Annotated in this window: 51 protein-coding genes, 2 tRNA genes, 1 rRNA gene and 1 pseudogene (1 of these 55 only partly in view); 32 read left to right on the top strand and 23 right to left on the bottom strand. The window is 55.4% G+C overall.

All coding sequences use genetic code 11. From position 1 onward, the window contains the following. Both ACMV5I_RS19055 and ACMV5I_RS19050 read right to left on the bottom strand, forming a co-directional pair. Positions 1 to 704 carry the 5' portion of an NADH:ubiquinone reductase (Na(+)-transporting) subunit B gene (locus tag ACMV5I_RS19055; protein WP_141131268.1) on the bottom strand. 538 nt of this gene lie to the left of the window's left edge, so the window shows 704 of its 1242 coding nt (coding positions 1-704); the start codon lies at positions 702 to 704; its stop codon lies beyond the left edge, outside the window. Between the two features lie 3 nt (positions 705 to 707). Continuing rightward, positions 708 to 2057 (bottom strand): Na(+)-translocating NADH-quinone reductase subunit A, encoded by a 1350-nt coding sequence (locus tag ACMV5I_RS19050; protein ID WP_202810275.1) that lies wholly within the window; start codon positions 2055 to 2057, stop codon positions 708 to 710. 536 nt (positions 2058 to 2593) lie between these two features. On the opposite strand from ACMV5I_RS19050, the gene dpaA reads away from it, so the two are divergent. Next, entirely contained in the window at positions 2594 to 3364 is a 771-nt protein-coding gene (gene dpaA / locus ACMV5I_RS19045; protein WP_414825058.1) for a peptidoglycan meso-diaminopimelic acid protein amidase, read from the top strand. On the opposite strand, the gene ACMV5I_RS19040 is transcribed toward dpaA, so the two are convergent. After that, positions 3302 to 4102, bottom strand: coding sequence for a class II glutamine amidotransferase (locus tag ACMV5I_RS19040; protein ID WP_414825057.1), 801 nt, complete (start codon positions 4100 to 4102; stop codon positions 3302 to 3304). The genes dpaA and ACMV5I_RS19040 overlap by 63 nt on opposite strands. Before the next feature lie 84 nt (positions 4103 to 4186). Continuing rightward, positions 4187 to 4768 carry a D-sedoheptulose 7-phosphate isomerase gene (lpcA, locus tag ACMV5I_RS19035; protein WP_024483641.1) on the bottom strand — a complete coding sequence of 194 codons (582 nt, stop codon included), beginning with the start codon at positions 4766 to 4768 and terminating at the stop codon, positions 4187 to 4189. Between the two features lie 256 nt (positions 4769 to 5024). Between lpcA and fadE the strand changes: the two genes are divergently transcribed. Continuing rightward, positions 5025 to 7481: an acyl-CoA dehydrogenase FadE gene (fadE, locus tag ACMV5I_RS19030; protein WP_261155888.1), complete on the top strand. Its 2457-nt coding sequence runs from the start codon at positions 5025 to 5027 to the stop codon at positions 7479 to 7481. A gap of 75 nt (positions 7482 to 7556) precedes the next feature. Here the strand turns inward: fadE and mtnK are convergent, their stop codons facing one another. Continuing rightward, complete coding sequence (mtnK, locus tag ACMV5I_RS19025) at positions 7557 to 8756, bottom strand: S-methyl-5-thioribose kinase (protein ID WP_202727766.1); 1200 nt, start codon at positions 8754 to 8756, stop codon at positions 7557 to 7559. A 143-nt stretch (positions 8757 to 8899) separates the two neighbouring features. On the opposite strand from mtnK, the gene mtnA reads away from it, so the two are divergent. Further along, positions 8900 to 9928 carry an S-methyl-5-thioribose-1-phosphate isomerase gene (gene mtnA / locus ACMV5I_RS19020; protein ID WP_174334237.1) on the top strand — a complete coding sequence of 343 codons (1029 nt, stop codon included), beginning with the start codon at positions 8900 to 8902 and terminating at the stop codon, positions 9926 to 9928. 11 nt (positions 9929 to 9939) lie between these two features. Here mtnA and ACMV5I_RS19015 read toward each other — a convergent pair whose 3' ends face one another. The 3 genes from ACMV5I_RS19015 to ACMV5I_RS19005 are packed head-to-tail and all read right to left on the bottom strand — an operon-like array spanning position 9940 to position 11779. Continuing rightward, complete coding sequence (locus ACMV5I_RS19015; protein WP_414825056.1) at positions 9940 to 10482, bottom strand: 1,2-dihydroxy-3-keto-5-methylthiopentene dioxygenase; 543 nt, start codon at positions 10480 to 10482, stop codon at positions 9940 to 9942. After that, on the bottom strand, positions 10482 to 11168 hold the full coding sequence (gene mtnC, locus ACMV5I_RS19010) for an acireductone synthase (RefSeq protein ID WP_414825055.1): 687 nt from the start codon (positions 11166 to 11168) through the stop codon (positions 10482 to 10484). The genes ACMV5I_RS19015 and mtnC overlap by 1 nt, the downstream gene beginning before the upstream one ends. Next, complete coding sequence (locus ACMV5I_RS19005; protein ID WP_414825054.1) at positions 11165 to 11779, bottom strand: methylthioribulose 1-phosphate dehydratase; 615 nt, start codon at positions 11777 to 11779, stop codon at positions 11165 to 11167. The genes mtnC and ACMV5I_RS19005 overlap by 4 nt, the downstream gene beginning before the upstream one ends. A 106-nt stretch (positions 11780 to 11885) precedes the next feature. Here ACMV5I_RS19005 and ACMV5I_RS19000 point away from each other — a divergent pair, with 106 nt between their 5' ends. After that, the gene (locus tag ACMV5I_RS19000; protein WP_414825053.1) at positions 11886 to 13043 is read left to right on the top strand and encodes a pyridoxal phosphate-dependent aminotransferase; all 1158 of its coding nucleotides are present in this window, start codon (positions 11886 to 11888) and stop codon (positions 13041 to 13043) included. Continuing rightward, positions 13031 to 13804, top strand: a complete 774-nt coding sequence (locus tag ACMV5I_RS18995) for an amidohydrolase (protein ID WP_121608846.1) — start codon at positions 13031 to 13033, stop codon at positions 13802 to 13804. The genes ACMV5I_RS19000 and ACMV5I_RS18995 overlap by 13 nt, the downstream gene beginning before the upstream one ends. 29 nt (positions 13805 to 13833) lie before the next feature. On the opposite strand, the gene hpxK is transcribed toward ACMV5I_RS18995, so the two are convergent. From hpxK to ACMV5I_RS18980, 3 genes are all read right to left on the bottom strand, one after another. Beyond that, the gene (gene hpxK / locus ACMV5I_RS18990; RefSeq protein ID WP_414825072.1) at positions 13834 to 15096 is read right to left on the bottom strand and encodes an allantoate amidohydrolase; all 1263 of its coding nucleotides are present in this window, start codon (positions 15094 to 15096) and stop codon (positions 13834 to 13836) included. After that, positions 15096 to 16337: a pyridoxal-phosphate-dependent aminotransferase family protein gene (locus tag ACMV5I_RS18985; protein WP_414825052.1), complete on the bottom strand. Its 1242-nt coding sequence runs from the start codon at positions 16335 to 16337 to the stop codon at positions 15096 to 15098. The genes hpxK and ACMV5I_RS18985 overlap by 1 nt, the downstream gene beginning before the upstream one ends. Positions 16338 to 16557: 220 nt before the next feature. Beyond that, positions 16558 to 17397: a MurR/RpiR family transcriptional regulator gene (locus ACMV5I_RS18980; RefSeq protein WP_414825051.1), complete on the bottom strand. Its 840-nt coding sequence runs from the start codon at positions 17395 to 17397 to the stop codon at positions 16558 to 16560. Positions 17398 to 17562: 165 nt separating this feature from the next. Here ACMV5I_RS18980 and ACMV5I_RS18975 point away from each other — a divergent pair, with 165 nt between their 5' ends. Together ACMV5I_RS18975 and ACMV5I_RS18970 are read left to right on the top strand one after the other, a co-directional pair. Continuing rightward, entirely contained in the window at positions 17563 to 17841 is a 279-nt protein-coding gene (locus tag ACMV5I_RS18975; protein WP_414825050.1) for a CopG family ribbon-helix-helix protein, read from the top strand. Next, on the top strand, positions 17829 to 18119 hold the full coding sequence (locus tag ACMV5I_RS18970) for a type II toxin-antitoxin system RelE/ParE family toxin (RefSeq protein WP_414825049.1): 291 nt from the start codon (positions 17829 to 17831) through the stop codon (positions 18117 to 18119). The genes ACMV5I_RS18975 and ACMV5I_RS18970 overlap by 13 nt, the downstream gene beginning before the upstream one ends. Here the strand turns inward: ACMV5I_RS18970 and ACMV5I_RS18965 are convergent. Both ACMV5I_RS18965 and ACMV5I_RS18960 read right to left on the bottom strand, forming a co-directional pair. Further along, a complete protein-coding gene (locus ACMV5I_RS18965; RefSeq protein WP_414825048.1) occupies positions 18116 to 18994 on the bottom strand; it encodes a siderophore-interacting protein in 879 nt (292 codons plus the stop codon). The two genes, ACMV5I_RS18970 and ACMV5I_RS18965, sit on opposite strands and share 4 nt — an antisense overlap. 1 nt (position 18995) lies before the next feature. Next, entirely contained in the window at positions 18996 to 20222 is a 1227-nt protein-coding gene (locus ACMV5I_RS18960) for an MFS transporter (protein WP_414825047.1), read from the bottom strand. A 133-nt stretch (positions 20223 to 20355) separates the two neighbouring features. On the opposite strand from ACMV5I_RS18960, the gene ACMV5I_RS18955 reads away from it, so the two are divergent. The 11 genes from ACMV5I_RS18955 to ACMV5I_RS18905 all read left to right on the top strand — a co-directional run bounded on the left by ACMV5I_RS18955 (position 20356) and on the right by ACMV5I_RS18905 (position 35170). Further along, entirely contained in the window at positions 20356 to 22086 is a 1731-nt protein-coding gene (locus ACMV5I_RS18955) for an IucA/IucC family protein (RefSeq protein WP_414825046.1), read from the top strand. Further along, positions 22083 to 23033 carry a GNAT family N-acetyltransferase gene (locus ACMV5I_RS18950; protein WP_414825045.1) on the top strand — a complete coding sequence of 317 codons (951 nt, stop codon included), beginning with the start codon at positions 22083 to 22085 and terminating at the stop codon, positions 23031 to 23033. Before ACMV5I_RS18955 ends, ACMV5I_RS18950 begins: the two co-directional genes overlap by 4 nt. Next, on the top strand, positions 23030 to 24778 hold the full coding sequence (gene iucC / locus ACMV5I_RS18945) for an aerobactin synthase IucC (RefSeq protein WP_414825044.1): 1749 nt from the start codon (positions 23030 to 23032) through the stop codon (positions 24776 to 24778). Before ACMV5I_RS18950 ends, iucC begins: the two co-directional genes overlap by 4 nt. Then, entirely contained in the window at positions 24775 to 26100 is a 1326-nt protein-coding gene (locus ACMV5I_RS18940) for a lysine N(6)-hydroxylase/L-ornithine N(5)-oxygenase family protein (RefSeq protein ID WP_024483625.1), read from the top strand. The genes iucC and ACMV5I_RS18940 overlap by 4 nt, the downstream gene beginning before the upstream one ends. A gap of 22 nt (positions 26101 to 26122) precedes the next feature. Then, positions 26123 to 28318: a TonB-dependent siderophore receptor gene (locus ACMV5I_RS18935; RefSeq protein WP_024483624.1), complete on the top strand. Its 2196-nt coding sequence runs from the start codon at positions 26123 to 26125 to the stop codon at positions 28316 to 28318. A 574-nt stretch (positions 28319 to 28892) separates the two neighbouring features. Continuing rightward, positions 28893 to 29348 carry a winged helix-turn-helix domain-containing protein gene (locus tag ACMV5I_RS18930; RefSeq protein ID WP_121608835.1) on the top strand — a complete coding sequence of 152 codons (456 nt, stop codon included), beginning with the start codon at positions 28893 to 28895 and terminating at the stop codon, positions 29346 to 29348. Between the two features lie 125 nt (positions 29349 to 29473). After that, entirely contained in the window at positions 29474 to 30052 is a 579-nt protein-coding gene (locus tag ACMV5I_RS18925) for a fimbrial protein (protein ID WP_121608834.1), read from the top strand. Positions 30053 to 30124: 72 nt separating this feature from the next. Further along, a complete protein-coding gene (locus tag ACMV5I_RS18920; protein ID WP_196062481.1) occupies positions 30125 to 30859 on the top strand; it encodes a molecular chaperone in 735 nt (244 codons plus the stop codon). Positions 30860 to 30907: 48 nt separating this feature from the next. Next, positions 30908 to 33466 (top strand): fimbria/pilus outer membrane usher protein, encoded by a 2559-nt coding sequence (locus ACMV5I_RS18915; RefSeq protein ID WP_414825043.1) that lies wholly within the window; start codon positions 30908 to 30910, stop codon positions 33464 to 33466. A 29-nt stretch (positions 33467 to 33495) separates the two neighbouring features. After that, positions 33496 to 34614, top strand: coding sequence for a fimbrial protein (locus ACMV5I_RS18910; protein ID WP_162304334.1), 1119 nt, complete (start codon positions 33496 to 33498; stop codon positions 34612 to 34614). Positions 34615 to 34627: 13 nt separating this feature from the next. Next, positions 34628 to 35170: a fimbrial protein gene (locus ACMV5I_RS18905; protein ID WP_414825042.1), complete on the top strand. Its 543-nt coding sequence runs from the start codon at positions 34628 to 34630 to the stop codon at positions 35168 to 35170. Between the two features lie 61 nt (positions 35171 to 35231). Here the strand turns inward: ACMV5I_RS18905 and ACMV5I_RS18900 are convergent, their stop codons facing one another. Then, positions 35232 to 35486: a hypothetical protein gene (locus ACMV5I_RS18900; RefSeq protein WP_414825041.1), complete on the bottom strand. Its 255-nt coding sequence runs from the start codon at positions 35484 to 35486 to the stop codon at positions 35232 to 35234. Positions 35487 to 35683: 197 nt separating this feature from the next. On the opposite strand from ACMV5I_RS18900, the gene ACMV5I_RS18895 reads away from it, so the two are divergent. From ACMV5I_RS18895 to ACMV5I_RS18875, 5 genes are all read left to right on the top strand, one after another. Next, positions 35684 to 36607, top strand: a complete 924-nt coding sequence (locus ACMV5I_RS18895; RefSeq protein WP_202727737.1) for an aminoimidazole riboside kinase — start codon at positions 35684 to 35686, stop codon at positions 36605 to 36607. 166 nt (positions 36608 to 36773) lie between these two features. Beyond that, positions 36774 to 38291 carry a carbohydrate porin gene (locus ACMV5I_RS18890; protein WP_414825040.1) on the top strand — a complete coding sequence of 506 codons (1518 nt, stop codon included), beginning with the start codon at positions 36774 to 36776 and terminating at the stop codon, positions 38289 to 38291. A gap of 137 nt (positions 38292 to 38428) precedes the next feature. Beyond that, a complete protein-coding gene (locus ACMV5I_RS18885) occupies positions 38429 to 39799 on the top strand; it encodes a sucrose-specific PTS transporter subunit IIBC (RefSeq protein ID WP_202727735.1) in 1371 nt (456 codons plus the stop codon). Continuing rightward, complete coding sequence (locus tag ACMV5I_RS18880) at positions 39799 to 41199, top strand: sucrose-6-phosphate hydrolase (protein WP_414825039.1); 1401 nt, start codon at positions 39799 to 39801, stop codon at positions 41197 to 41199. Before ACMV5I_RS18885 ends, ACMV5I_RS18880 begins: the two co-directional genes overlap by 1 nt. Positions 41200 to 41229: 30 nt before the next feature. Beyond that, positions 41230 to 42234 (top strand): LacI family DNA-binding transcriptional regulator, encoded by a 1005-nt coding sequence (locus ACMV5I_RS18875; RefSeq protein ID WP_202727733.1) that lies wholly within the window; start codon positions 41230 to 41232, stop codon positions 42232 to 42234. 278 nt (positions 42235 to 42512) lie between these two features. On the opposite strand, the gene ACMV5I_RS18870 is transcribed toward ACMV5I_RS18875, so the two are convergent. After that, positions 42513 to 42589 (bottom strand) — tRNA-Asp (locus ACMV5I_RS18870). Between the two features lie 154 nt (positions 42590 to 42743). Further along, positions 42744 to 43490 (bottom strand): DNA polymerase III subunit epsilon, encoded by a 747-nt coding sequence (dnaQ, locus tag ACMV5I_RS18865; protein ID WP_121608820.1) that lies wholly within the window; start codon positions 43488 to 43490, stop codon positions 42744 to 42746. Here dnaQ and rnhA point away from each other — a divergent pair. Continuing rightward, a pseudogene (gene rnhA, locus ACMV5I_RS18860) lies at positions 43444 to 44030 on the top strand (ribonuclease HI). The gene dnaQ and the pseudogene rnhA overlap by 47 nt on opposite strands. Here the strand turns inward: rnhA and ACMV5I_RS18855 are convergent. Further along, positions 44027 to 44746, bottom strand: a complete 720-nt coding sequence (locus ACMV5I_RS18855) for a class I SAM-dependent methyltransferase (RefSeq protein WP_414825038.1) — start codon at positions 44744 to 44746, stop codon at positions 44027 to 44029. The pseudogene rnhA and the gene ACMV5I_RS18855 sit on opposite strands and share 4 nt — an antisense overlap. Before the next feature lie 44 nt (positions 44747 to 44790). Here ACMV5I_RS18855 and gloB point away from each other — a divergent pair, with 44 nt between their 5' ends. Together gloB and mltD are read left to right on the top strand one after the other, a co-directional pair. Then, entirely contained in the window at positions 44791 to 45546 is a 756-nt protein-coding gene (gloB, locus tag ACMV5I_RS18850; protein ID WP_414825037.1) for a hydroxyacylglutathione hydrolase, read from the top strand. Positions 45547 to 45617: 71 nt separating this feature from the next. Continuing rightward, complete coding sequence (mltD, locus tag ACMV5I_RS18845) at positions 45618 to 46991, top strand: murein transglycosylase D (protein WP_414825036.1); 1374 nt, start codon at positions 45618 to 45620, stop codon at positions 46989 to 46991. A gap of 55 nt (positions 46992 to 47046) precedes the next feature. Here mltD and ACMV5I_RS18840 read toward each other — a convergent pair whose 3' ends face one another. Beyond that, positions 47047 to 47841 carry an endonuclease/exonuclease/phosphatase family protein gene (locus tag ACMV5I_RS18840; RefSeq protein WP_121608816.1) on the bottom strand — a complete coding sequence of 265 codons (795 nt, stop codon included), beginning with the start codon at positions 47839 to 47841 and terminating at the stop codon, positions 47047 to 47049. 226 nt (positions 47842 to 48067) lie between these two features. After that, on the bottom strand, positions 48068 to 49243 hold the full coding sequence (locus tag ACMV5I_RS18835) for an MFS transporter (protein ID WP_414825035.1): 1176 nt from the start codon (positions 49241 to 49243) through the stop codon (positions 48068 to 48070). Positions 49244 to 49348: 105 nt separating this feature from the next. Here ACMV5I_RS18835 and yafC point away from each other — a divergent pair, with 105 nt between their 5' ends. Then, positions 49349 to 50239, top strand: coding sequence for a DNA-binding transcriptional regulator YafC (gene yafC, locus ACMV5I_RS18830; RefSeq protein ID WP_121608814.1), 891 nt, complete (start codon positions 49349 to 49351; stop codon positions 50237 to 50239). Here yafC and ACMV5I_RS18825 read toward each other — a convergent pair. Continuing rightward, positions 50236 to 51108, bottom strand: a complete 873-nt coding sequence (locus ACMV5I_RS18825; protein WP_202727728.1) for a hypothetical protein — start codon at positions 51106 to 51108, stop codon at positions 50236 to 50238. The two genes, yafC and ACMV5I_RS18825, sit on opposite strands and share 4 nt — an antisense overlap. 179 nt (positions 51109 to 51287) lie before the next feature. Between ACMV5I_RS18825 and ACMV5I_RS18820 the strand changes: the two genes are divergently transcribed. From ACMV5I_RS18820 to ACMV5I_RS18800, 5 genes are read left to right on the top strand one after another with little or no spacing between them, the layout of a single operon-like run. Continuing rightward, a complete protein-coding gene (locus tag ACMV5I_RS18820) occupies positions 51288 to 52574 on the top strand; it encodes a PTS sugar transporter subunit IIC (RefSeq protein ID WP_024483602.1) in 1287 nt (428 codons plus the stop codon). A 1-nt stretch (position 52575) separates the two neighbouring features. Beyond that, positions 52576 to 53541 (top strand): N(4)-(beta-N-acetylglucosaminyl)-L-asparaginase, encoded by a 966-nt coding sequence (locus tag ACMV5I_RS18815; RefSeq protein ID WP_024483601.1) that lies wholly within the window; start codon positions 52576 to 52578, stop codon positions 53539 to 53541. Continuing rightward, positions 53534 to 54994, top strand: a complete 1461-nt coding sequence (locus ACMV5I_RS18810; protein ID WP_414825034.1) for a M17 family metallopeptidase — start codon at positions 53534 to 53536, stop codon at positions 54992 to 54994. Before ACMV5I_RS18815 ends, ACMV5I_RS18810 begins: the two co-directional genes overlap by 8 nt. A 1-nt stretch (position 54995) precedes the next feature. After that, positions 54996 to 55307: a PTS sugar transporter subunit IIB gene (locus ACMV5I_RS18805; RefSeq protein WP_024483599.1), complete on the top strand. Its 312-nt coding sequence runs from the start codon at positions 54996 to 54998 to the stop codon at positions 55305 to 55307. A 1-nt stretch (position 55308) separates the two neighbouring features. Next, positions 55309 to 55620: a PTS lactose/cellobiose transporter subunit IIA gene (locus ACMV5I_RS18800; RefSeq protein ID WP_024483598.1), complete on the top strand. Its 312-nt coding sequence runs from the start codon at positions 55309 to 55311 to the stop codon at positions 55618 to 55620. Between the two features lie 47 nt (positions 55621 to 55667). Here ACMV5I_RS18800 and dkgB read toward each other — a convergent pair whose 3' ends face one another. The 3 genes from dkgB to rrf all read right to left on the bottom strand — a co-directional run bounded on the left by dkgB (position 55668) and on the right by rrf (position 56973). Further along, a complete protein-coding gene (gene dkgB / locus ACMV5I_RS18795; protein WP_174334211.1) occupies positions 55668 to 56471 on the bottom strand; it encodes a 2,5-didehydrogluconate reductase DkgB in 804 nt (267 codons plus the stop codon). Positions 56472 to 56686: 215 nt separating this feature from the next. Further along, a tRNA-Asp gene (locus tag ACMV5I_RS18790) sits at positions 56687 to 56763 on the bottom strand. Between the two features lie 94 nt (positions 56764 to 56857). Beyond that, positions 56858 to 56973, bottom strand: a 5S ribosomal RNA gene (gene rrf / locus ACMV5I_RS18785). Positions 56974 to 56979: the final 6 nt, after the last annotated feature.

Here is a 56979-nt window from a genome sequence, read left to right as displayed (position 1 = left end):
GCACCGGAGAAGCCGTCTGCCGCGGTCCACACCAGATCGCCAGAAATCTGCGCCGGATAGGCAAAGAACAGGAAGGCACGCCCCGCCAACGCCGGGTTGAGGAAGTTACGCCCAGTACCGCCGAAGATCTCCTTGGCGACCACCACACCAAAGCTGATGCCCAGCGCGGCCTGCCATAACGGCAGGGTCGGCGGCACAATCAGGGCGAACAGAATGGAGGTGACGAAGAAACCTTCATTGATCTCATGTTTGCGTACCATCGCAAACACCACTTCCCAGAAGCCCCCCACCAGGAATACCACGGCGTATATCGGCACGAAGTAGGTCGCACCGAGCACCATCTTGCTGATCCAGCCAGCATCGGCGCCGAGCGTTGCCCCCAGCATTTGTGCCAGCCAGTAATGCCAGTCCCCCGCCAGCACCTGTTGCAGCTGCTCGCCGCTGTACAGATGGTGCAGTGCAGGAATGGTCTGCTGGCCCACGTTATACATGCCCCAGAACATGGCCGGGAATACTGCCAGCCACACCAGGATCATCATGCGCTTCAGATCGATGGCATCACGTACGTGCGAAGCCCCGCGCGTTACCGTGCCGGGGGTGTAGAACACCGTCGCCGTCGCTTCAAACAGCGGGTACCACTTTTCCAGCTTGCCGCCCGGCGTGAAGTGATGCTCAATCTTGTCAAAAAAATTCTTCAGGCCCATCGGTTATCCTTCCTGCTCAATCTTGGTCAGCACTTCGCGCAGCACCGGGCCATATTCATACTTGCCGGGGCAAACGAAGGTACACAACGCCAGATCTTCTTCATCCAGCTCCAGACAGCCCAGCGCCTGGGCACTGTCCGTATCGCCCGCCAGCAGATCGCGCAGCAGATGGGTCGGCAGAATATCCAGCGGCATCACCCGCTCGTAATTGCCGATCGGCACCATCGAACGCTCACCGCCGTTGGTGGTGGTGGAGAAAGCGAACAGCTTGTGCTTGAGGAAATGGCCCAGCGTGGTGCGGGTGATGGAGAACTTGTCCGATGCCGGAGCAATCCAGCCGAACAGCTCTTTCTCCCGGCCTTCCAGCAACACCGAAACCTGGTTGTGGAAACGGCCAAGCCAGGCACTCGGGCCGCTGGCATGGAAGCCACTCAGCACCGAGCCGGAAATCACCCGGTTTTCACCGGCCTTCAGACGGCCCGCAGTCAGTTGATCCAGGCTGGCCCCCAAACGAGTGCGCAGCAGCACAGGCTGTTCCACCTGTGGCCCCGCCAGGGCGACCACGCGTTGGGTATCCAGCTTGCCAGTGGTAAACAGGGTGCCGATGGCGATCACATCCTGATAACCGATATGCCAAACGGTTTTCTTCAGGCTGACCGGCTCCAGGAAGTGAATATGCGTGCCCACCAGCCCCGCAGGGTGCGGGCCAGCAAACTCGCTGTAATCAATCTGCGCCCCAGCAGCCGTATCCAACCGCGTACCCGCTGCATGGCAGACGTGTACTTTGCCGTCTGTCAGGCGTGCCAATACCGTCAGCCCGGCATTAAATGCCGCCAATTGCTCGTTGATAATCACCAACGGATCCGCTGCCAGCGGCTGGGTATCGATAGCGCTGACGAAAATAGCGCGCGGTGAGGTACCTGGAAGGGGAGTTTTGCTAAATGGGCGAGTACGCAGTGCGGTCCACAGGCCGCTGGCGATCAGATCGCTTTCAACCTGTTGGCGCTCCAGCATCGGCAAATCGGCCTGCTGATAATAGGCCAGTTCCACCTGCTCTTCGCCGTCGTTTTCGATGTCAATCACCACCGATTGCAGCATGCGGCGTTCGCCGCGATTGATAGCGGCGATCTGCCCGCTGGCCGGAGCCGTGAAGAAAACCCCAGGGATCTTCTTATCTTCAAACAGCGCCTGGCCTTTCTTAACACGATCGCCAACCTGTACCAACATGGAGGGACGCATACCAACATATTCCTGGCCGAGCAGCGCCACTTGTGTGACCGCTGGGCCATCCTGGATCACCTGAGAAGGCGCCCCAGCGATTGGCAGATCTAACCCTTTTTTTATTTTGATCATAGGATTTATACGATGTTTTGAATTTTCACACGCCTAACCAACCCAGAGGTAGGCACAAAGCATGCAGGATGATGAGGTGGCCCTAGCCCCCTCCGGATGAACACGATGACCTCATGCACAACTTGAATATTCACACTGACCGCCGACACCCAGGCCAATGATTAAACCAATACTGCAGAATGTTAAAACATTGCTATCAACGATGGCGGAATTGTTGCTATTTCACACAATATCCCTGTACTGATTACCGATTAATAACGATGCAGCATGGGCAAGATATTAACATTTTCGACAGAATTTTTCCGTGCTATCTAGTGACCTGAGTCGAGGAAATGCAATTAAACACCTGTTATCTCTTGACACTACTCGTTAAAAACGTGGGTTCATTTCACTTTTACCGAGGATTGTAGTTTTTTTATACACTTCGCATATTGCTAAAAAACAACACGCTGGTAATCTGACGGGGTTAAATACACAAACTCCGTCAGTGGCACGCTGGCTGCGTTCTAAAAATAAATAAGCAGGAATAATTAAGAATGAGCAAAATCGCGCTGTTGTTTGCGATGCTATTTTGTACGCCGCTGATCACGGCGTGCAGCGCCAGTGAGCCAGCCCCGGCTCCCCAGGCCCCTTTGGTTGCACAGCAGTTATTAGGTTCACCGGTCTATATCCAGATATTCAAAGAAGAGCGCAAGCTGGAGTTGTACGCCAAGATGGGCAACGAATTCCGTCTGGTGAATAGCTTCTCTATCTGTAACTTCTCCGGAGGGCTTGGCCCGAAGCGCCGTGAAGGGGATTTTAAAAGCCCGGAAGGTTTTTATAGCGTCGATACCCGCCATCTGAAGCCAGACAGCAAATATTATCGTGCCATCAATATCGGTTTCCCTAATGATTACGATAAAGCGCAGGGATATTCCGGTGCCTATCTGATGATCCACGGGGAATGCAAATCGATTGGTTGCTACGCGATGACCAACGCTTATATGGACGATATCTATCGTTACGTTGAAGCGGCGTTTACCCATGGGCAAAGCCGGGTGGACATCAGCATTTATCCGTTCCGCATGACCGAACAGAACCTGCAACGCCACCGCTCATCAACCTACATCAGCTTTTGGCGTCAGTTAAAACCGGGTTATGACTACTTCGTCAAAAACCGTCAGCCACCGCTGGTTAGCGTGACCAACGGCCAATATGTGTTGGCACAGCCGGTGATTGGCAGCGGCCAGCCAACGCAATACGCCTCAACGATTGAGACCAGCAACAACCCGTTCGCCCGCAGCCAGCCGCTCACCGTAGTGAAATAACGCAAACTCGCCTGGTGCAATCTTGTGCCAGGTTTCGTTGCCCGTCAGCGGTTGGGTCGCAATGACCGTGACCACGTCATCCGGCGTGGTCTGCCGCTGAAAATCAATCTCTACATCCTGATCGAGCAAGGTGGCTTTGCCAAACGGTGCTCGCCGAGTGATCCAGTAAAGGTTGGTGGAGCAATAGGCCATTACAAAGCGCCCATCTGACAACAGCATGTTGAACACCCCTTTCTCTCTGAGCCGATCGGCCAATAACGCGATATAGCGAAACACGGCTGGCAAGTTGCTGGGAGTGCGCGGATATTTCAGCGCCAACTGGTGTAACAGCCAGCAGAAGGCATATTCACTGTCGGTCTGCCCTACCGGGCGGAAATTGCCGGTCGCCAGTTGGCGATAGCCTTTCAGTTGCCCATTGTGAGCGTAAGTCCAGTTGCGACCCCACAGCTCACGGGTAAAGGGATGGGTATTTTCCAGCGCCACCTCACCGCGATTAGCCTGGCGGATGTGGGAGACCACGGCACAGGACTTGATCGGGTATTCCTGCACCAGACGGGCAATAGGTGAATTAAAGCTGGGTTGGGGATCCTTGAATGTGCGACAACCGTTGCCTTCATAGAAGGTAATGCCCCAGCCATCTTTATGTGGCCCGGTTCGGCCACCGCGCTGTACCAGCCCGGTAAAGCTAAAGCAGATGTCGGTTGGTACGTTGGCGCTCATCCCGAGCAGTTCACACATCGATTGCCACCCCTTGAGGACTACTGACATTGGTATAAGGGCGCAGCTTGATGCCACGCCCTATATTGAATGCTGATCTCGCCGTTAAGCTTTAACCATCTCTTTTTCGATCAACATGATCAAGATGTGGATCGCTTTGATATGGATTTCCTGGATACGGTCGGCGTAGCCAAAGTGCGGCACACGGATTTCCACGTCGGCGCTACCGGCCATTTTGCCACCGTCTTTACCGGTCAGGGTGATCACTTTCATCCCCTTGGCGCGGGCGGCCTCAATCGCTTTGATGATGTTGCCAGAGTTGCCGGAGGTGGAGATCCCCAACAGCACGTCGCCTTCACGGCCTACGGATTCCACATAGCGGGAAAATACGTATTCATAGCCAAAATCGTTGCTGACGCAAGACAGGTGGCTAACGTCAGAAATCGCGATGGCCGGATAGCCTGGGCGATTCTCACGGTAGCGGCCAGTCAGCTCTTCTGCGAAGTGCATCGCATCACAATGCGAACCACCGTTACCGCAGGAAAGCACTTTCCCGCCGGCTTTAAAGGAATCCGCCAGCAGTACTGCCGCGCGTTGGATGGTGTCAATGTTGGCGTCATCGCTAAGGAATTTAGCCAGAGTATCAGCCGCTTCATTCAGTTCACTGCGAATTAAATCGTGGTACATGGAGATCGCCTCTTGTTGTGCGGTGGCATCGTCAATCTTTCGTCTCGCAGTGTAACGGATTGCAGAAAAACCTAGAAGCGTTGCGACGCAAACAGCGCTAGTGTGAAGCGACCCGGCGATTTTTTGACAATTGATGCTGTCAGTTTGTGACTTAAGTTGTAATTAAAGTGTAAATACATTGATAAAAAAATGGGTATGGACTAAAACCATTAGATATACACAACAGGTCAGACCTCTTACTACTTCGGAGCTTCTTATGATGGTTCTTAGTATCGTTGTTTTACTCGCACTTATTGGTGTGGTGTTTTATCACCGAGTGAACCTGGCTCTCAGCAGTCTGCTGCTGTTGGCCTTTACGGCGGCCATGGGCGCTATTGGCCTTTGGACCTACTGGATGCTGGTACCGCTGGCAATCGTGCTGCTGCCGCTGAACATCGTTTCGTTGCGCCGCTCGCTGCTTTCTGCCCCTGCACTGCGCGCCTTCCGCAAAGTGATGCCGCCAATGTCCACCACGGAAAAAGAAGCCATCGACGCCGGGACCACCTGGTGGGAAGGCGATCTGTTCCGCGGCCAACCGGATTGGAACAAGCTGCACAACTATCCGCAGCCTAAGCTGACAGAGGAAGAGCAAGCCTTTATCGACGGCCCGGTGGAAGAAGCCTGCCGCATGGCCAATGACTTCGAGATCACCCACGAACTGGCCGATCTGCCGCCAGAGCTGTGGGCCTATCTGAAAGAACACCGCTTCTTTGCGATGATCATCAAGAAAGAGTACGGCGGGCTGGAATTCTCCCCTTATGCTCAGGCCCGCGTCCTGCAAAAGCTGGCGGGTGTCTCAGGTATTCTGGCGATCACCGTCGGCGTGCCTAACTCCCTCGGCCCAGGCGAGCTGCTGCAACATTACGGCACTGAAGAACAGAAAGATCACTACCTGCCAGGCCTGGCGCGCGGTGATGAAATTCCATGCTTCGCACTGACCAGCCCAGAAGCGGGTTCCGACGCCGGGGCCATCCCGGACGTAGGCACCGTGTGCATGGGCGAATGGCAAGGTAAACAGGTGCTGGGTATGCGCCTGACCTGGAACAAGCGCTACATTACCCTGGCGCCGATTGCCACCGTACTGGGGCTAGCCTTCAAGCTGCATGACCCAAGCCGCCTGCTGAGCGATAACGAATCCCCCGGCATCACCTGTGCGTTGATCCCAACCAACACCCCAGGGGTAGAGATCGGCAACCGTCACTTCCCGCTCAACGTGCCGTTCCAGAATGGCCCAACCCGCGGCAACGACGTGTTCGTCCCGATCGATTACATCATTGGCGGGCCAAAAATGGCAGGTCAAGGTTGGCGGATGCTGGTTGAATGCCTGTCGGTTGGCCGTGGTATCACTCTGCCGTCCAACTCCACTGGCAGTCTGAAGTCGGTGGCTTTGGCGACCGGCGCTTACGCCCATATTCGCCGCCAGTTCAAAATCTCTATCGGTAAGATGGAAGGGATTGAAGAGCCGCTGGCACGTATTGCCGGTAACACCTATGTGATGGATGCCGCCGCCTCGCTGATCACCTATGCGTTGATGCAGGGCGAAAAACCTGCGGTACTGTCTGCCATCGTGAAATACCATTGTACCCACCGTGGCCAGCAGGCCATCATTGATGCGATGGATATCACCGGCGGTAAAGGCATCATGCTGGGTGAAGCCAACTTCCTGGCCCGTGCCTACCAGGGCGCGCCAATCGCCATCACGGTAGAAGGTGCCAATATCCTGACCCGTACCATGATGATCTTCGGCCAGGGGGCGATCCGCTGCCATCCTTATGTACTGACCGAAATGGCGGCTGCCCAGAGCAACGATCTGCACAGCTTCGACCAGGCGCTGTTTGGCCACCTCGGCCACGTTGGCAGCAGCAAAATGCGCAGCCTGTGGCTTGGCCTGACCAATGGCCGCACCAGCAGCACGCCAACCAAAGACGCTACTCGCCGCTACTATCAGCAGCTCAACCGTCTGAGCGCCAACCTGGCGTTGCTGTCTGACGTTTCCATGGGCGTGCTGGGCGGCAGCCTGAAGCGCCGCGAGCGTATCTCTGCCCGCTTGGGTGACGTGCTGAGCCAAATGTACCTGGCCTCGGCCACGCTAAAACGCTTTGAAGATGAAGGCCGTCAGAAAGAAGATCTGCCATTGGTTCACTGGGGCGTGCAAGACAGCCTGAACCAGGCGGAGCAAGCGCTGGACGACTTGCTGCGCAACTTCCCGAACCGCTTTATCGCCGGGGTGATGCGCCTGGTGGTGTTCCCATTCGGCCGTGTGCATACCGCACCTTCCGATAAACTGGACCATCAGTTGGCGAAGATTATCCAACAACCTTCAGCCACCCGTAGCCGCCTTGGCCGTGGCCAATACCTGACGCCAAGCGAGCACAACCCGGTTGGCCTGCTGGAAGCCGCGTTGCTGGACGTGATTGCCGCAGAACCTATCCACCAGCGCCTGTGCAAGCAAGCCGGTAAGAACCTGCCGTTCACCCGTCTTGATCGTCTGGCACAGCGTGCACTGGATGAAGGCAAAATCAGCGCCGACGAAGCCAAGATCCTGGTGAAAGCGGAAGAGAGCCGTCTGCGTTCAATCAACGTTGATGACTTTGCACCAGACGCGCTGGCGGCGCAGCAGCCGGTAAAGCCAGTAAAGCTGGAAAAACGCCAGCAGCAGACTGAAGCCGCATAACGGTTTCCGGCCATAAATGCCAAAGGGGCGATACCATAACGGATCGCCCCTTTTTCATTGCAGATTCAGATTGGCTCAGCCATGTTGGCGGATACGCGCCAGCAAGGCATCGATATGTTCTATGTGCGGCGCATTGACGATCAGCGCACGGCCCAGATTGAGGGCGTTACGTTGACATTCGGCACGCATTTCCGCATCAGTGATGCTGTCCAGATCGGCCACGTGCGCCAGCCCGATAGTGCGGCGTATCAGCTCCGTACCGCAGTAACCCACCGCATCTGTCCATACCTGTTGCAGGAACTGCTCGGCATAGCCCGGCAGCGCCAGCGTTGCGTCACGGCTATGTTGATGGCACAACGCCAGAAAGCGATCGGCAAAGATCAGCCACAGTTCACGCACATCCTGCAATCGCTGCTCACGCCCCGCCGCCGCATCACGCGGGCCGAACAAGCCAGGCAAACCGCAATAGTTCAGCAGCAGATTACCCAGCGCAGTGCCAATATCAAAGCCGATCGGCCCGTAGAAGCCAAACTCGGCGTCGATCGCCTTCAGCTTACCTTCCGCGACAAAGATCGAACCGCTATGAATATCACCGTGCAGCAGCGCTTCGGCCTTGCTCAGGAAGCGATGCTTCAGCCCGGCTACCGCCAACTTCAGCGCCGCGTCATCACGCAGTGCCAGCACTTGCGGCAACAGCGCCTCGTCAAACTGATTACGCTCATGATCCTGATAGGGATCGCTAAAGAACAGATCTTCGGTGATCTGGCACAGCTCCGGGTTGGTGAAACGGCTGACTTCGGCCTTTTTCAGCTGTGCGGTCTGGTAAAAATCAGAGGTGTGGAACAGAGTTTGCGCCAGGTATTCCGCCAGTTGCCCGGCGGCCAGCGGATAGTAACGCCCCTTCACCAGCTCACTGCGCCAGATGTGATGGTCAGAGAGATCCTCCTGCACCATCACCGCCAGCTCAGGATCGTGATGCAGCACCTGCACCGTGTGGCGTGGGCACAGCGCCCCGTGGATCAGCAGCGTTTCCGCTTCGATACGCGCCCGATCCAGCGTCAACGGCCAAGATTCCCCCACGCAACGTACGTACGGCAGAGCCTGCTTGACGATCACCCGGCTGACGCCGTCAGCATCACGGATTTTAAAGACCAGGTTCAGATTGCCATCGCCGATCTCGTCGGCACTTACCAGCGCCTGTGGATCGGCCAGTTGCCCATATTGACGCGCGTATTCAACGGCATCGGCAGCAGTAAACGTACGATATTGTGACATCCCCCAACCCCTCTGTTCTTTCCCATAGCGATGATTTTTTTATTTTTAGCCGCAAAAGCGTTTGGACGTCTATACATCCGGATGTCATGTTGGCAGAATGGGTTCACAGATGCAATAAGAAACACACAAGGATTTAACCACTGATGCAAGCACTTAACACCACCAGCCTGAGCCTGCAAGACAACCGCCTCCAGATCCTTGACCAGCAAGCTTTGCCGCAGGAAAAGTGCTGGCTGCCCTGCGACAGCGTGGACGAGTTGGTTGGGCATATCCGTGCCCTGCGGGTGCGCGGCGCACCGTTGATCGGGCTATCTGCCAGCCTGCTGCTCGCTCTGTTGGCCGAACGTGGTCTGTCGCAGGCTGAACTGGAGCAGGCATTGCAGACGCTACGCGCCTCACGCCCGACCGCGGTGAACCTGATGAACAATCTGGATCGTATGAAGCAGGCTTTGGCACAGCCGGATTGGGTGAGCGCGATGGCCGAGGAAGCGCTGCGCCTGGTAGAGGAAGATCGGACCCTGTGCGATCGCATCGCCGATAACGGGGCCGAGTGGGTGAAACCGGGCAGTCGCCTGCTCACCCATTGCAACACCGGGGGACTGGCGACGGCGGGCGTGGGTACGGCGATTGGCGTTCTATTGCGAGCGCACCAGCAAGGCAAGATCGCCCAGGTTTGGGTCGATGAAACTCGTCCGTTGCTGCAAGGGGGCCGCCTTACCGCCTGGGAGTTGGGAGAGCTGGGCATTCCTTACCGCTTGATCTGCGATTCCATGGCCGCCAGCCTGATGGCTACGGGCCAGGTTGATGCCGTCTGGGTAGGCGCAGACCGCATTGCGGCCAACGGTGACGTGGCTAATAAAATCGGCACTTACAGCCTGGCGGTACTGGCTCATTACCACCGTATTCCGTTTTACGTGGCCGCCCCACACACCACGCACGATCCTCATTGCCCGGACGGCGCGGCCATTCCTATCGAACAGCGCGCGGCAGAGGAAGTGACGGGGGTCAGCGGTAGCTTTGGTTCCTGCCAATGGGCACCGCTCAATGCGCCAACCTACAACCCGGCATTCGATGTCACTCCAGCAGCATTAATCAGCGGCTGGGTGTTGGATAGCGGCGTCATTACGCCAGAGCAGGTTGCCGACGGCATTTTCCAACGCGCATTGGCATAACTTTTTGCCCTTCAATCTAGCTTTGGATATACCTCGGCAATCTGGTCGCCGGTGAAATGGGCCACCCAACCTTCCGGATTATCAAAGACGCGGATGGCGGTGAAGTTGGGGGCCGAGCCCATATCAAACCAGTGGCGAGTATTGGCTGGCACCGAGATCAGGTCGTTTTTCTCGCACAGGATTTGGAAGATTTTGCCTTCCAGATGCAGGCAAAACAGCCCCGCCCCTTCGACAAAGAAGCGCACCTCATCCTCGCCATGAGTATGCTCGGCCAGGAATTTCTCCCGCAGCACTTCACGCTGGGCGTTGTCCGGACGCATGCTGATCACATCCCAGCTTTGGTAGCCCTTTTCCGCCACCAGCCGGTCGATCTCATGCTGATAGGCGGCAATCACCGCTTCTGGCAGTGGGCTCTCGCCCAACTCGCGATCGGCCTGCCAACGCTCAAAACGTACGCCAATCTGCGCCAACTGCTGCTGGATAGCCTGCGCATCCTGGCTCTGCCATAACGGCTGCTGCGGCTCTTTATCGCTAAAAATGGTCAATCCACTCATTAGACAAACTCCCCTAATTGGATGTGATCAAAACGGTTAACCTGCCGGTGCTGGCTTTGTGGATCGGCAGCGTCACGGATCAGTTGGCAGGTATGCCAGCCCGCTAGCCGTGCCGCGTCCAACTCCTGATGGATATCGGAAAGGAACAGCAGCTCAGTTGGCGCCAGACCGATGGCTTGGGCGATATTGTGGTATGACGCGCTTTCACGCTTGGCCCCTACGTGCGTATCAAAGTAACCACTGAACAGCGGTTGCAGATCTCCCGCATCGCTGTAACCAAACAGCAGCTTTTGCGCTTCAACCGAGCCGGAGGAATAGACGAACAGTTTCAATCCTTGCTGCTGCCAAGCGGCCAGCTGTTCGGCCACCTCCGGATAGATATGCCCCTGAAAATCGCCGTTTTGATAGCCGCTGCGCCAGATAATGCCCTGCAAAGCCTTCAACGCGGTCGATTTGCGATCTTCATCCATAAAGCGATAAAGGGTGGTAATAAGCAGCTCATTATCGGCGTCCGGCTGCGCGATCTCTGCACGCAATGCCGCCAGCGGAGCCGCAACTTCGGCGTCGTTGGCATGGCGGCGGATAAACTCCCCCAGCCGCTCACGGGCATAGGGGAACAGCACCTGATGCACAAAACGGATATCGCTGGTGGTGCCTTCAATATCGGTGACGATGGCGCGGATCATTTGGCCTCCAGTAAACGGCGTTGCAGTTCGCACTGGAACAGGAATTCCAGCCCTTCAAGATGGCGGCGCGCTTCCTCCACCTGTTTGCCCCAGCAATACAAGCCGTGGCCGCGCACCAGAAAACCGTACTGCAAGGGCGTTACCTCGGCAAATGCGGCCACACGCGCAGCCAGCGCCGGAATATCCTGGTCGTTATCAAAAATGGGGATGCTGACGCTGTCGAGGTGGCTCTTCTGCCCGCTGAGGGATTTCTGCATTTCATACCCTTGCAGCACCAGCGCTTCACTTTTCTCCACGCGGGAAAGCACGGTGGCATTGACCGAATGGGTATGCAGGATGGCACCGACGGTGGGATAGAGGCGGTAGATCAGCGTGTGCAGACCGGTTTCCGCCGAAGGCGTACGGCCGCTGGGAACATGATTGTTTGCCGTTTCCACCAGCAATAAATCCTGTTCGCTCAGGCTGCCCTTGTCTTTGCCGGACTCGGTCACCAGGCAGTGTTGGGTATCAAGGCGCAGCGACATATTGCCGCCGGTCGCCGGGCACCAGCCTTTTTCACCGATCCAGTGGCAGGCGGCCAATAGGGCTGGTAGTTGCGGGTTTTCTGTCATTCCGTCTTGTTTCCTGATGGCTACGGACGTCTAAACGTCTTGATTGCTAAACATTAACATCGTGCTATATTATTCGCAACATACGCGCCAGGAGAATCAGCCTGATATGAGTACCGCACCTGTCCCAGCCAGCAAGTTACCCGACCTCGGCACCACCATTTTTACCCAGATGAGCGCCCTGGCGCAGCAGCATCAGGCGATCAACCTGTCGCAGGGCTTCCCGGATTTTGATGGCCCGGAGTATTTAAAACAGCGCCTGAGCTGGCACGTCAGCCAGGGGGCAAACCAATACGCACCGATGACTGGCGCAGCGCCGCTGCGTGAGGCCATTGCGGAAAAAACCGCTCAGCTCTACGGCTGGCAACCCGATGCCAATAGTGAAGTGACCGTCACTGCGGGTGCAACCGAAGCGTTGTTCGCTGCGATCAGCGCCCTGGTTCGCTCCGGCGATGAAGTGATTTGCTTCGACCCAAGCTATGACAGCTATGCCCCGGCGGTACAGCTTTCCGGTGGCGTTCTGAAACGCATTGCCCTGCAACCACCCGCCTTCAAGGTGGATTGGCAACGGTTTGCCGAACAGCTTTCACCGCGCACGCGGCTGGTCATCCTCAACACTCCGCAGAACCCCTCCGCCACGGCATGGTCGGCAGAGGATATGCAGCAGCTATGGGCCACCATCGCCGATCGGGAAATCTATATCCTGAGCGATGAGGTTTACGAGCATATCTGCTTTGCCAAAGGGGGGCACGCCAGCGTGTTGGCCCATCCGCAACTGCGTCAGCGAGCGATAGCCGTTTCCTCGTTTGGCAAAACCTTCCATATGACCGGCTGGAAAGTGGGTTATTGCGTGGCCCCGGCAGCGTTAAGCGCCGAGGTGCGCAAGGTTCACCAGTATCTGACGTTCTCGGTCAACACCCCTGCCCAGTTAGCCTTGGCCGATATGCTGCGCAATGAGCCAGAACACTGGCAGCAGCTACCCGCGTTCTACCGAACCAAACGCGATCGTTTTGTGCAGGCGCTAGCTAACAGCAGGCTGGAAATTCTGCCCTGTGAAGGCACTTACTTCTTACTGGCCGATTACAGCGCCATTTCCGATCTGGATGACGTCGCCTTCTGCCATTGGCTGACCGAGCACGCAGGCGTGGCGGCAATCCCGCTGTCCGTTTTCTGCGCCGATCCTTTCCCCCATAAACTGATCCGGCTGTGCTTCGCGAAGCAAGGTGCCACGCTGGATGCCGCTGCGGAGCGCCTATGTCGACTCTAAAAATTACCCTGTTGCAGCAACCGCTGGTCTGGCGCCAAGGTGAGGCCAACCTGCGCCAGTTCGATGCCTTGTTGCCCTCGATTACCGGCCGCGATCTGATTGTACTGCCGGAAATGTTTACTACCGGCTTTGCTATGGATGCCGGGGAAAGCGCGTTGCCAGAACAACAGGTGATTGACTGGTTACATACCTGGGCGGTGAAAACCAACGCCTTGGTGGGTGGCAGCGTAGCGTTGAAAACTGCCGAAGGGGCGGTTAACCGTTTCCTGCTGGTGGAGCCCGGCGGCAAGGTGCATGGCTATGATAAACGCCATCTGTTCCGCATGGCCGGTGAACACCAGCATTATCAGGCTGGGAAACAGCGCACCATTTTCGAATGGCGCGGCTGGCGTATCCTGCCGCAGATCTGCTATGACCTGCGCTTCCCGGTGTGGTCACGCTATCAGCAGGATTACGATCTGGCCCTGTACGTGGCCAACTGGCCGGCGGCGCGCAGTATGCACTGGCAAACGCTGCTGGCGGCACGGGCGATCGAAAACCAGATTTACGTGGCGGGGTGCAACCGCGTGGGCGAGGACGGTAATGGCCTGAATTACAGCGGTGACAGCCTGATTATCAGCCCGCAGGGGGAACGGTTGGCCAGTGCAGAAGCGGGCCAGGCGGCGAGGCTGGATGCCGAGCTTTCGCTGGAAACGCTACAAACCTACCGCGCCGCGTTCCCGGCCTGGCGTGATGCAGATGGCTTCCAGCTGCGCGATTGAGTCGATACCCTTGTATGTTTAAAGGCACTTTAAACATACAAGGGATCAGTTATATCCAAGACCCGGCAGTAAGCCTGGATCGCTAGCGCCACGTCGCCCTCTGTGACGGCCTCATCGGGATGATGACTGATACCGCCCTCGCAACGGACAAACAGCATCCCCACCGGCCAACGGGCAGCGATAGCAATGGCATCATGCCCCGCGCCGCTAGGCAGCATTAGGCAATTCTCTTGCACCTGCATTACCGCGTCATGCCAGCGCTGCTGCCACTGAGGGTCACAAGCGGTGGCCGGTATGCGGTAGAACTCCTCACTGTCGAAGCCAACTCCGCGACGCGCGCCAATGCTCTGCGCCTGTGCCAGTAATTCGGCCAGTAACGCGTCTAGCAATTCATCCTGCGGGCCACGAACGTCGAGGGATAACCTGACCTGCCCAGGGATCACATTAACAGCCCCCGGCAAGCTTTCGATCTGACCGACCGTGGCGACCACATGCGGATCGTATTCCATGGTGAGCCGCTCAACCGTGACCATCCATTCAGCGGCCGCAGTCAGCGCATCCCGGCGCTGCCCCATCGGCACGGTCCCTGCATGACCAGCATGTCCGGTAAAGGTGCAATTGAGGCGGCGGGCACCGTTAATCGCCGTGACCACTCCCAGAGCCAGACCGGCAGCTTCAAGACAAGGCCCCTGTTCAATATGCAGTTCGAGATAGGCACAGATCGAGCCTTGTGCACGCTCGGCAGAACTCACCGCCGCAGGATCAAGGCCCACGTCACGCATAGCCTCAGCCACGCTGATGCCCTCAGCATCGGTACATGCCAGCCAATCCTCTGCCCACTGCCCGGTGACCCCTTTACTGCCGAGCAAGGTAATGCCAAAACGCGTGCCCTCCTCGTCGGCAAAACCGATCACCTCGATCGCCTGCGGCAAACGCCAATTGCGGCTATGCAACAAGGCGACAACCTCAAGCGCGGTCAAGACCCCCAGCATGCCATCGTAGTGCCCCGCGTTGCGCACCGTATCCAGATGAGAGCCAAGCAGCAGCGCCGGTGCGGCCGGTTTCAATCCTTCATAACGCCCGCAGATATTGCCCACGCCGTCTTGCCAGACCGCCATCCCCAGTTCGCGCATCCAATTCCCTACCAGCCGGTTGGCGCGTAAATGTTCTGGGGAGAGATAAACCCGCGTCAGTTGGCCTGGCGTGCTGCTGATTGCCGCCAGTTCGTCGCAGCGAGCCATCACTCTGGCCGCGGCTCGTTCCGCTTCCAGAGGGGTCAGCAACATTGCCATCAGTTCTGCTCGGCGTCGTAAAGGTTCCATGCTGCCTGCATAGCTTCCCCATGCGGGCTAACAAAACCGAGACGGTTGAGTACCGCTTCCAGCGCGGCCAACGTTTGCAGCACGCAGTCTTTGCGCGCGTTATACCCCATGGTGCCAATGCGCCAGATCTTGCCCTGCAACGGGCCAAACGAGGTGCCGATTTCGATGGCGAAGTCATTGAGCATCATCTGGCGTACCTGCTCGCCATGGATGCCCTGCGGGATCACCACGCCCAGCACGTTGTTCATCTTGTTGGCGATATCACCGAAGACCTCCAGCCCCATCCCCTGGATCCCGGCCAACATCGCCGCGCCGTTCAATTTATGGCGGGCAATAGCCTTATCCAGCCCTTCCTCCAGGATCACCCGGGCGCATTCACGCGCGGCAAACAGCATGCTGGTGGCTTCCGTATGGTGGTTCAGGCGCTCCGGCCCCCAGTAATCCATGATCATGCCGAGATCGAAATAGTTGGAGTAGATCATCTCGTCGTCACCGTCTGCGTGATCGACGGTACGGATCCCCTCTTCAACGCACTTACGGCGGCGTACGATCTCTTCAAACTGCGGGCTAAGGGTGATTGGAGAACTGCCGGAAGGACCACCGAGGCATTTTTGCAGCCCTGCGGATACCGCATCCAAACCCCAGGCATCGGTTTCCAACTCGTTACCCGCGAACGAGGCGGTAGCATCGGTATAGAACAGGACGCCGTGACGGCGGCAGATGTCCCCTAATTCAGCCAGCGGTTGCAGCATGGTGGTGGAGGTATCTCCTTGCACCGTCAGCAATAGGCGTGGCCGTACTTTCTTGATCGCATCCTCGATCCGATCGGGACTGAATACCTCCCCCCAAGGCGCTTCGATGGTGTGTACTTCGGCACGGCAGCGGCGGGCGATTTCACACAACAGATGGCCAAAACGGCCAAATACCGGCACCAGCACTTTATCGCCAGGCCGAATGGCAGAGACCAGCATTGCCTCGATACCGGCGCGCGAAGTCCCGTCTATCAGCATTGTCCAGCGGTTCTGCGTGCGGAACAGGGCGCGATACAGCTCCATCACCTGATTCATATAGCCGGTCATGGCCGGATCGTATTGGCCAATCAACTGGCTGGACATGGCACGCAGCACGCGCGGATCGGCATTGATCGGCCCTGGGCCCATCAGTAGGCGGTGCGGAGGATTGATTTGATCGAATTGATTGATAGCTAGCATGTTCATTCCTTGTCAACTTAATAACTTAGCCTGGAGATTGCTACGTCAGCGACCGGCCGGTTTTTTGTTATTGCTAGATTATCGCCAAGCGAGAAAGTATGAAACAAAAGATTCTAAAATTATTAATCTGCAACTAATGAATCACAACGGGCGCAGCATGCAGCTGCTAAAGAATCATGTAGGGGCGCCGTATACTGCGCCCGCTCAGATAACCCATGCTTCAGCGCTGCTCCAACTCCTCCAGATCGCTGAACAGATTGGCGACCTCATGAATACGCTGCCGCCCTTGCGACAACCTGTCATGCAGCAACGCATTGCTCAGCAGGCTCGCCAGGCTCATGGCACTGGAGTAACTGTCAAACGCTGAGACGCTATCGAGCGGCGTCATCAAATGCCAGCTAGCCAACGGGATCAACGCCTGGGCCTGCGGTTCGCAGATCAATAACGTTGGCACCTGCTTGATCTGCAACTGTTGCAATATCTCTCGCACCAGACGTGGACGGCGGCGAAATGCCACTACCACCACCATGTCCTGTGGCCCCAGATCCACCAGATCTTCGGCCAAGGTTTGGCCCGGCTGCGGTATTAACAAAACCTGCTCACGTACCTGCATCAGTTGCTGGCGCAAATGCATCGCGACGGGATAGCTGTTGCGCATCCCCAACAGCAGCAGCCGCCGGGATTGCCCCATGGCCGAGATCACCGCGCCAAACTGTGCCGCATCAATTTGTTGCACCCAGTGGGTCAGATTGGCCATTTCCTGCTGATAATGGCGGGCCAACAAGGTGTTGCCCTGTACCGCGTCACGGCTGTCGGTCAGTGGCATACCGCTTTGACGTAGGGTGCGCAACTCGTCACGCATTGCGCGATAGCTGGCATAACCCAGGCGTTTGAACAAACGGCTGACCGTGGCCTTGGACACCCCGCTCAGGCGCGCCAACTCGGTGCTGTTATAGCTAATCAGGTCGTCAAAGTGATCGAAGATAAAGTCGGCCACCCGCTGCTCTTGAGGAGCCAATTGCGGGTATTCGCTGCGCAGGCGTTCATCAATCTGTTTCATCGCTACTCCCGCTGTAACTTTTGTTTCAGCGGAACATAGCACAGCAGCCAAAGCGGCTGCCAGCGTTGAAATTTGAACGACCATGCATGCTCAAAAACTAGACAATAGCGTATAAAAGAATTTATAGTAGCCGAAGGTATTACCTTTAACGACTGAGGACGACTTATGGCTACCGCGACGTCAATTAAAATCGATGAAGAGCTTAAGCTGCGTGTGCAGCAAATTGCCATAGCGCGCCAGCGGACAGCCCATTGGATTATGCGAGAAGCGATCCGGGAATATGTCGAACGTGAAGAAAAACGCGAAGCGCTACGCAATGATGCATTGCGGGCATGGGAAACCTGTCAAGCTGATGGTAAACATCTAACCCAGGAAGAAGCCGATAACTGGCTGGCTAATCTGGAAAAAGGCGATGATACGGAGATCCCGGAGTGTCACAACTAAAATGGTCACCAGCGGCATTAGCTGACGTGCAACGGCTATACCGTTTTTTGGCAGAAAAGGATAGCGATACGGCAAAGCGCGCTATCAGCAAGATCCGCCGTAGCGTAAAAATTCTAGCTCTACAACCACAGGTAGGCCGCCCGGTGGAGGAAATGCCTCACCAATACCGCGAATGGCCTATTGAATTTGGTAACAGTGGCTACGTGGTTCTGTATCACTTTGATGGCACAGTCGCCGTGCTCCTGGCGGTGCGCCATCAGCTTGAAGCGGGTTACTAGCACCAGTACGCCATAAAGTTCACCGTGGAACGGTCCAGATCGCGTTCGCCAATCAGGTAACGGCGCAACGTTTTCACCACCGAAGACTCAGCAGCCACCCAGGCGTAAAAGGTCTTAGCCCCTTCAGCACGCTCCCACAGCAAATCCCCACCCAGGCTGTTTTCAGCCAGAGACTGCGCTTCAGCCCGTGCCGAGGCAGGGATGTTAACTCGCTGACGCACCGCCTCCACCAGCAGTGTGCCATGCAGTTGCTGATGCCCAACGTCACGTGGCAACCAGTAAACCTCGGCAAACGGAAAGTGCGCTATATCAAGGCAGTCCCCCGCTACCGGCACTTCGAAGAAAGCCTGCACACGCGGCGGGTTAGCCTGCTGCGCCAACTGTTCGAGGATACCCATCGCCGCTGGCAGTGCCGTTTCATCGGCGATCAGCAGCGCCTGCCGGGTTTGCGCCGGAGGGGCCCACTCATAGCCGCCGCTGTCCTCAGCAAAATCGGCATTCGGCGCTACAGCCTGGAGTTTATCTCCCGCAACGGCATGCGTTGCCCAGGCAGAGGCCGGGCCATTGATGCCATGGAGCACAAACTCCACATCCATTTCATTCTCAGCAGCGCGCAGCGCCCGCAACGTGTAGGTGCGCATCACGGGCCGTTGCTCTTTCGGTATCGCCATGTAGTTACGGTACCAATCGTCGCTATTCGCCAACTCCGGGCTCTGCCCTTCCGCTACCGGGAACAACAGCTTGATCCGTTGATCCGGGGCTTCCAGCTTCATGCGCTGTACCTCTGGGCCGGTAAACACGCAGCGCAGCAGCGAGGGGGAAACATTTTCCTTGTGCTTCAAGGTAAGATCAAAGATGCGATAGCTTGCGGACATATCACTGACTCTCCCGCGCAATGTCTGCCATTCGATGCTGGCACCATAGCCAGCTGCTAATGCCGCCCAACAGGACGGCGGCTACCAGTGCCGCCGCAACCAACTGCGACTCACCGTAAAATTTACTCACCACCGGAACCATCAGCGCGCTCGCGCCGTAGCCCAGCGAATGGCTGGTGGCGATAGCTCCCGCCCCTTTGCCGGTAGATAACTTATCGTTCAGCATCAGTTGATAGCCCGGCGTCGCCATCGCGGCCCCAAACGAAGCCAGCGCACAGCCAAGATAAAACAGCGCCAGCGGAGCGGTACACATCAGCCCCAGGCCAGCGATCATCAACCAAGCGGCAACCATCAGTAGCTGCGGCGGAGTAAGACGCTGCGGTCGCACCACCAAAAACTGTCCCAACAGCGTGCAACCCGCTGCCACGCTGAGCAATACCGCCACATGGTGGCTAACGGTCGTCGCCGAATGGCTAAACAGTTGCTGCAAATGTGGAGCCAAGCCTAACTGCATCAGGCTGACGCAGCCCGCCAGCAGCAACGCACACAATAAATAGGGCATCATCGTCAGCCGCAGGCGGTTTTGCTGATGCGCCACCGCAGGCAGTGGCGGGTCGTTATGCTGGCGACAGATCACCAGTAACGCGATCAGCGGCGCAATCGCCATCAACCACAGCGGAGCCATCGGGTGCAGAGACAGCGCCAGGGCCGCGCACAGCGGACCAAGCAACCGGCCACAGCTCAGACCGGAACTGATAGTGGCCAACGCCGCCATACGTTGTTCATACCCAGCGCGTTGCAGCGCCCAAGTCTGGCTGGCTGGCACCATGCCCGATACTGTCAAGCCGTAGATAATGCGCGCCACGATCAAGCCACCCAACCCAGCCATTTCAGGCAGCCAGCCAGCAGCCAGCCCCCACACGGCCAAGGCCAATAACGCAAAGCTGAACAGGTAACCCGCCAGGGCCATAACCACCACGTATTTACAGCCGCGAATTTCTGCCTGTCGCCCCCACCAGGGAGAGCCGACCAGAAACAGCATCGATCCCAGCGTTAGCAATCCTGCCCACACCGACAGCGAGAGCTGGGTCAGGCTGACCAACACGGGTAATGCGACCAGCAAACCATTTTGCCCAATGCCCAATAGCCCGGCACAAAATGCCAGCGGCCAGTTTGAAGGAGAATCATTACCAATTGCAACGATTTTTGAACCGGAAAATAAGCGCATTAAGTAAAATAACCGTTAAAAAAATGATGTTTTTGTGTGTAATTAATCAAAAAATTGTATCATGTATTGATTGATAATAATAAGAACTATTGATATAAGAATCATTCTCAATCGCTCCAGAGTGACAAGGGTCATGACCATCCAGTTAGCAAGCGCAGCAACCGATGTGGCTGCGCAATGTTTCCTCAACGCGCTAATGCGTGAAACCCGGGACTGGCACATCGTGCCGGCAACCCATAGCCAACAACCTCAGCTACATCTCCCACTTTCGGATAGCCAGTTCATTCGCATTCCATTACGGCATATCTCGCCAACCCAACATCATCAATATCAGTTCCCCGCCTGCCTGAATGGCAACGGTGAAGCGCTGAGTTTTGAGCGGTTGGTTACGTTGTTGCTGGCCAAACCGGCGATAAAAGGCCAACTGAGTGAGGAGGTTTTGGCACGCTTTCGCCAGCGAGTGCTGGAAAGTCATGACAATACCCAACAGGCGATCGCCATCCGGCTGGACTGGCCAAAGCTACGTGACCAGCCGCTGAATTTTGCCCAGGCGGAACAAGGGTTATTAGCTGGCCATGCCTTCCACCCGGCTCCGAAATCCCATGAGCCCTTCGATCAGCAGCAGGCACAGCGCTACCTGCCAGATTTTGCTGGCAGCTTCCCCCTGCGCTGGTTTGCAGTAGATAAGCGCAACCTGTGTGGCGACAGCCTGGACCTGACGTTACAGCAGCGCCTGCAACGCTTTACCGCAGAAAGCGCGCCGCAGCTGCTAGGCCATTTTACCGATGACGTCTGGCTGCTGCCGATGCATCCATGGCAGGCCGATTATCTGCTGGCACAAAGCTGGTGCCGCGAATTGGTCGAGCAGCACAAGCTGAGCGATCTGGGTGAGGCCGGTGAACGTTGGCTGCCAACCAGCTCTTCACGTTCGCTGTATCACGCGGGCAGCCGCGACATGATCAAGTTCTCCCTCAGCGTACGGCTAACCAACTCGGTGCGTACCCTGTCGGTCAAAGAAGTGAAGCGCGGTATGCGTCTGGCTCGACTGGCACAGACCTCCCGCTGGCAGGAACTGCAAGCTCGTTACCCAACGATGCGCGTGATGCAGGAGGATGGTTGGGCCGGGTTACGTTCCGCAGACGGCACAATCCAGGAAGAAAGCCTGATGGCACTGCGCGATAACCTGCTGTTCGGTCAGGCGCAGAACCAAACCAACGTGTTGGTCACCTTGACGCAAGCAGCGCCAGACGGTGGTGATAGCCTGTTAGCCGCGGCAGTGCGTCGCCTGGCTGCCCGCCTGAACTTGCCGTTGCAACAAGCAGCCCATTGCTGGCTGGACGCTTACTGCCAGCAGGTGCTGCTACCCCTGTTCAGCGCCGAAGCCGACTACGGCCTGGTGTTGCTGGCCCATCAACAAAACATTCTGGTGGAAATGCAGCAGGACTTGCCGGTGGGCATGCTGTACCGCGATTGCCAGGGCAGCGGCTTTACCCGCGATGCCACGCCTTGGTTGGATGAAATCGGCGAAGCCGAAGCGGAGAATCGCTTTAGCGAGCAGCAGCTGTTGCGCTACTTCCCCTACTACTTGCTGGTGAATTCTACGTTGGCCGTGACCGCCGCAATGGCGGCAGCAGGGTTCGACAGTGAAGAGAGCCTGATGAGACGAGTACGGGATGCATTAACCACGCTGCGTAACACGGCGAAAAATACCCGTTGCCTGGACTATGTGCTCGACAGCCAACATTGGAACTGCAAGGGCAACTTCTTCTGCTATCTGCACGATCACAATGAGAACACCATTGTCGATCCGGCGGTGATCTACTTTGATTTCACCAATCCGCTGCGCGTGGAGGCCGCTCAATGATGCCCGTTGCCAAGATTGTTCACGCCACCAGCGGATTCCGCTGCGAACTGCTGGGGAAAAACCTGTCCCTTAGCCTGGGATTGGACGGCAGCGCTGCGTTGCATTATCCAGGCTCACTGCCAGCAGGCTGGTTGATCCAGGCATTGGATCAGTTGCTGATCGCAGCTCCACAGCTGAGCGGCATTGCTCTTCCCTATGCCGAATGGCGTGAGGAGCCACAGGCTCTGGCACTGTTCGCCCAAGCCAGCGGTGATTACCTAGCCCGTGAAACCTTCTATCAGTTGCCGCTGTGGCTGATTGCCGAACGCCATAGCGCTGGCGGCCAGATGCAATACGATGCCGAGCGCGAACTGTGGTTCCCGCAGCGCCCTGCCCGGCCCAGCGGTGAGGTGTATCGCCGCTACAATCCGCAAATCAAACGTAGCTTAAGCTTCCGTTTACCTGAAGTCGAGCGCGACGCCGAGCAGTTCACCCGTTGGATGAATTCCCCCCGCGTTGACGCCTTCTGGGAAATGAGTGGCCCGCTCGAGGTTCAGGCCGCCTATTTACAGCGCCAGCTTGATTCCAGCTATTGCTATCCGCTGCTGGGCTGCTTTGACGACCAGCCGTTTGGCTATTTCGAAGTTTACTGGGCACCCGAAGATCGCATTGGCCGCCACTATCGCTGGCAGCCGTTCGATCGTGGCCTGCACATGCTGGTCGGCGAAGAGGACTGGCGTGGTGCGCAGTACATCCGCAGTTGGCTACGTGGCCTGACCCACTATTTATACCTGGATGAACCCCGCACCACTCGCGTCGTGGCCGAGCCGCGTGCAGATAATCAGCGGCTGTTCCGCCATCTCCCCACCGCTGGCTACCAAACGCTGAAAGAGTTTGATTTCCCCCATAAACGCTCACGGCTGATCATGAACCAGCGTGATGACTTCTTCCGCGAGGGACAGGTATGAGTCGCCACGATTACGCTGATTGGCAACGCGTTAACCTGCAGATGACCGCAAAAATCCTGGCGGAACTGGAGTACGAGCGCACCTTGCAGGCCGAGGAACACGGCGGCCAATGGCAAATAGCCCTGGGTGACGCGACTTACAGCTTTAACGCCAAACGCGGGATCTGGGGTTGGTTGCACATCGATGCCAACAGCCTGAGCTGCGATCGCCTGCCGCTGGCCGCCGATCAAACGCTGCGGCATCTGGCGCAGGTGCTGAAGATGGACGACGCACAGATCGCCGAACATTTGGAAGATCTGTACGCCACCCTACGCGGTGACATGCAGTTACTCACCGCTCGCCACGGGATGAGCGCCAACGATCTGATTGTGCTGGATGCCGACGCGCTGCAATGCCTGTTGGCAGGCCACCCGAAGTTCGTCTTCAACAAGGGGCGCCGTGGCTGGGGGCTGACGGCGCTGCAACAGTATGCGCCAGAATATCAGGGTCAGTTCCAACTACACTGGGTGGCCGCCAAACGCAGCAGCTTTGTCTGGTGCATTGACGAAGACTTCCCGCTAGAAAACCTGCTCAACAGCGCGATGGACAGCGGGGAACGCCAACGCTTTGACCGCCGTTGGCACGACCTGAAGTTGGACAACGACTGGCTGCCGGTGCCGCTGCACCCATGGCAATGGCAGCAAAAAATTGCGCTGCATTTCCTGCCACAACTGGCCAGCGGTGAACTGGTTGAGCTGGGCGAGTTTGGCGATCGCTATCTGGCTCAGCAGTCCCTGCGCACTTTGACCAATATCAGCCGCCGGGTGCCCTTCGATATCAAGCTGCCGTTGACCATTTACAACACCTCCTGCTATCGCGGCATTCCGGGCAAGTACATCAGCGCCGGGCCTGCGGCTTCACGCTGGTTACAGCAGATTTTCGCCAGCGACAGCACTTTGCAGGCCAGCGGCGCCCAGATCCTGGGTGAACCGGCGGCGGGCTATCTGGCCCACCCAACCTACGGCGCGTTGCCCAAGGCTCCCTACCGTTATCAGGAAATGCTCGGGGTGATCTGGCGTGAAAACCCGTCCTGTTATCTGCAACCGGACGAGCAGGCGATCCTGATGGCAACGCTGATGGAAACCGACAATCAGGGTGAACCGCTGATCGCCGCCTACATCGCCCGTTCCGGCCTGAGCGCAGAGGCGTGGCTGGCGCAGATGTTCCAGGCGGTGGTGCTGCCGATGTACCACCTGATGTGCTGCTACGGGGTGGCGCTGATCGCCCACGGCCAGAACATCACGCTGGTGATGAAAGACCATGTGCCGCAACGGGTGCTGCTAAAAGATTTCCAAGGCGATATGCGCCTGGTGGATCAGGACTTCCCACAGGCCGCTTCACTGCCGCAGGTGGTAAAAGACGTAACGGTGCGCCTGCCTGCCGACTATCTGATCCATGATCTGCAAACCGGGCACTTCGTCACCGTGCTGCGTTTCATTTCGCCGCTGATGAGCGGCTGCGGCATAAGCGAACCGCGTTTCTATCAAGTGCTGGCACAGGTGCTGGAGCGCTATATGGCGCAGCATCCGCAGTTGGCCGACCGCTTTGCCCTGTTCGACCTTTTCAAGCCACAGATTATTCGCGTGGTACTCAACCCGGTGAAACTCACCTATTCAGAGCAGGATGGCGGCAGCCGTATGTTGCCGAACTACCTGCAAGATCTGGATAACCCTCTTTATTTGGTCTCCAAGGAGTTTGCCCAATGAATCAGCCTCTGGATTTCATCGGCATCGGCGTCGGCCCATTCAATCTGAGCATTGCCGCACTTGGCAGTGAGGTTACCGGCTTTAACAGCAAGTTTTTCGAACGCAAACCGCACTTCTCCTGGCACCCGGGCATGATGGTGCCGGACTGCCATATGCAGACCAGTTTCCTCAAGGATCTGGTCAGCGCGGTTTCGCCGACCAACCCGTACAGCTTTCTCAACTATCTGGTGAAAAGGAAGAAGTTCTACCGTTTCCTGACCACCGAGCAGCGCACGGTCTCCCGCGAAGAGTTCGCCGACTATCTCGACTGGGCGGCTAACGGGCTGGAGACGCTCGAGTTCAGCCAAGATATCCGCAGCGTGGATTTTGACGACCAGCAACGCCAATTTGTTGTCACCACCCAGCGTGATGTCTACCGTGCGCGCCATATCTGCTTAGGGATAGGCAAACGCCCCAAGCTGCCGGACTGCGTCAGCGAACAAAACGATCGCTGCTTCCATGCCAGCGAAATGAGCCTGCGTAACCCGGACCTTACCGGCAAGCGCGTCACCGTAATCGGCGGCGGCCAAAGCGGTGCCGATCTGTTTTTGAATATTTTCCGCGCCGAGTGGGGCCAGCCCAAGCAGTTGAACTGGATCTCGCGCCGCAACAATTACAACGCGCTGGACGAAGCCGCCTTCGCCAATGAGTACTTCACGCCGGAATACGTAGAAAGCTTCTACACTCTGAGCGACAGCGCCAAACAGCGCATGCTCACCGAGCAGAAAATGACGTCGGACGGCATCACCAGCGGATCGCTGCTGGCGATTTACCAGGCGATGTATCACCGCTTTGAAGTATTACGCGAAAAGCCTTGGGCCCACCTGCTGCCTAGCCGCTCATTGGCCGCGATGCACGCATCCGGCAATGGCTATCAACTGGTCACCCATCACCATCTCGATCAGGGCAAGGAAACCTTCGACTGCGACGTGGTGATCTTCGCCACCGGCTATCAGCAAGACCGCCCGGCGTTTCTCGCACCATTGGCCAATCGCCTGCTGACCACGGCGAACGATGAGTATCGCATTACCCCTGACTTCACCCTGGAATGGCAGGGTCCGAGCGAAAACTGTCTGTTTGCCGTCAATGCCGGCATGCACAGTCATGGCATTGCCGAACCCCAGCTCAGCCTGATGGCTTGGCGTTCGGCCCGTATTCTCAACCGGGCATTAGGACGCGACCAGTTCGACTTAACGTCCACCCCGGCGGTGATCCAATGGCGTAGCCAGCAGGCAGCGGTAACCGCCCAAGCTGCACACGACGCCATCTTTAACTTTAACTAACCATGGAAACGTTTGAACAATAATGAAACGCAGACACCTCTGGGTACTAAACCCTTGCCTGTTAGCAATGCTCGCACCAACGGCCTGGGCAGAAGAACAAAAAAATGATGACCAACTGGTGGTTTCCGCCAGCCGCTCTCACCGCAGCGTAGCGGAAATGGCCCAGACTACCTGGGTGATCGAAGGCCAGGAAATTGAGCAGCAGGTGCAGGGCGGTAAAGAGATCAAGGATGTGCTGTCGCAGCTGATCCCGGGCATGGACGTCAGCAGCCAGGGCCGTACCAACTACGGCATGAACCTGCGTGGCCGCTCAATGATGGTGATGATCGACGGCGTGCGCTTGAACTCATCGCGCAGCGACAGCCGCCAGCTAGATTCGATCGATCCGTTTAACATCGCCCATATTGAGGTGATTTCCGGGGCTACCTCGCTGTACGGCGGCGGCAGCACCGGTGGCCTGGTCAACATCGTGACCAAGAAGGGCCAGGAAGAAAAACAGGTTGAGCTGCAGCTTGGCGGTAAAACCGGCTTTAACAGCAGCAGCGATCACGACGAAAACGTGTCGGCAGCAGTCAGCGGCGGCACCGATAAAGCCTCCGGGCGCCTGTCGGTTTCCTATCAGCGTTACGGCGGCTGGTATGACGGCAAAGGCGACGAGGTGCTGATCGACAACACCCAAACCGGCCTGCAATATTCCGATCGTATCGACCTGATGGGCACCGGCACCATCAACATCGACGATCACCAGCAGCTGCAACTGACCACGCAATATTTCAACAGCGAGTCAGACGGTAAGCACGGCCTGTATCTGGGGCAAAACTTCTCGGCGGTAACCGGTAACGGGCAGGCCTACAACAGCGGTAATCTGGATTCGGATCGCATTCCAGGCACCGAACGCCATTTGATCAACCTGCAATACTCCAACACCGATTTCTGGGGCCAGGATCTGGTGGCACAGGTGTATTATCGTGATGAATCGCTGACCTTCTATCCGTTCCCAACCCTGAGCGGCGGCAAGGTAACCAGCATCGGCGCCTCACAACAGAAAACCGATTTCTACGGCGGCAAGCTGACCCTGAACAGCAAACCGATCGACAGCCTGACGCTGACCTACGGCTTCGATGCCGATCATGAAAGCTTCAATGCCAACCAGCAGTTCTTCAATCTGGCACTGGCCCAGCAGTCTGGCGGGATGACGCTGCAAAATGCCTACAACGTCGGCCGCTACCCGAGCTATACCACCACCAACCTGGCACCGTTCATGCAGGCCAGCTACGACATCGATCCGATGTTTACCCTGAGCGGCGGCGTGCGCTACCAGTACACCGAGAACAAGGTGGATGATTTCGTTGGCTACGCACAGCAACAAGGGATCGCCAACGGTCTGGCGACCTCTGCCGATGCCGTGCCGGGTGGTAAAACCGACTACAACAACGCGCTGTTCAATGCCGGTTTGCTGGCCCATCTGACAGAACGCCAACAGACCTGGTTCAACTTCTCACAAGGGTTTGAGATCCCGGATCTGGCCAAATATTACGGCTCCGGCACCTATAAGCTGGTGAACGGCCACTATCAGTTGCAAAAAAGCGTCAACGTCAATGACTCCAAGCTGGACGGCATCAAGGTTGACTCCTACGAGCTGGGCTGGCGCTACAATGGCGACAACCTGCGTACCCAGCTTGCGGCCTACTATTCCCTGTCAGACAAGACCATCACCATCAACAAGACCGATATGACCATCAGCATGAACACTGATAAGCGTCGGATTTACGGGATGGAAGGCGCGGTGGACTACTTCTTCGACGACAGCGAATGGAGCACCGGTGCCACCTTCAACCTGATCAAGTCGGAAACCAAGACCGATGGCAAATGGGAGAAGTTGACCGTCGACACCGCCAGCCCGTCGAAAGCCACCGCCTACGTCAACTGGGCACCGGGTGACTGGACGGTTCGCGTGCAGTCGCAGCAGACCTTCGACGTTTCCGACAGCCAGGGCCGCAAGCTCGACGGCTATAACACCATTGACGTCCTCAGCAGCTATGCCCTGCCGGTGGGCAAGGTCAGCTTCAGCGTAGAGAACCTGTTGGACAAAGACTACACCACCGTGTGGGGCCAACGGGCGCCAATCCTGTATAGCCCAACCTACGGCGCGCCGGAGTTATACAGCTATAAAGGCCGTGGCCGTACCTTTGGTTTGAACTACTCAGTGCTGTTCTAAGACCTCTCCGATGTCACCAGGCCGAATTCCTCTATTCGGCCTGCTTTTCATCCGCACAAGGGATGCGAGCTCCACCAACACCAAAATCATAAATAAAAAAACATAGATATGTTTAATATCTATACACACCTGTTATTATTACGATTTATCCTACTTGCGAACGACGAAAATAAAATATAAGATAAAAAGTCATTAAGATTCCTCCTAATAGAAAACATATCAGATCGCAGACTATTTCAACCTTAACTTCACTCACGCGATTTTTAAAAGAAAAAACAAAAAACAAAGACTATAACGCTCCCAAAACAGCATATTATGCTTATGCATTAAATTCCCTACAGTAATGATATTAAATATCAAAATCCAGCCAAATAATCGACAAAAACAAACGAAAATATCAAAAAACCGCCAACAACAAGATTTAAACTCTTTTTATTTCGGTTATTTTTTTATTTTTATGAATTGACATTAACTCTTCAGGCAATAATATATAAAGCCAATGTATGGGAATGACAGTTCCGATTGATGAAGTCAGAGCCAGACAGTTTTAGCAGCGGATGCGGCGGAGTTGATAATGGATGATACGATTCAAATTAAATATGTAGCAGCCCCCATCACCAAGACGAGTGAGAGCGGATTATTGCTTTTTGGCTATATTATCAATGATGAGTATCAGGTAGATATCAAATCGAGTTCGGTAATCAAACTCTATAATACGATAGAGTACCCCCATCAGGGTGAGGAACGATTTACCAACTATCTAAGACTGCGTGAAACGATGCTGCGGTTGCTGACTTATCTATTGGCACACGCCAGCTGTGGCTATGTTTCCAACCAGGAGTTACTGGTGCAGGTTTGGGAGAATTATAACCTCTCCTCCTCAACCACAAGATTGACCCAAGTTATTTCCGAACTTAAAGCAAGGCTAAGTAAAATTGGTATCGCCGATGACTTTATTAAAAGTTCGAGAGGAAAAGGATATACCTTACGTGGAGCCCATGTGACTCCACTATATATAAAAAAAATATGATTTGATTGTTTATCACCGCCATAAAAGGGAACAGTATTTTCACTGCCATAGTGAAATGACGGCTCTGATGTTACTCCATGTAACGCTCAGAGTATTTTAAGGATAATTAACAAGGAACATATGCAATGAAAAAAACCACATTAGTAATGGCTCTCTCACTGGCTATCGGCGGCTTCGCTGCGCTTCCGGCTTCCGCCGCTATCACCGTAGCGGGTGGTAATATCAATTTCACCGGTGAAGTCACTGACGCAACCTGCCTGATCAACGATCAGACGCCAAATGGTGCTGTTGATCTGAACGTGCCTTTAGAGACGGTCAGCGCCAGTGAGTTAAGCTTTGCCGGTGCCACGGCCAAGCCTGCACCATTTACCATCAAACTGGGTGGCCCTACTGATTTAAACTGCACCAACGGTAAGATTGCTTCAGTGTATTTTGAACCAACTAGCCCGGCTATCGATAATGCGACTGGTTGGTTGAAAAATACTTCAGCCACCAATCCAGCGACAAATGTTCAGGTACAAATCCTGAATGGCGAAACCAACAGCCCGATCAACCTGGTTTCCGGCAATAACAACCATGCGCCAAAAACCATCGCCAATCAAACTGCCGAATATACCTACTTTGGCCAGTATGTTGCTGTTGGTGGCGCGGCGGGCCCGGGCCAAGTTGCCTCTACGGTTAAATACAGCATCGTTTATCAATAAAACCTGATTGAATAGGTTATGGCCCTGTTACCACAGGGTCATATTTGCCACGTCTTTACTGACGAGATTGTTATGTGCTTGATTAAAAAATATTGGCTACTGCTATCGCTGCTGTTGAGCGGGTTTTTTTCCACCTCTTTACATGCCGGTATCGTCATATCGGGTACGCGCGTGATCTACCCAAGTGATGCCAAAGAAGTCACGTTGAAACTGGAAAATAAAAGCCGTTTCCCGCTATTGGTTCAATCTTGGATAGATGCCGGCGATGCGAATTCAGCTCCTGAAGACAGCGATGTTCCTTTTATGATCATGCCACCGGTTTCACGAGTTGAACCCGCCAAGGCGCAAACCTTGCGTATTACCTCAACGCCTTTGGTAAGTCACGCCACCGACCGCGAGACGCTATATTGGATCAACGTGCTTGAAGTCCCTCCCCAGTCGAAAGGGGATCAGAATTACCTCTCCATCGCCTATCGCAACCGCCTGAAGGTATTTTACCGCCCCTCAACGTTGCCAGGGCTGTCACTGGAAATCCTGGATAAGGTGAGCTGGCAACGGCAAGGGGAAAAACTGCTCGCTAAAAACCCCACGCCATACCATATCAGCTATGCCTCCGTGCAGTTATCTGGTTATGGCATCGCCTCGGTAGCCGGCACAGATGGCGGCATGATCGCCCCCTTCTCTGAGCAAACCTTTCAACTAAAACGCGATAACAAGGTCATTGCGGTGCCGCCAAATAGCGTAATCACCAAGGCGATTAATGACTACGGGGCTTTTATTGAAAAAACATACCCGTTAGGCCGCTGACATAACCCTTTTTCAGAGTATTGGCTTATCTGAGTCATCAAGGACGCTATGACTAGGTGTAAACCGACAATAAAAACCGTGCTGAAGTGGTTTCTTTCATGTGCCATGGTTTCGGCCACTTCCAGCTATGCGGCAGACACGCCGGAAGAAGTGACATTCGACCCCAGTTTTTTCCCTGGCGGTAAGGTAGGAACATTTGATCCGGCCCAATTCAGCCGCAGTAACGTCGTTGTTCCTGGTATCTACACCGTGGCGATCGAGCTTAACGGCCAACGGATCGGCAATGAAAAAATCCAGTTTAAGGCCCAGCCGGGCAATAACCTGCAAACCCTTCCCTGCTATCCGGGCAGTTTCTTTTCGTTGCTCAATTTGAGCGCAGAGAAACTGTTGGCTCAGATCCCTGCCGTGCAATTGGCGCCATTAGTGCAAGAGGGCTATTGCGGTTCACTCAGTGAACTCCTGCCCGGGACGACCGTCAGTTTTGATGTCGGCGAGCAAAAGCTGACGTTGACGATACCGCAGTTGCTGCTCAACAGGACACCGCGTGGCTATGTCAATCCCGAGCTGTGGGAGGATGGCTTAACCGCCTTGATAGTTAACTACAACGCCAACGTTTATCAGTCAAGACAGCGGGAAAACAGCAACACCTACGGCTATCTCGGGCTGCGTAACGGTCTGAATTTCGGCCCTTGGCGCGTGCGAAATAACGGCAGCATCAATTGGTCCTCGGGAGAGAGTGGCGGGGATTACAAAAGCACATCTTCCTATATCAGCCGCGATGTTACCGCGCTGCAATCTCAATTGATCCTGGGTGACGCCTTTACCAGTGGCGAACTGTTTGACGGCATACGTTTCCGAGGGGTCAGACTTTATTCTGATGACCGCATGCTACCTGACGCTCTACGTGGCTACGCCCCCGTAGTTCGTGGCATAGCCAATACCAACGCCAGAGTGATCATTACTCAGAATGGTTACACGCTCTATACCACTACGGTATCTCCGGGGCCTTTCGAGATTAACGATCTCTACCCCACCAGCTATGGAGGGGAATTGACCGTACAAGTAGAAGAGGCCAATGGCCAAGTCAGAACCTTCACTGTTCCTTATGCTTCAGTGACTCAAATGTTGCGGCCAGGAATAAGCCGCTACGAAGTGGCTGCGGGTAAAGTGAATAGTGATGGGTTGGCAAACAAGCCTGAGTTTGGCAGCCTGACCTACCAGTTGGGCCTGAGTAATTTCATCACCGGCTACACCGGCGCTACCGCCAGCAAAGGATACATTTCGGCCTTATTGGGTGGTGCCATGAACACGTTTATCGGCGCACTTTCATTGGATGTCACGCAAGCGAAAACCCGGTTGCCCGGCCAGCACCCGCGTTCAGGGCAAAGCTATCGTATCGGCTTCAGCCAGATGTATCCAGAAACACAAACCAGCTTCTCAGTAGCCGCTTATCGTTACTCAACCGACGGTTTCCTGAGCCTAAATGACGCTGTGCAGCTGCGCGATCTGGCACTGCGTGATGGAAATATCGATGCCTATGGCCGTCAACGCAGCCTGTTTACGCTTTCGGTCAACCAGCAACTGGGAGAAGGCTGGGGAAGCCTGTATGCCACCGGCAATTATACCTCTTACTGGAACCAGAGCAGTTCACAACAGAGCCTGCAGCTAGGCTATAGCAACTTCTGGCGCAATCTCAGCTATACCCTTTCGGTTAACCGAACGCTAAGCGGGCAACTCACAGGAAATACAGAAGAGACAACGGCGGATCGGCGGGAAACCCAATACGCGTTGACGCTCTCGTTACCGCTAGGCTCGAACCTCCATGCGCCAACGCTCAATGCTACCGGCACTACCGACGACAAGGGGAGCACTGGCCTGATTGGCCTGTCGGGCAATGCGGGTGAACAGAATCAGTTTAACTATGTCGTCAGCACCAGCCGTAATACTGAAGGCAATAGCAACTTTTTCAACGGTGGCGTTGGCTACCGCTCATCCTTTGCCCATATGGGCGCAAATTATAGTTATGGGCAGGGAAACCGGCAGGTTTCAGCAAGCATGGATGGTGCTCTGGTAGCCCACCGTGGCGGTATCACTTTAGGGCAATCACTTGGCGAAACAGGCGGTCTGGTACGGGCACCTGGTGCTGAAGGCGCTCTCGTCACCGGCGCTCCCGGCGTTCAGATCGACCGTTTTGGCTATGCCATCGTCCCTTACCTGCGGCCCTACTATCTCAATCAGGTCGATATCGATCCCAAGGGCAGTTCACAGGACGTGGAGTTGCTGTCTACCCGCAATACCACCGCCCCCCGCGCCGGTGCATTGGTCCTGCTTGATTATGAAACCAAACGCGGCAAGGTGACCTACATCAGAGCCAAGCGACCGGACGGTAGCCCACTGCCCTTCGCTGCCAACGTCTATGATGCACAGAACAACGCCGTGGGGGTTGTCGGCCAGGCCAGCCTGGTGGTGGCGCGCGATCTCGACCTGAAAGGCGTGTTGCAGGTGAGATGGGGGGATAGCCAGGCAGAGCATTGCAGCATCCATTATTCGCTGCAGCCAGGCACCTCTGTAGACAGCAGGCAATTGATTCAAGGAGTCTGCCAATGACGAAGTGCCCACACACAATGAGAAACAACATGAAAAGACTATTCGCCTCAGCAACGGCGATATCACTGATGTTCTGCGGCGGCCTGTATGCGCAGAATGCGCTCGCAGCAAGTGCGGGTTGTGATTGGGATAGCTCCTCCGCAGTCAAAGCTCCGCTTGATACCCGATTGACCATCGGCGGCTATGTTACCGTGGGAGAGGACCTTCCCATCGGCAGTGTCATCTATTCCCAACGTATCCAGACTAATGGCAACGGTGCCAGTCTGCTGTGCCGTGCGGGGGTTTATGATCTGGTTAACACCGTAATCAGCGCCCCTCATGGCCAATCCAGTTACCGTGACGCGACGTTTCCCACCGTGTTCAATACCAATATTTCTGGCGTCGGGGTAGCCCTGTGGCAAGGTACCCCCGATGGTAACAGCGGCTCCCATCTACAGCTCCCTGGTAGGCTTACTGCTTTCTTTTCACCCAGCAGCGAAAGCGTTTTCAACTTTACCGGCCAAGACGATGCCGCAGTCAGTTTTAATATTGCAATGATTAAAATCGCCGCCAACATCGGCAGCGGAACTATTAGCAGTAGCGATCTCCCCAGGTTCAAAACCTCATTCGACGGCAATGGTGAAAGTTTTGTCTATCAACAAGCGAGGATAGTGGGCAACCTGACGGCGATCCCGGCGACCTGCAACGTTGGCAACAATTATTACCTGCCGCTCGGGGAGCACTATCCTGATGAGTTCAACGGTATCGGCAGCACGGCAGGCAGCGCCGAGACCCAGATTGTGCTGTCGGGTTGCCCCGCCTTCTATGGTTCAACCTCTTACGGCGTATTCAAGCCCAACGTTATCAGCCTCAAGCTGACACCGCGCAACGGATTTATTGATGCCGAACGCGGGATCTCGAAACTGAATACCACCGCCGGTGACGCAGCCTCAGGGGTAGGTGTCCAACTGAGCTTCAGGCAGGAAAACGGCAACTACCAATGGGCAAAATTCAACCAGAGCATCAATCTGGCAAATTACATTACCTTCCTTGAAGACCGCGGCAGCGATTACAGCCTGGGCGTCAAGGCGACTTATGTTCAAACCTCAACCCCTATCCGGGCGGGAAGGGCTGATGCCCAAATAGAGTTTATGATCACTTACCAATAACCGGGAGTGGAGAATGAAGATAACGAATACGCAGAGAATACTGTCTCTGCTGGTGCTTATTTGCTGCGTCAACAGCGTTGCAGCCGCCTCGACTGGCATACTGAACGTCACTGGCTCCATTAAGCTCGCGACCTGTTATTTTGACAGCGTCGAGGGGCAAGAACACAAGGACTACGACTGGATGATGCCGCAGGTCTTTGTGGGGAGCCTACGCACAGCCGGTATGACTCATGGCCGTTCGCTAGGCAGCATCCATATCGGCGGGGTACATTGTACCAACGGTTACACGCCCTATATTACGCTGGGAAATGGGCCGACGGTCAGTGCGGATACCGGCAACCTGGTCAATACGCTGATCGGCGAGGCCGAAAACGTCGAAATCCGGCTTCTGATGAATGACAAGCCGCTGGATTTACGCACCGGCCCGCGCGTTGGCTGTGCCGTTATTGTCGATAACCGGAGCCAGTGTGATATCGGCTATGAGTATTATGCAACCGGGCGCGCAACCCCCGGAAAAGTGAAGAGTGCGGTACTGTTTAATATCAGCTATGACTGATTTCTTCAGTGCACCGAGCAAATTGATGCCTGCGCTTGTCCGGTAGCAGGCATCACCCCATCTACGGCATATTTCGTCCAGAGTAAATCTCCTGCATCTCTTTACACAACAGCTTGCTGATCTCCAGTTGCCGGGCCTCGCTGAGGGTGTGTAACCTGGTGCTGAACAGGTAATCACCAGCCGGTAAACATTCCGCTTCATCCCAGAGAACGATGTGTAGCTCACGACTTGCTCTGCACTGAAAATAAAAAGAATAGCTTGCTCGATCTGACAGGATGAGTGGCTCACTACCAATGAAAATAGCAATCACTGTCACTGGATAACATCCCTCTAAACCTGATTAAAAGCCTGGGCGAGCGTTCCCCCTGCTTGCAGAATGCCAGCCCCTTTGCCAACCCGCTCTTTTTTTGCCCTGGCTCGCAATTTTCCGGCAGTGACGTTCCCCTCATTCTGCCACTATGCTTTAATTAGCTAAACCGGTTTAATTAAGTTTAGCCAAAGGGAAATATCAGCATGAATGCAAAAGTTTGGGTTCTAGGCGACGCAGTCGTCGACCTGCTACCGGAAAGCGAGGGCCGCCTGCTGCAATGCCCCGGCGGAGCACCGGCTAACGTGGCGGTAGGTGTCGCCCGCCTTGGCGGCAATAGCGGCTTTATCGGGCGCGTCGGCGACGATCCGTTTGGCCGTTTTATGCGCCATACTCTGCTACAGGAGCATGTCGACGTCAGCAACATGCGACTCGACAGTCAGCACCGCACCTCCACTGTAATAGTCGACCTTGACGATCAGGGCGAGCGGACGTTTACCTTTATGGTGCGTCCCAGCGCAGACCTGTTTCTGGCAGAGGAAGATCTACCTGAATTTGCCGCCAACCAATGGTTACACGTGTGCTCCATCGCGCTCAGCGCCGAACCAAGCCGCAGCACTACTTTCAAGGCGATGGAGCAGATCAAACGTGCCGGAGGTCGGGTCAGCTTTGACCCCAATATTCGCCAGGACCTCTGGCAGGAGCAGGACCTGTTGCACGCCTGCCTCGAACGCGCCCTGCGCCTGGCAAACGTGGTAAAGCTCTCGGAAGAGGAGTTGGTATTGATCAGCGGCAGTGATGAGCTAACACAAGGAATCGCCAAGGTAACCGAACGTTATCAGCCTGAATTGTTGCTGGTCACTCAAGGTAAAGCGGGGGTGCTCGCCGCATTTCAGCAGGAATTCACCCATTTCCGCACTAAACCCGTTGCCAGCGTGGATACCACCGGTGCGGGAGACGCTTTCGTCGCCGGTCTGCTCGTCAGCCTTTCTACGAAAGGGATGCCGACGGACATCACCTCACTGGAATCCACGCTCACTCTGGCGCAAACCTGCGGTGCATTGGCCACAACGGCCAAAGGTGCGATGACCGCCCTCCCCTACCAGCACGATCTTAATCGCCAGTTTTGATCCTTCAGGCCGCCCTGCGCGGCCTACTTTGTTGCATCTATCACACTTATTAAACCGGTTTAGCAAATTATATTCCCAGATCTTGTAGGTCGTGTTTAACATAGCAATAAAACCGGTTTAGCAAAAAAAAGACACCTTTCAATTTCACTTTTGGGATGCAACCAGCATGTATAGAAAAAGCACACTCGCGGTTCTTATCGCTTTGCTAACCGGCGCCGCCTCAGCCCACGCGCAAACGGATCTCAGCACCATAGAAGCCCGTCTGATAGCGCTGGAAAAACGCCTGCAGGATGCTGAAAACAGAGCGCAAACGGCGGAAAACCGTGCCGAGTCGGCGGAGAAAAAAGTCCAGCAGCTCACGACTCAGCAGCAAAAAAACCAGGACACCACGCACGAAGTCGCTCAGCGCACCGCAAAGCTTGAGAAGAAAGCCGATGAGAAAAGCGGCTTTGAGTTCCACGGCTATGCCCGCTCTGGTCTGTTGATGAACGACGCCGCCTCCAGCAGCAAAAGCGGCCCTTACCTGACGCCAGCCGGAGAAACCGGCGGCGCTATCGGCCGTTTGGGCAACGAAGCCGATACCTACGTCGAACTGAATCTCGAGCATAAACAGACGCTGGATAACGGCACGACCACCCGCTTCAAAGCGATGCTGGCCGACGGACAAAGAACCTATAACGACTGGTCAGCAGACTCCAGCGACCTGAATATCCGCCAGGCGTTTGCCGAACTCGGCAGCTTACCGAGCTTTGAGGGGCCGTTTAAAGGCTCCACACTGTGGGCCGGTAAACGCTTCGACCGCGACAACTTTGATATCCACTGGCTCGATTCCGACGTGGTGTTCCTCGCTGGAACTGGTGGCGGTATTTACGACGTGAAGTGGAACGACAGCGTTCGCAGCAATTTCTCTATTTACGGGCGTAACTTCGGCGATCTGGAGGACGTCGATAACAATGTGCAGAACTACATTCTGAGCATGAACCACTTTATCGGCCCGGTGCAGGTAATGGTGAATGGCCTGCAAGCTAAAGATAACGACGACCGTAAAGATGACAACGGCAATGCCATCCAGACCGACGCCGCCAATAACGGCGTGCATGCACTGGTTGGCTTGCATAACGACAGTTTCTACGGTCTGCGTGAAGGCAGCAGCAAAACCGCGCTGATCTATGGTCACGGTCTGGGAGCGGAAGTCAAAGGCATCGGCTCCGACGGTGCGCTACTCTCCGATGCCAATACCTGGCGTTTTGCCAGTTACGGCACCACGCCGCTTAGCGAACGCTGGCATATCGCCCCGGCGGTACTGGCGCAGAGCAGTAAAGATCGTTACGTCAAAGGTGATAGCTACGAATGGGTCACCTTTAACATGCGTCTGATCCAGGAGATCACCCAGAACTTCGCACTCGCCTACGAAGGGAGCTATCAATACATGGATCTGCATCCCGAAGGCTACAAAGATCGCAACGCTGTTAACGGCAGTTTCTATAAACTCACCTTCGCCCCGACGTTTAAAGCAGGCAACATCGGTGATTTCTTCAACCGTCCCGAGCTGCGCCTGTTCGCTACCTGGATGGATTGGAGCAAAAAGCTGGATAACTACGCCAGCGATGACTCCTTCGGCAGCAGCGGTTTCACCGCTGGCGGCGAGTGGAATTTCGGAATTCAGATGGAAACCTGGTTCTAACGGTTAAAAACCTGACGACAGAAACAACCGGCGCGACAAAGCACATTTTGTCGCCCAGAACACAATAATGATGCAGAGACTGCGCACCCGTCACCACGGGCACAAGACACGTAAATCATACGCATTCAGAGGGTACTATGGATTTTAAACAGATCTCCCACTCGCTGCTTCCGCTTTTGGGAGGTAAAGAAAATATCGCCAGCGCCGCGCACTGCGCCACGCGCCTGCGTCTAGTGCTGGTAGATGATTCACTGGCCGACCAGCAGGCCATCAGTAAAATCGAAGGGGTTAAGGGCTGCTTCCGTAACGCTGGGCAGATGCAGATTATCTTCGGCACCGGGGTGGTGAATAAAGTCTACGCCGCCTTTATCCAAGCTGCAGGTATTAGTGAGTCCAGCAAATCAGAAACCGCCGACATCGCGGCGAAAAAGCTGAACCCTTTCCAGCGTATCGCCCGCCTGCTGTCGAATATCTTCGTACCGATTATCCCGGCAATCGTCGCCTCCGGCCTGCTGATGGGCCTGCTGGGAATGGTCAAAACCTACGGCTGGGTTGACCCAAACAACGCCATCTACATCATACTGGATATGTGCAGCTCGGCGGCGTTTATTATTCTGCCGATCCTGATTGGCTTTACCGCTGCCCGCGAGTTTGGCGGTAACCCTTATCTTGGCGCGACGCTCGGCGGCATTCTGACCCACCCGGCGCTGACCAATGCCTGGGGCGTGGCCGCCGGTTTCCACACCATGAACTTCTTCGGTCTTGAAATTGCCATGATCGGCTACCAGGGCACGGTGTTCCCGGTGCTGCTGGCGGTGTGGTTTATGAGCATCGTTGAAAAACAGCTTCGTCGCGTCATTCCCGATGCGCTGGATCTGATCCTGACGCCGTTCCTGACGGTGATCATTTCCGGTTTTATCGCCCTGTTGATTATCGGCCCGGCCGGTCGCGCACTCGGCGACGGCATCTCGTTTGTCCTCAGCACACTGATTAGCCATGCTGGTTGGCTGGCCGGACTGCTGTTTGGCGGCCTCTATTCGGTGATTGTGATTACCGGTATTCACCACAGTTTCCACGCCATCGAAGCAGGACTGCTGGGCAACACGTCCATCGGCGTCAACTTCTTGCTGCCGATTTGGGCCATGGCCAACGTCGCCCAGGGCGGCGCCTGTCTGGCGGTATGGTTTAAAACCAAAGACGCGAAAATCAAAGCGATTACCCTGCCATCGGCATTTTCTGCCATGCTGGGGATCACCGAAGCGGCAATTTTTGGTATCAACTTACGCTTTGTGAAGCCGTTTATCGCCGCGCTGATCGGCGGTGCGACAGGTGGCGCTTGGGTGGTGTCAATGCACGTCTACATGACCGCGGTTGGCCTAACGGCAATCCCTGGCATGGCTATCGTACAGGCCAGCTCGCTGCTGAACTACATTATCGGGATGGCCATCGCCTTTGGCGTCGCTTTTGTGGTCTCTCTGGTACTGAAATACAAAACGGACGCTGAATAATGTCACTTCCATCACGCTTGCCTGCGATTTTGCAGGCCGTTATGCAGGGCCAGCCGCGCACGCTGGCCGATAGCCACTACCCCCGCTGGCACCCTGCGCCGGTGACAGGGCTCATGAACGATCCCAACGGCTTTGTCGAATTTTCCGGACGCTATCACCTGTTCTATCAGTGGAATCCGCTTGCCTGCGATCACAAATTCAAATGCTGGGCGCACTGGAGTTCAGCCGATCTGCTGCACTGGCAGCATGAACCGATCGCGCTGATGCCTGACGAAGAGTATGACCGCAACGGCTGCTACTCCGGCAGCGCGGTGGATAACAACGGCACACTAACTCTGTGCTATACCGGCAACGTCAAATTTGCCGATGGTAGCCGAACCGCGTGGCAATGCCTGGCGACGGAAAACGCCGATGGCTCCTTCAGCAAACTCGGCCCGGTGTTGCCGCTGCCGGAAGGCTATACCGGTCACGTGCGCGACCCGAAGGTCTGGCGGCATGAAGGCCACTGGTACATGGTGCTAGGGGCACAGGATCTGCAAAAACGCGGCAAGGTGCTACTGTTCAGCTCCACGGACCTCCATCAGTGGATGGCCAAAGGTGAAATCGCTGGCTGCGGCATCAATGGCTTGCATAACGCGGGCTATATGTGGGAGTGTCCGGACCTGTTCCCACTCGGCGACCAGCATGTCCTGATTTGCTGCCCGCAGGGGATCGCCCAAGAGAAAAAGCGCTACCTCAATACCTACCCGGCGGTGTGGATGGCCGGTGCTTTCGACTACGCCAGCGGCACCTTCAAGCACCATGAGCTGCACGAACTGGACGCCGGATTCGAGTTTTACGCCCCGCAAACTATGCAGACTAGCGATGGCCGCCGCCTGCTGGTCGGCTGGATGGGCGTGCCGGACGGCGAAGAGATGCTCCAGCCTACGCGTGCCAACGGCTGGATCCATCAGATGACCTGCCTGCGCGAGCTGGAGTTTATCGACGGTAAGCTCTATCAGCGCCCACTACGCGAACTGACCGCACTGCGCGGCAAAGCGCACGGCTGGCAGGAAGCCCCCCTGAAGTTGGCTCCGATGGAAATCGCCCTGGAAACCGTCCATCACGACGCGTTAAACATCAATTTCGGTGGCGCGTTAACCCTGGAGCGCGATGCTAACGGCATCCGCCTGGCACGACGCAGCCTCGCCAGCGACGAAATGCACTATCGCTACTGGCACGGCACGATCCACTCGCTGCGCATTTTCATCGACCAGTCGAGCGTGGAAATTTTCATCAACGAAGGTGAAGGGGTGATGAGCAGCCGCTACTTCCCGAACTATCCGGCACAGCTGGTTTTCACGGGCAAAATGCCAGGCGCATTCTGTTACTGGCCGCTGCGGACATGCATGGTAGAATAAGCGTTTTGCTTTCAGGCTCATGGCGTCGTAATGAAAACCAAACGCGTTACCATTAAAGATATCGCCGAACTGGCTGGCGTTTCCAAAGCGACCGCCAGCTTGGTGCTTAACGGGCGTGGCAAAGAGCTGCGCGTGGCGCAGGAAACCCGCGAGCGCGTGCAGGCGATTGCCCGCGAGCAGCACTATCAGCCGAGCATTCACGCCCGCTCGCTGCGCGATAACCGCAGCCACACCATCGGACTGGTGGTGCCAGAGATCACCAACTACGGCTTTGCGGTCTTTTCCCACGAGCTTGAGATGCTGTGCCGCGAAGCCGGCATCCAGCTGCTTATTTCCTGTACCGACGAAAACCCCGGTCAGGAGAGTATGGTGGTCAATAATATGATTGCTCGTCAGGTCGATGGACTGATCGTCGCGTCCTGTATGCATAACGACGCCGACTACCTGAAGCTTAGCGAGCAGTTGCCGGTGGTGCTGTTTGACCGTTGCCCTAATGAAAGTTGCCTGCCGCTGGTGATGACCGATTCTATTACCCCGACGGCAGAGCTGATTTCTCGCATTGCGCCTCAGCATGGCGATGAGTTCTGGTTTTTAGGCGGCCAGCCACGGCTCTCGCCATCACGCGACCGTCTGGCGGGCTTTACTCAGGGTTTGGCGCAGGCAGGCATTCAACTGCGCCCGGAATGGGTGATCAACGGCAACTATCATCCCAGTTCCGGCTATGAGATGTTCGCCGCGCTCTGCGCCCGTCTCGGCCGTCCGCCAAAGGCGCTGTTTACCGCCGCCTGCGGACTGTTGGAAGGGGTTCTACGCTATATGAGCCAACATCATTTGCTCGATTGCGACATCCATCTGGCGAGCTTTGACGATCACTATCTGTATGATTCGCTGTCGCTGCGTATCGACACCGTGCAGCAGGACAACCGCCAGTTGGCCTGGCACTGCTACGATTTGATAAGCCAGCTTATCGACGACAACACGCCTGAGCCGCTACAGCGCTACCTGCCAGCAGCCCTGCAAATCCGCCATCGCTAATTTACGTATCAAGGCAAGTGCACCTCACAAAGTGGAAAGCTTTTTTGCTGGCTTCGTCTTCCGGCTGCAGGCGGTTTTGAACGGAGATCCCTTTGCAGCTACGTTCGATGGTCGACGAAGGTCCCCTGCCATACTGTCGGCAGCCAAGCGGCGGAATGAAAATCTGAAGGCACCTAAATAAAAAGGATACAAGCGAATGCGTGCCAGACGGCAATGGCATAGTGGACGTTTTAGAAAAGAAAAAGGGCCATGTTAATTAATAACATGGCCCTGAATGTTGGCGGAACGGACGGGGCTCGAACCCGCGACCCCCTGCGTGACAGGCAGGTATTCTAACCAACTGAACTACCGCTCCGCAACGTTCCCTCTTGCGGGGGAACGAGCCGAATATTACGGTTGCCTCGCCATTCCGTCAACGTCTTTTCTTATAAAAAGAGTCGTTTGCACAGTTTTTCAACGAACACGCGTTGATTATGCCGCTTAAGCGTCATTTCTACCCTGACAGGCTGTTATTCGGCTGGTGCGCCACCACGCCACAGGCAGCTACCACCCTTCTTTTGCACCAGATCCAGACGTGATTCGTGAGCCTGCAATTCTGCGTCACTGGCATAGATCACTTTCATCGCCGTAGCCGGGCGTTGGATGCGTTGGATATCCTGGGCTGAATCCGTCTGCTGGGTGTCCCCTTCCATCTGGAAAGCCATCGAGGTCTGGCCACCGGTCATCGCCAGATAGACTTCCGCCAGGATCTCGGCATCGAGCAAAGCGCCGTGCAGCGTTCGCTTGGTGTTGTCTATCTCATAGCGGTTGCACAGCGCATCGAGGTTGTTACGCTTGCCTGGAAACAGGCGGCGCGCCATCAACAGGCTGTCGGTGATGGTGCAGAAAGTATCCGTCTTCGGGATATCTCGCTGCAACATGCGGAACTCGTGATCCATAAAGCCGATATCGAACGCTGCGTTATGAATGACTAACTCGCCACCACGGATAAAGTCGATAAATTCAGCGGCGATCTGATCGAAAGTAGGCTTATCCGCCAGGAACTCATCGCTGATACCGTGTACGCCGTAAGCTTCCGGATCCACCAGCCGATCCGGCTTGACGTAAACGTGGAAATGGCGCCCGGTCAGGCGACGGTTGATCACCTCAACGGCCCCGATCTCAATGATACGGTGACCTTCGTAGTGAACCCCTAGCTTGTTCATACCGGTGGTTTCGGTATCGAGAACGATCTGTCTGGTTGGTGTAGAGATCATAATGCTGTGCTCATGGCGCTGGTTTATGTCAGACTTGGTTTTTATAAAACTGATAGGAAGAGTCTACCAGAGATGCTTAAACAGGTAGAAATTTTCACCGACGGCTCTTGCCTTGGTAATCCAGGCCCCGGCGGTTACGGCGCAATTTTGCGTTATAAACAGCACGAGAAACTGTTCAGCGCGGGTTATTACCTGACGACCAATAACCGCATGGAGCTGATGGCCGCCATTGTGGCGCTCGAAGCCTTGACCACCCCCTGCGAAGTGGTGCTGAGCACCGATAGCCAATACGTACGCCAAGGGATCACCAGTTGGATCCACAACTGGAAAAAGCGCGGCTGGAAAACTGCCGACAAAAAACCGGTGAAGAACGTCGATCTTTGGCAGCGCCTGGATCTGGCGATTGCCCGCCACACCATCCGTTGGGAATGGGTCAAAGGCCATGCCGGGCACCCGGAAAACGAACGTTGCGACGTGCTGGCACGCGATGCAGCTGGCAGCCCGACGCAGGACGACGTTGGCTACAAACCCGAAGCTTAAGGCAGTTTGCGATAACTCTTGGTCGCGCCCACTGCGCGGCTGAGAGAGTGTTTTCTCGCCCCCACTTTCATCGGCGTTGGCGTCAGCGGCAAGGTTCGCTTGCGGGCTACAATCACGCTCATACAGCCAAGCGCCGGTAAATGCGTACTCAAGAAAGTCCCTCCTTTGCGCTGCCAAGGCAACACGTGGAAGCGCGTCTGATCCAACACCTCATAATTGAGAAGGCTGAGCCAGTCCAGCAGGCGCATCTGGGTAAACATCCGGCTGACGTAAGGCTGGCGTTTGCGCAACCTGGGGATCAGCTTCCCCAAACCTAGCAGGCTAAAAGGGTTGAAACTGCTGATCACCAGCCAGCCATCGTCAATCATGACGCGATCCACCTCACGCAGCAAACGGTGTGGGTCATCGGCATAAGAGAGCGTATGGGCCAATAGACAGGCATCGACGGACTTGGCCGCAAAGGGCAACTGATAAGGATCGGCCTGCACATGCAGGTTATCCCCGGCCAATCCCACGTTAACCTGATGCGAGATGGCGCACTTTTCGCTATCCAACTCGGCGCTGAGATTGCCGATCTTCAACAGATGGAAACCAAACATCTTGGGCCACCAAGGCTGCAACTCCCGCTCCAACGCCTCACGATAGTATTCGCCCCACGGCAACTCGGCCCAGGAGTAGGGGCTAGTGAGCTTTTGTAGAGTCTGGGCTGGTTTCATGGTTTAGTATCTTCTTTCAAGCCGTTGCCAACGAGAGGTGTTCCATGAATCTTATCAGCATTCCCGCTTTTCAGGACAATTACATTTGGTTATTGGCTAACCAGCAAGGGCGCTGTGTGATCGTCGATCCCGGCGAAGCTGGTCCGGTATTATCGGCGTTGTCCCAACGGCAACTGACCCCCGATGCCATATTATTGACCCACCACCATCACGACCACGTCGGCGGCGTTGCGGAAATCGTTGCGCAATATCCGGATCTGCCGGTGTATGGTCCTCAGGAAACCGCTAATAAGGGAGCAAATCGGTTGGTTCAGGATGGCGATATCCTGGAAATTGGCGGGCGTAGCTACACCACCATCGCGGTTCCAGGGCATACCCTGGGTCACGTGGCATTCTACAATGCACCTTATCTTTTCTGTGGAGATACGCTTTTTTCTGCGGGCTGCGGACGGCTTTTTGAAGGGACGGCAGAGCAAATGTACCACTCATTTCAACGGCTCGCGCAACTTCCCGACGAAACCCTAATTTGTTGCGCACACGAGTACACGCTCTCAAACCTTAAGTTTGCCAGGACAATTTTACCGCAAGACCGCCAGATTGAAACATATCAGCAACAAATTGAGCAATCAAGGGCAAAAGGAGTACCCAGCCTGCCCACAACGTTGCAATTAGAGCGTAAAATTAATCTATTTTTACGCTGCCATGACACTGATTTACAAAAGGAAATAGGCTTTAATTCGCCGCCGAGTCAGCTTCATTCGGTTTTTTCCGAATTACGCCTGCGCAAGGATGCCTTCTAAGCTTTTAGTTGTGTTTTTTGGCGAAGCAAAGTATCCTTGCTCGTCTTTTAAGCAACTATATTGACACACACATGAAGGCTAAAGCGATACTTCTCGCCTCGGTCTTGTTGGTTGGTTGCCAGTCATCCTGGCAGGATGTATCGGCGCCAAAGCAACATGCACAGAGTCTGTCTTCGGCAGGTCAAGAAAGTGAAGCAGGAGAGTACACAGCGAGTTCGGCACGGTGGCTAGACAGTAACAATAGCGCCGCTCAGCAGAACCTGTGGAACTTCATTAGCGACGAGCTGAAGATGGAGGTTCCGGAAAACGACCGGATCCGTGAACAAAAAAGAAAATATTTAAAAAGTAAGAGCTATCTCCACGATGTAACACTACGGGCAGAGCCGTACATGTACTGGATAGTCGGGCAGATTAAGAAACGCAATATGCCGATGGAACTGGTACTGCTACCCATAGTGGAGAGCGCTTTTGACCCTCACGCCACGTCAAGTGCCAATGCCGCAGGGCTATGGCAGATCGTGCCGCAAACGGGTCGCAATTATGGTTTGAAAAACAATCAGTGGTATGACGGGCGCCGTGATGTTGTGGCCTCGACGACTGCTGCGCTTAACATGATGGAGCGTTTGAACCGCATGTTTGACGGTGACTGGTTATTGACCATCGCCGCGTATAACAGTGGTGAAGGCCGAGTCATGCAGGCGGTTAAGGCGAATAAACGTCAGGGTAAGTCCACCGAGTTCTGGGCATTGTCGCTTCCGCGTGAAACGTCAATCTATGTCCCGAAAATGCTGGCACTGAGCGATATCATCAAGCACAGCAAAAAGTACGGCGTCAAGTTGCCAAAAACTGACGAAACCCGTGCACTGGCGCGTATTGATGTCGGTCAGCAGATCCAGCTGACTCAGGCGGCAGAGATGTCTGGGCTTTCTCTCACCAAGATGAAGGCTTATAACCCTGGCTACAAGAAAGGCGTTACGGCACCTAATGGGCCCCATTACATCATGGTTCCCAAAAAGAATGCCGCACAGTTGAAAGACTCGTTGGCCGACGGACAGATAGCTGCAACATTACCAACCACCCAGTTGGCGAAGAACAGCGGCCTGTCAGGCGGAAGTGCGTATAAGGTTCGCTCCGGCGATACGTTATCCACCATCGCCAAACGGTTGAACGTTAAGACCAGCGATTTGCAGAGTTGGAACAATTTGCGTGGCAAGAGCACGCTGAAAGTTGGGCAAACCCTGCAAGTGGCCAGCAATGCCAGAGATAACAGCAGCATCACCTATCAAGTGCGTAAAGGTGATTCGCTATCCAGCATTGCACGTCGTCACGGCGTCGAAATTAACGACGTGATGCGTTGGAACTCAACGATCGGCAAAGCCAGCAGTTTGCAACCTGGTGTGAAGCTGACGCTGTTTGTCAGCAACAAATCGTCGCCGGAAACCTAAGTTTTCGCCACAAAAAAAGCATCCCTCGGGATGCTTTTTTATTGGCCAAATTTCGCTACCAGACCGGTTTATCGGTTTGCGAATGGAACTCCACCAGCAGCGGATTGTGGTCTGAGGCCTGAGTCACCAGCACCGAGGCCTCTGTAACGCCCAGGTTGCGGTAAAAGATAAAATCCAACGGGCGGCCAAAGGCTTTACGGCGATGATCGTCGGCGAAGTTGACCTCGTGCAACGCCATATCGCTGGCAAATTGATACAGCGCGTTGATGCGCTTGCGGCTCCAGGCGTTAAAATCCCCCGCCATGATCACCGGCCCCCGATGCAGGGCTATCTGCTCACCAATCGGGCCAAGCTGTTTGCTGTAAACATCCACTCCCAGGCTAAAGTTCACCGCGTGGATATTCACGACCATCAACAGTTGACCATCTAATAAAGGGTAGACGGTGATCAACGCCGACTTGGCCAAACGCAGCAGCGGCTCCCGTTCGCGCAGCGGGCAACAATACACCGGATGTGCCGCCGCCAGCGTCATCACACCTGAAGGGTGTTGCGGCAACACAAAGGCGGGCACCTGATCGGCAGCCAGATAGTTAGAAGTGGCAAAGCTGACCAATTCCGGCGTGGTCTGCGCCTCCTGCAATAGCACCAGCTGCGCATCTTTACCGAAGTCTTTCAATACCGAAAGCCAATCGGCACGCTGCTGTTTGAAAATATTCCATACCATTACCCGCAGCGCACCAGACGTAGGCAAGGCGGCCCCGGCCGGTAGCGGCTGATTGATGGCACCAGGGAAAATCCGTTCAACTGGCTGGCCCGCAACATACCTCATTGCATAAGTTCGTTTCGGCACGTTATTCGCCTATTTCCCGTTCGGATGAAGATCACGTTGATAGCAACATGGCTACCAAGACTAAATTGAGTATACGCCTGAGCGGCTCTGCCAACATGGCTTTTAGAGATCCAGTTATAGGGGCAAGGCGGGCCGATTTCAATCAATGCCGTGTATGTGTCTGTAAAGGTTCGCGCTGAATGCGAAAAGGCCCGCCAATGCGGGCCAAGAAGAGTACAAGATGGGATCAGGCGAACTGCCGTGGGTATTGTTTATCCAAGCGGCCACTGAGACCAATCAGTAACAATGCCCCCACCACAATCAGCGCCCCGATCCAAGGCGTTTGCGCCAACCCTAATGAGGCCATGGTCTGTCCGCCAATCACCGAGCCCAGTGCGATCCCCACGTTAAAAGCCGCGATATTCAGGCCAGAAGCAACGTCCACCGCGTTCGGTGTGTACTGCTCGGCCTTCTGCACCACATAAACCTGCAAGCCCGGGACATTGCCAAAGGCAAATACCCCCATCACCACCACCGTCAGCAACGCAGCGATGCTGTGGCTTGCTGTAAACTGAAACACCAACAGCAAGGCGGCTAACGCGGCAAAGATAAAGCTCAATGCCCGTACCGCGCCATGACGGTCGGCCAGCTTGCCGCCCCAAATGTTACCGATGGCTACCGCTATGCCATAGGCCAGCAAAATCCAACTGACGGCCGGAGCCGAGAAACCAGCCAGCTCCTGCATCATCGGCGCCAGGAAGGTGAAGGTCGTAAATACCCCGCCGTAGCCCAGTGCGGTAACGGCATAAATCAGCAGCAGGCGCGGGTGAGTTAGCACTTGCAGCTGATCGCGGATGCTGGCACTGGCCTGGTTCTTGATGTTATTCGGGATCAGGATCAGGCTGGCAATAATCGCCACCATACCAATCAACGACACCGCCAGGAAGGTCTCACGCCAGCCGAAGTGCTGGCCGATAAAGGTGCCTAACGGCACGCCGGTCACCAACGCGACGGTCAAGCCACCAAACATGATGGCGATGGCCGTTGCCGCCTTCTCTTTGGCTACCAGGCTGGTCGCAATGGTTGAACCCACCGAGAAAAACACCCCGTGCGCCAGGCCAGTCAGTAAACGAGCAACCACCAGTGACTCATAGCTCGGTGACTGCCAGGCCAGCAGGTTGCCAAGGGTGAACAGCACCATCAGGCCCACCAGCAGCATCTTGCGTGGCACTCGGCCGGTTAAAGCGGTCAGTACCGGCGCGCCGATCGCCACCCCAATGGCGTACAGGGTCACCAGCAGCCCTGCGGAGGGCACAGTGACGTTCAACTGCTCGGCGATGGTCGGGATCAATCCGACAATCACAAACTCCGTGGTGCCGATGGCATAGGCACTGATGGTCAAGGCAAGTAAAGCGAGAGGCATTGCTAACTCCAAAATAGCGTTCGGGTTGATAGCGGTGATTATCTGCCTGTGCTTAAATGATAAAAATGCTCAAAATTTCAAATAAATTTTGCTGACGGAGCAACAATGAAGGCAAATTCGGATGAACTGGTCACCTTTGTCACCGTGGTGGAATGCGGTAGCTTCAGCCGCGCGGCGGAGCACTTGGAACAGGCGAACTCGGTGGTCAGCCGTACGGTTAAAAAGCTGGAAAGTAAGCTGGGGGTCACGCTGCTCAATCGCACCACCCGCCAGATCAGCCTAACGCAGGAAGGCGAAAACTATTTCCGCCAGGTGCAGAAAGTCCTGAGCGATATGGCCGCGGCGGAAAATGCGCTGATGGAGAGCCGCCAGCGGCCCCAGGGCCTGTTACGCGTGGATGCCGCAACGCCGGTCGTGTTGCACGTGCTGACCCCATTGGTTGGCGAGTTTCGTGCCCGCTACCCGGAAATGTCGCTCTCGCTAGTCTCTTCAGAAACCTTTATCAACCTGATTGAGCGCAAGGTCGACATTGCCATCCGGGTGGGGGAACTGACAGACTCAAGTTTGAAGGCGCGTAAACTGATGAACAGCTATCGAAAAATTGTGACGTCACCGGCCTATCTGCAGCAGTTTGGTACCCCGCAAAGCGTGGAGGAACTGGCGCAACATTGCTGCATCGGCTTCAACGATCTGCCCAACCTGAACCGCTGGCCATTAGCCTGCGCCGATGGCCGGCAGTTGGAGATTACACCGGGGCTGACTACCAACAGCGGAGAAACACAGCGCCACCTTTGCCTGCATGGCAACGGCATCGCCTGCCTGTCGAACTTTATGATCGATGAGGATATTCAGCGTGGAGACTTAGTGCAGATCCTGGTCGAGGAGACGCTGCCGGTTGCCGTACCGGTGAATGCGGTTTATTACAGCGACAGTGCCGTAAGCAACCGCCTACGCAGCTTTATCGACTTCCTTAGTGAAAGCCTGACACCCCGCTAACCTGGTCGATGCTGTAACCAGAATGCGGTGGGCGTCAGGCCACCCAGCTTCTTCTGTGGCCACTGTTGGTTATAGCTGGCACAGAGCGCCTGCAACACGTTGTCTAGTGATGAGTTCTCCGCCGCCGGTAGCAACTGCGCCAGTTGGCTTTCAAGCCGCAGCACAATCTCCATTTGCGGTAACGCGGGTTGTTGCAGCGTTATCCCCTGCTCCCGACACCATAGCTGTAGGGGATGGGTCTGAGACTCGCTATTGCCGAACAGCTTTTTATTTTCAGTCTCAATAGATTGTATATCACCAGGGCAGTGCGGTAACAGTTCCTTCAGCCAGTTGACCACCAGCATCGGCGAAGCGCCCGCAAAGGCTCGTGCACTCAGCCAACCGCTGACCTTCTCTTCGGCCCACAAGAGGTGCTGTTCGCCGCCATCCTCGGCCGATAGGCTAATTCGTTGATAAAAAAGGGCGAGAGTTCCCGGCAGTTCACCAGCCTTCACCGCCTTTTTACCGCGTAGCACCATGCTCTGTTCCTCACCGCGCTGGCCCACGCCGCGTAGATAGCGATCCAAACCCGCACGGGAGATCGGCTGTTGCATCCCCTGATTCACCACCACCAGCAGCTCATCCAACGGCAACTGTAATTTTTGTCTCAGCCAGTTGATAAGCAAACTCTGCTCGTCCGTCAGCAGTTTGCGGGTAGTTTTGGGCACCGTATGGCGATCGGCGACATCCTGGCGCTGCCGCCAACGGCGTACTGTCGCCACGGAGATGCCCAGCTCCTGCGCCAAAACGCGGTCACTTTTATCCGATTGCTGGATATAACGCCGCACTCGTGGGGTGGTGGTCGCATTGGCATGCAGCTTGATTTCCATCGTGGACTCCACACTAAAATTGATGTCCTATCATAACTAATCTTGTGAGATATTTTATAAATTCACCTCACACTGTGAACTGATTCACCTTTCTTTAAAATCCATTCACTGATAATCCCAGCCAATAAGTCGCCACCCTTACCTGTTTTTCTCCAATAAGCATACCTACGGGGTTTAGCATGAACAACGTTCTGGGATTTCTTGAAGCCAAGCTGATGCCTCTGGCGGCCAAGGCCGCACAGCAGCGGCATTTGTGTGCCATCCGCGGTGCCTATGTTTCCTTTATGCCGTTCATTATCGTCGGCTCTATCCTGCTGGTGATCTCGTCGTTCCCCAATCAGGGTTACCAGCAGTTTATGGCAGGCCTGTTTGGCGCCAGCTGGAGCAATATCATCGAGATCCCGTTCAACGCGGTATTCTCCACCATGTCGCTGTTTGTCAGCTTCCTTACCGCTTACCGCCTGGCGGAACATTATGACGAGGATCGCGTCTCCAGCGGTATTCTGTCGCTGGTGTGCTTCCTGATCCTCACGCCGTTTATCAAGGTAGAAGCCTTGGGCAATATCAATGTGATCCCGACCGAGTGGATCGGCAGCAAGGGGCTGTTTGTGGCGATGATCGGCTCACTGCTGTGGACTGAACTGTTCTGCTACCTCAAGCGCCGCAAACTGATTATCAAAATGCCCGAAGGCGTGCCACCTGCGGTACAGGAATCCTTCGCCGCTCTGCTCCCTGCTCTGTTCGTGATTATCCTGGTGCTGGCGATCCGTATTCTGTTCGAACACACCAGCTACCAAACCATTCATCAGTTTATTTATAACGTGGTCGCTACGCCGGTACGTCACTTTGGCACTTCCTATATCGGCGCGCTGCTGACGGTATTGAGTATCACCATCCTATGGTCAGTGGGGATCAACTCCGGTTCGATGGTCAACGGCATCATTCGTCCACTGTGGATGGAAAACCAGACCGACAACATCGCCGCTATCCAGGCCGGGGTTACGCCACCGCACATCGTTACCGAACAGTTCTTCGATATGATCTGGATGGGGGGGGCCGGTGCCACCCTGTCGTTGGTGATCGCCATTCTGTTCTTTGCCCGTAGCAACAGCATCCGCGAAGTAGGTCGCATGGGGGCGGCGGCCTCAATCTTCAATATTAATGAACCGATCCTATTTGGCCTGCCGGTGATCATGAACCCCATAATGTTGATTCCCTTCAACCTGGTTCCAGTGGTGTTGGTTACCGTGCAATACGTGGCGATGAAGGTGGGGGCCGTCGCCGTCACTACCGGGGTATTTATCCCCTGGACGCTGCCACCGGTGATCAGTGGCTTTATCGTGACCGGCCATTTGAGTGGCAGCCTGATGCAGATCGTTAACCTGCTGATCGGCGCCATGCTTTATCTGCCTTTCCTGCGCATTCTGGACAAACAGTATCGCGCAGCCGAAACATCAGGAGTTTGATATGTGGGGAATGATTGCAACCTGGCGTATGGCCCTGGAAGGCGTCACCCAAGCCAGTGAAGCGCTGAAAGCCGGGGCAAGCGCCGCACAAAGCGTGGTTAGCGCGGTGGCGGAAGTGGAGGATTTTCCGTTTTATAAATCTGTCGGTTTCGGCGGCCTGCCTACCGAAAATGGTGAGGTAGAACTGGATGCGGCCTTTATGGATGGCGATACGCTGGCCTTTGGTGCCGTTGGTAACCTGGTGGATATCGCCAACCCGGTGAAGGTTGCCCAGGCGCTGAGCCGCGAACGCTTCAACAGCGTCCTGGTGGGGGCTGGCGCACGTGAGTGGGCCCTTAGCCAGGGTTTTGCCGACAAGACCATGCTCACCGAACGTGCAACCCAGCACTATCGTAAACGCTGCCGCGAAACCATCGATAAGGGCCTTAGCCCCTACGATGGTCACGATACCGTCGGCATTATCGGCCTCGATCTACATGGTTCAATGAGCGTGGCCACGTCTACCAGCGGGTTGTTTATGAAACGCCGTGGCCGACTGGGTGATTCACCGGTGATTGGCTCCGGTTTCTACTGTGACAGCCAGATCGGTGCCGCAACTGCCACCGGAGTGGGTGAAGACCTGATGAAGGGCTGCACCAGCTATGAGATCGTGCGCCGTATGCAGCAAGGTATGACGCCACAACAGGCGGCCGATTCGGTCGTCTTCGAGCTGGAAGACCGGCTGATAGCCCGCTTTGGCCGGGTGGGCGATCTCTCCGTAGTCTGCATGAATCGGCAGGGAGAGTTCGGCATCTCAACCAATATCAAAACCTTCTCGTTTGTGGTCGCCAGCGCCATCCAGCCACCGACGGTGTATCTGGCAGAACGCCGTGCCGAGCATACCCACTACACTCCAGCCAGCGAGCAATGGCTAACCGACTATGCCGAGCGCATTCGCGCGCCGATTGAGGAGATCCATTTTGATTAATTATCGGTTACTGAGTGACATCCCCGCATGGGAAGTTAACAACCATGTGATTAGCTATCCCGACAGCCCATTGCAATTACCCTGCAATGCAGCCCTGTTACAGGAACTCCAGGCCACCGCCCAACAGCAAACCGCCGACTGCGCCTATGGCTGTGCTCCGGTAGGCCGCGTCACGCTGTTGCCAAAAACGTTCTGGCTCGATGGGCAAACCAGCAAGCTGGTCACCGCACTGCGTCCTCTACTACGCAGCGGCTCTAGTACGCAGTTGATCGTCGACTGCACGGTGTTTGATCACCGCAGCCTGCCGGCACTGAGCCCTCTGCTGCATTTCCTGTTCAACCTGGATTACCAACTGAGCGATCTCGGTCTGAAAAAGGCAGCAACGGCGCCTGTACCGCGCATCCAGGAATTGGTGTTCTATTGCCAGCCGGAGCAACGAGCCACTCTCGAACCGTACCTGTCTCAAGCAGCAGCCACCGCCATGGGGATGAAGGCAGCACGACGCATTGCCGACATGCCAAGCGATCGTTGCACCCCGGCATTTTTCGCCAGCGAGATCGCCCGCCAGATTGCACCCTATCCCAGCCTGAGCTGCGAAGTTTTGGATGAACAGCAGATCGCTGAACAGGGTCTTGGCTTGCTAGAGGCGGTAGGTAAAGGTGCCGATAATCCTCCACGTTTGGTGGTGATACGTTACCAGGGTAGCGATACCGGCCCCTTCAGCGCCTACGTGGGCAAAGGTATCACCTTCGATACCGGCGGCCTGTGGCTAAAGGGCGGCGATGGCATGTACACCATGAAATATGACATGTGTGGCGCCGCCAACGTCTTTGGCCTGATGCTGGCCGTGGCAGAACTCAAGCTACCGGTACGTCTGGTTGGCGTACTGGCGCTGGCCGAAAATATGATTGGCCCGGCCGCGATGCGCCCTGGCGATGTCGCAACCAGCTACAGCGGCTTAACCGTGGAAATCAATAACACCGATGCCGAGGGGCGGCTGGTACTGGCCGATGGTATCGCCTACGCCAGCAGGTTGACCAATAATCAGCAGCCGCCTGAATACGTGATCGATCTGGCTACGCTCACCGGCGCGGTGGTCAAAGCCTTGGGTTACGATCTTAGCGGGCTGATGACCGAGGATGAAAACCTGCGTCACGATCTTACTCAGGCAGGCTTGCACAGTGGCGATCCTTTATGGTCGTTGCCGTTGGATGAGCGCTTCAGCAAACAGGTCGAGAGCCATATTGCCGATCTGTGCAACACGCCGACCAACAATGCGGCGATCAGTACCTCTGCCGCCTACTTCCTAAGTCGCTTCAGCCGGGAGGATATTCCCTGGGCACACCTTGATATCAGCGGCACCGCGCTGTGGCGCGAAAATGGCCGTAGCGTGGCCTCTGGCCGACCGATCCCACTTTTAATCCAGCACCTGCTGGAACGCCTGGAGAAATAACATGAAAAAGATCCTGTTAGTGTGTGACTTGGGTATGTCCACCAGTCTGCTGGTGAAAAAGATGCAGGAAGCCGCCAAAGCGCGCGGTATTGACGCCGAGATCTGTGCCAAGTCGATCCGTGAATACAAAACGGCGGTAACCGAATTTGACGTCGCGCTGCTGGGGCCGCAGATCCGCTATAAGCTGGCAGAATGCGAGAAGATAGCCCACGAGCACCATAAAAAAGTCGCCTGCATCGATATGATGGCCTACGGCACCATGAAGGGTGACAAGGTATTGGATCAAGCTCTGGCACTGATTGAGGAAGCCTGAAATGGATTTGGAAAACGAAGTGATGGAGCTGATTGCCAATGCGGGTTACGCCCGCAGTCTGGTGTTTCAAGCCATGCGCTGTGCGCGTGAAGAAGAAGACTTCGTGCAGGCCGAACAGTATATGCAACAAGCGCAGGAGGCACTCTCTGGCGCTCATCACGTGCAGACCAAACTGATCGAAATGGACGAAGGCAGCGGTAAAATCCCGGTTCATCTGGTGATGGTCCATGCACAGGACCATCTGATGAACGCGATTATGCTGATGGAAATGGGCCGTGAGATTATCGCCTTACACCAAAAGATCGCTCGTTAAAACAAGCTAAGCCGCCTGTGGCCTCAAAACCACAGACGGCCAACCTATCAATCCCAGTTTGGTGCCAGACCTTCCGGGCTAACCAGACGGCCATTGCATTCTAATGCAGCAATCTCAGCCATTTCATCATCAGACAGCGTCAGTTGCTGGGCCAACAGATTGCTCGCCAGGTTTTCACGCTTGGTCGAGGACGGGATCACCGCATAACCCAGTTGCATAGCCCAAGCCAGGATCACCTGAGCCGCAGTCACATCACGGCGTTTGGCGATATTGTTGATGACTTCATCCTGCAACGCCTTGCCATAAGCCAACGTCATATAAGAGGTGATGGCAATGCCATGCTGTTGCGCAAATTCAACCACCTGACGGTTTTGCAGATACGGCGAGAGTTCGATTTGATTGGTGGCGATCGCATCAGCACCCACCGCATCAATAGCGCGCTGCATCAGTTCAACGGTGAAGTTGGAAATACCAATCTGGCGCGTCAGTCCGAGTTCCTTAGCCTTCACCAACTCCGCCATCGACTCGGCAACCGAGACTTCATCGTTCGGTGACGGCCAATGGATCAGGGTCAGATCCACATAGGAGGTTTGCAGCTTTTTCAGGCTTTCTTGCAGGCTTGGGATCAGTTGGTCTTTGCCCAGGTTGGCGATCCAGATTTTGGTGGTGATAAATAGCTCTTCACGTTTCACGCCGCTGGCTGCGATAGCTTGGCCAACGGCCGCTTCGTTCTCATAGATTTGTGCGGTGTCGATGGCACGGTAGCCCAGTTCCAGAGCGGTGCTCACGGAATCGATCACCACTTGATCTTGTAGACGGAAGGTACCTAAGCCAAATGCAGGGATGCTCATAATTATGTTCTCTCGGTTTGTTTATCAAAACAGCTTGAGAGGATTATGGCAGCAGTTTTGTTGATCAAAAACGCCCTATTGTGCATAAGACTTTTGATTAATTGGCAACAATAATCAGAAATTGACGCTAATTGAGGCAGGAATAAACCATTGGGGTGTTCAATTTAAGCAAATGAAAAAGCCCTGAGTCAGAGACTCAGGGCTTATCAATTAAGTGGCGGAACGGACGGGGCTCGAACCCGCGACCCCCTGCGTGACAGGCAGGTATTCTAACCAACTGAACTACCGCTCCACCGATTCTTTTACGTCGCATCTTTCGATGCTGGCAAAACCACCTGAGTGATTTCGCGCATTACCAGGTGTCATACTGATAACGTTTATTTGATGCCTGGCAGTGTCCTACTCTCGCATGGGGAGACCCCACACTACCATCGGCGCTACGGCGTTTCACTTCTGAGTTCGGCATGGGGTCAGGTGGGACCACCGCGCTATTGCCGCCAGGCAAATT

Origin of the sequence: Serratia sp. T13T92 (genome assembly GCF_047530105.1) — a bacterium.
Taxonomy (GTDB): Bacteria; Pseudomonadota; Gammaproteobacteria; order Enterobacterales; family Enterobacteriaceae; genus Chania; species Chania fonticola.
This window is presented reverse-complemented; position numbering and strand designations above follow the sequence as displayed.

Excerpts from the sequence above, each read along its gene's own strand:
- ACMV5I_RS19050 (WP_202810275.1), bottom strand. The coding sequence starts at position 2,057 with ATGATCAAAATAAAAAAAGGGTTAGATCTGCCAATCGCTGGGGCGCCT.
- dpaA (WP_414825058.1), top strand. The coding sequence starts at position 2,594 with ATGAGCAAAATCGCGCTGTTGTTTGCGATGCTATTTTGTACGCCGCTG.
- ACMV5I_RS19040 (WP_414825057.1), bottom strand. The coding sequence starts at position 4,102 with ATGTGTGAACTGCTCGGGATGAGCGCCAACGTACCAACCGACATCTGC.
- lpcA (WP_024483641.1), bottom strand. The coding sequence starts at position 4,768 with ATGTACCACGATTTAATTCGCAGTGAACTGAATGAAGCGGCTGATACT.
- fadE (WP_261155888.1), top strand. The coding sequence starts at position 5,025 with ATGATGGTTCTTAGTATCGTTGTTTTACTCGCACTTATTGGTGTGGTG.
- mtnK (WP_202727766.1), bottom strand. The coding sequence starts at position 8,756 with ATGTCACAATATCGTACGTTTACTGCTGCCGATGCCGTTGAATACGCG.
- mtnA (WP_174334237.1), top strand. The coding sequence starts at position 8,900 with ATGCAAGCACTTAACACCACCAGCCTGAGCCTGCAAGACAACCGCCTC.
- ACMV5I_RS19015 (WP_414825056.1), bottom strand. The coding sequence starts at position 10,482 with ATGAGTGGATTGACCATTTTTAGCGATAAAGAGCCGCAGCAGCCGTTA.
- mtnC (WP_414825055.1), bottom strand. The coding sequence starts at position 11,168 with ATGATCCGCGCCATCGTCACCGATATTGAAGGCACCACCAGCGATATC.
- ACMV5I_RS19005 (WP_414825054.1), bottom strand. The coding sequence starts at position 11,779 with ATGACAGAAAACCCGCAACTACCAGCCCTATTGGCCGCCTGCCACTGG.
- ACMV5I_RS19000 (WP_414825053.1), top strand. The coding sequence starts at position 11,886 with ATGAGTACCGCACCTGTCCCAGCCAGCAAGTTACCCGACCTCGGCACC.
- ACMV5I_RS18995 (WP_121608846.1), top strand. The coding sequence starts at position 13,031 with ATGTCGACTCTAAAAATTACCCTGTTGCAGCAACCGCTGGTCTGGCGC.
- hpxK (WP_414825072.1), bottom strand. The coding sequence starts at position 15,096 with ATGGCAATGTTGCTGACCCCTCTGGAAGCGGAACGAGCCGCGGCCAGA.
- ACMV5I_RS18985 (WP_414825052.1), bottom strand. The coding sequence starts at position 16,337 with ATGCTAGCTATCAATCAATTCGATCAAATCAATCCTCCGCACCGCCTA.
- ACMV5I_RS18980 (WP_414825051.1), bottom strand. The coding sequence starts at position 17,397 with ATGAAACAGATTGATGAACGCCTGCGCAGCGAATACCCGCAATTGGCT.
- ACMV5I_RS18975 (WP_414825050.1), top strand. The coding sequence starts at position 17,563 with ATGGCTACCGCGACGTCAATTAAAATCGATGAAGAGCTTAAGCTGCGT.
- ACMV5I_RS18965 (WP_414825048.1), bottom strand. The coding sequence starts at position 18,994 with ATGTCCGCAAGCTATCGCATCTTTGATCTTACCTTGAAGCACAAGGAA.
- ACMV5I_RS18960 (WP_414825047.1), bottom strand. The coding sequence starts at position 20,222 with ATGCGCTTATTTTCCGGTTCAAAAATCGTTGCAATTGGTAATGATTCT.
- ACMV5I_RS18955 (WP_414825046.1), top strand. The coding sequence starts at position 20,356 with ATGACCATCCAGTTAGCAAGCGCAGCAACCGATGTGGCTGCGCAATGT.
- ACMV5I_RS18950 (WP_414825045.1), top strand. The coding sequence starts at position 22,083 with ATGATGCCCGTTGCCAAGATTGTTCACGCCACCAGCGGATTCCGCTGC.
- iucC (WP_414825044.1), top strand. The coding sequence starts at position 23,030 with ATGAGTCGCCACGATTACGCTGATTGGCAACGCGTTAACCTGCAGATG.
- ACMV5I_RS18940 (WP_024483625.1), top strand. The coding sequence starts at position 24,775 with ATGAATCAGCCTCTGGATTTCATCGGCATCGGCGTCGGCCCATTCAAT.
- ACMV5I_RS18935 (WP_024483624.1), top strand. The coding sequence starts at position 26,123 with ATGAAACGCAGACACCTCTGGGTACTAAACCCTTGCCTGTTAGCAATG.
- ACMV5I_RS18930 (WP_121608835.1), top strand. The coding sequence starts at position 28,893 with ATGGATGATACGATTCAAATTAAATATGTAGCAGCCCCCATCACCAAG.
- ACMV5I_RS18925 (WP_121608834.1), top strand. The coding sequence starts at position 29,474 with ATGAAAAAAACCACATTAGTAATGGCTCTCTCACTGGCTATCGGCGGC.
- ACMV5I_RS18920 (WP_196062481.1), top strand. The coding sequence starts at position 30,125 with ATGTGCTTGATTAAAAAATATTGGCTACTGCTATCGCTGCTGTTGAGC.
- ACMV5I_RS18915 (WP_414825043.1), top strand. The coding sequence starts at position 30,908 with ATGACTAGGTGTAAACCGACAATAAAAACCGTGCTGAAGTGGTTTCTT.
- ACMV5I_RS18910 (WP_162304334.1), top strand. The coding sequence starts at position 33,496 with ATGAAAAGACTATTCGCCTCAGCAACGGCGATATCACTGATGTTCTGC.
- ACMV5I_RS18905 (WP_414825042.1), top strand. The coding sequence starts at position 34,628 with ATGAAGATAACGAATACGCAGAGAATACTGTCTCTGCTGGTGCTTATT.
- ACMV5I_RS18895 (WP_202727737.1), top strand. The coding sequence starts at position 35,684 with ATGAATGCAAAAGTTTGGGTTCTAGGCGACGCAGTCGTCGACCTGCTA.
- ACMV5I_RS18890 (WP_414825040.1), top strand. The coding sequence starts at position 36,774 with ATGTATAGAAAAAGCACACTCGCGGTTCTTATCGCTTTGCTAACCGGC.
- ACMV5I_RS18885 (WP_202727735.1), top strand. The coding sequence starts at position 38,429 with ATGGATTTTAAACAGATCTCCCACTCGCTGCTTCCGCTTTTGGGAGGT.
- ACMV5I_RS18880 (WP_414825039.1), top strand. The coding sequence starts at position 39,799 with ATGTCACTTCCATCACGCTTGCCTGCGATTTTGCAGGCCGTTATGCAG.
- ACMV5I_RS18875 (WP_202727733.1), top strand. The coding sequence starts at position 41,230 with ATGAAAACCAAACGCGTTACCATTAAAGATATCGCCGAACTGGCTGGC.
- dnaQ (WP_121608820.1), bottom strand. The coding sequence starts at position 43,490 with ATGATCTCTACACCAACCAGACAGATCGTTCTCGATACCGAAACCACC.
- ACMV5I_RS18855 (WP_414825038.1), bottom strand. The coding sequence starts at position 44,746 with ATGAAACCAGCCCAGACTCTACAAAAGCTCACTAGCCCCTACTCCTGG.
- gloB (WP_414825037.1), top strand. The coding sequence starts at position 44,791 with ATGAATCTTATCAGCATTCCCGCTTTTCAGGACAATTACATTTGGTTA.
- mltD (WP_414825036.1), top strand. The coding sequence starts at position 45,618 with ATGAAGGCTAAAGCGATACTTCTCGCCTCGGTCTTGTTGGTTGGTTGC.
- ACMV5I_RS18835 (WP_414825035.1), bottom strand. The coding sequence starts at position 49,243 with ATGCCTCTCGCTTTACTTGCCTTGACCATCAGTGCCTATGCCATCGGC.
- yafC (WP_121608814.1), top strand. The coding sequence starts at position 49,349 with ATGAAGGCAAATTCGGATGAACTGGTCACCTTTGTCACCGTGGTGGAA.
- ACMV5I_RS18825 (WP_202727728.1), bottom strand. The coding sequence starts at position 51,108 with ATGGAAATCAAGCTGCATGCCAATGCGACCACCACCCCACGAGTGCGG.
- ACMV5I_RS18820 (WP_024483602.1), top strand. The coding sequence starts at position 51,288 with ATGAACAACGTTCTGGGATTTCTTGAAGCCAAGCTGATGCCTCTGGCG.
- ACMV5I_RS18815 (WP_024483601.1), top strand. The coding sequence starts at position 52,576 with ATGTGGGGAATGATTGCAACCTGGCGTATGGCCCTGGAAGGCGTCACC.
- ACMV5I_RS18805 (WP_024483599.1), top strand. The coding sequence starts at position 54,996 with ATGAAAAAGATCCTGTTAGTGTGTGACTTGGGTATGTCCACCAGTCTG.
- ACMV5I_RS18800 (WP_024483598.1), top strand. The coding sequence starts at position 55,309 with ATGGATTTGGAAAACGAAGTGATGGAGCTGATTGCCAATGCGGGTTAC.
- dkgB (WP_174334211.1), bottom strand. The coding sequence starts at position 56,471 with ATGAGCATCCCTGCATTTGGCTTAGGTACCTTCCGTCTACAAGATCAA.